This is a genomic window from Massilia alkalitolerans DSM 17462 (genome assembly GCF_000427785.1).
GTDB classification, from domain to species: domain Bacteria; phylum Pseudomonadota; class Gammaproteobacteria; order Burkholderiales; family Burkholderiaceae_D; genus Telluria; species Telluria alkalitolerans.
In genome coordinates, this window is the sequence record NZ_ATYR01000011.1 from 55,818 (window position 1) to 111,420 (window position 55,603).

The following is a 55,603-nucleotide window of genomic DNA, read 5'->3' on the forward strand; positions in this document are numbered from 1 at the left end:
CAGGTTGCCGATGCCCACCGGACCGCCGGCGAACTTGAACAGCACGGCTTCCAGGAGTTTACGGTCCATGACATCGAAACCGACGGTGTCGACATCGAGCATCTTCAGCGCGCGGTCGGCCATCTCCACGGTGATTTCGCCGGTGCCCTTCACTTCCGCGTAGTCGCGCACGCGGCGCAGCAGGCGGTTGGCGATACGCGGGGTGCCGCGCGCGCGCTTGGCGACCTCGCGCGCACCGGCCTCGTTGATCGGGGCCTCGAGCAGCGCGGCGCTGCGGGCGACGATCTTGGTGAGTTCGTCGACGTTGTAGAACTCGAGGCGCGCGACGATGCCGAAGCGGTCGCGCAGCGGGTTGGTCAGCATGCCGGCGCGGGTGGTGGCGCCGACCAGCGTGAAGGGCTGCAGGTCGAGCTTCACGGAACGCGCGGCCGGGCCCTCGCCGATCATGATGTCGATCTGGTAGTCCTCGAGCGCCGGGTACAGGATCTCCTCGACCACCGGCGACAGGCGGTGGATCTCGTCGATGAAGAGCACGTCGTTCGGCTCGAGATTGGTGAGCAGCGCGGCCAGGTCGCCCGGACGTTCCAGCACCGGGCCGGAAGTCTGGCGCAGGTTCACGCCCATCTCGCGCGCGATGATGTGCGCCAGCGTGGTTTTACCGAGGCCCGGCGGACCGAACAGCAGCGTGTGGTCGAGCGCTTCGCGGCGCTTGCGCGCGGCGGAAATAAAGATTTCGAGCTGGTCGCGGATCTTGGCCTGGCCGACGTATTCGTCCAGTTGCTTCGGCCGCAAGGCGCGCTCGATTGCCTCCTCGTTGGGCGAGGCCGGCGCCGCGTCGATGACGCGCTGCTCGGTGAAATTGTCGGTCTGGATGCTCATGCTTTAGAAAGTGCTTTGAGTGCAAACTTGATGCCGTCGGAGACGCTGCTACCTGCCGGCATGTTCTTGATCGCCAGGAGCGCTTCCTTGTCAGAATACCCCAAAGCGACCAGCGCATTGAGCACGTCGGCCTGGGCGTCGTCGCGCACTGCGCCGCCGACCACGCCGATGTCGGCGCCGAGTTTACCCTTCAGTTCGAGCAGCAGGCGCTCGGCGGTCTTCTTGCCGATACCCGGGATCTTCACCAGGCGGCCGGCTTCCTGCAAGGTAACGGCTTGCGACAGGTCGGCCACCGACATGCCCGACAGGATCGCCAGGGCCATGCGCGCGCCGATGCCGGTAATCTTGATCAGCTGGCGGAACAAGGCCCGCTCGGAAGCGCTGCCGAAGCCGAACAGCAGGTGCGCGTCCTCGCGCACGACCAGGTGGGTGAACAGCACCACCTTCTCGCCGGTATGCGGCAGGTTGTAGAAGGTGCTCATCGGCACGTCGACTTCATAGCCGACGCCGTTGCAGTCCACCAGCACGTGCGGAGGCGCTTTTTCGAGCAGGATTCCGGAGAGACGACCGATCATGTTGTTGTCCTATTGTTCTTAGACGAGGCGGCTGCGTTTCATGCGCAGCGTGCTGGTCGTGGGCGCCAGCGCCCCGACCAGCGACAGCGTGTCCATGCTGTGGGCGTGGCAGATCGCCACGCCGAGCGCGTCAGCAGCGTCGGTGCCCGGCAGGCCGGGAAGCTTCAAGAGGCGCGACACCATGTCCTGCACCTGGGCCTTGGCGGCCTTTCCGGTGCCGACCACGGCCTGCTTGACCTGCACCGCCGTGTATTCGGCCACGTCGAGGTCGGCGCCGACCAGGGCCGTGATGGCCGCGCCGCGCGCCTGGCCCAGCAGCAGCGTGGACTGCGGGTTGACGTTCACAAAGACTTTTTCGATGGCCGCGCAGGTGGGTCCGTAGGCCGAGACGATTTCGCCCACGCCGTTCAGTATCACCTTGAGGCGCGGCGGCAATGCGCCCTCGGTACCGGTCTTGATCGTGCCGGACGCGATGTAGCGCAGCTTGGTGCCGTGTTTTTCGATGACGCCGAAGCCCGTCGTACGCAGGCCCGGGTCGATGCCGAGAATAATCATTGTGGAATGATATACGGCTGCGGGGTGTTCGTGGGAAAAAATACTGTGCAAAAACACAGTGACGTTGCCTTTGTGATGGTGGCAAACGTTAGTGGTCGGTTAGGGAAATTGGGTTCCGGCCTTCGCCGGAAGTGATGGGCGCCAGTGGCGCCCATTACGGTCTTTGAGCTAAAGGTAAACTCAAACAACGTCGTCCCGGCGAAGGCCGGGACCTAATTTTACGTAGATCAGTGGCGGAAGTGACGGGTCCCCGTGTACAGCATCACCACACCACGCTCATCCGCCGCATCGATCACTTCCTGGTCACGCATCGAGCCGCCCGGGTGAATGACGCAGGTCGCGCCCGCATCCACCACCACGTCCAGGCCGTCGCGGAACGGGAAGAAGGCATCCGAGGCCACTGCCGAACCGCTCAGGGACAGGCCGGCGTTCTGCGCCTTGATCGAAGCGATGCGCGCCGAGTCGATGCGGCTCATCTGGCCGGCGCCGACGCCCAGGGTCATGCCGTTGGCGCAGAACACGATGGCGTTCGACTTGACGAACTTGGCCACGCGCCAGGCGAACATCAGGTCCTGCAGCTGCTGCTGGGTCGGCTGCTTCTTGCTGACCACGCGCAGCTCACCCAGGCCGACGTTCTTCGCGTCCGGCGCCTGCACCAGCACGCCACCGCCGACGCGCTTCAGGTCATAGGCGTTCTGGCCTTCGCCCAGCGGGATTTCCAGCAGGCGCACGTTCTGCTTGGCCGCCATGATCTGGCGCGCCTCGGCGGTGAAGGATGGTGCGATCAGCACTTCCACGAACAGTTTCGAAAGCGCTTCCGCGGCACGGCCGTCGACCTCGACGTTGAAGGCGATGATGCCGCCGAAGGCCGAGGTCGGGTCGGTCTGCAGCGCGCGGGTGTAGGCATCCAGCGCATCGACGCCGATCGCCACGCCGCAGGGGTTGGCGTGCTTGACGATCACGCAGCCGGCCGGCTGGCCCAGGCCGCCGAGCGTCTTGACGCATTCCCATGCCGCATCGGCGTCGGCAATGTTGTTGTACGAGAGTTCCTTGCCCTGCAGCTGGCGGTAGTTGGCCAGCGCGCCCGGCGTTGCGACCAGGTCGCGGTAGAAGGCGGCGCCCTGGTGCGGGTTCTCGCCGTAGCGCATGTCCTGGACCTTCTCGAAGCTCATGTTCAGGGTCTGCGGGTAGCTCGAGCGGGTCGCGTGCGCGCGGTCTTCGCCCAGGCTGGTCAGGTAGTTGGTGATCGCGCCGTCGTACTGGGCGGTGTGGGCGAACACTTTTTTCGCCAGGCGGAACTTGGTCTCGTAGCTGACCGGGCCTGCTTCAGTACCGGTGCCTTTCATTTCCGCCAGCACCAAGCCATAGTCGGCCGGGTCGACGATCACGACCACGTCGCGGTGGTTCTTGGCGGCCGAGCGCAGCATGGTCGGGCCGCCGATGTCGATGTTCTCGATCGCGTCTTCCAGCGAGCACTCCTGCTTGGCGACGGTCTGCTGGAACGGGTACAGGTTAACCACGACCATGTCGATCTGCGGGATGCCGTGCTCATCGAGCTTGGCGACGTGCTCCGGCAGGTCGCGGCGCGCCAGGATGCCGCCGTGCACCTTCGGGTGCAGGGTCTTGACCCGGCCGTCGAGCATTTCCGGGAAACCGGTGTAATCGGCGACTTCAGTAACTTGCACGCCATTTTCCTGCAGCAACTTAGCGGTGCCGCCAGTGGACAGGATGTTGACGCCGAGGGCAGCCAGGGCCTTCGCGAAGTCGAGGACGCCGGTTTTGTCGGAAACGGAAATCAGTGCTTGTTTGATCATGGTGAGGCCTGTGGTTGAGAATTCTGACGCCCGGGCGCACGGACGGTGTACCGGCCGCGCCCAGACGCACGGCCACGCCATGCAAAGAGCTTTAGAGGAGCCCGTGCTCCTGGAGTTTCTTGCGCAAAGTATTCCGGTTGATGCCCAGCATCTGCGCCGCGTGCGACTGGTTGCCGTCGGCGCGGGTCATGACCACTTCGAGGACCGGCTTCTCGACCGTCAGGACCATCATGTCGTAGATGTTCGTCGGCTTCTGCTCGCCGAGATCGTTGAAATAGTCCTCGAGGCTTTTCTGGACGACTTCCTGGATACTTTCTTTGCTCATGTTCTCTGCTGCTTCATCCTGGTTAATGATTGCTCGCCGCGTTTTTGGCGCAGCGTGTCCCCGTTTTATTCTGATTCTTATATGTGTATTACTGCTACTTATGCTGCCAACGCCACATCGGCCGGATGAGCGGGTCGGTATTGTAACCGCTCGCCATGCCCGAGCTGCGATTTGAAAAACGCGTCGACCGCCGCCAGCTGCTCGGCGGTCGATTCCAGCAGGTTCATGCGCTGACGGAATTCTTCCCCGCCCGGCAAGTCCTGCACATACCACCCGATGTGTTTACGGGCGGTGCGCACGCCGACATACTCGCCATAAAAGGCATAGTGCGCCGGCAGGTGTTCATTCATCAGGCCACGCACTTCCTCGACCAGCGGCGCTGGCAAATGTTCGCCGGTGCGCAGGTAGTGGTCGATCTCGCGGCAGATCCAGGGCCGGCCCTGGGCGGCGCGGCCGATCATCACCGCGTCGGCGCCGGTGTAGTCGAGCACGTACTTCGCCTTTTCCGGCGTGGTGATGTCGCCGTTGGCGACCACCGGGATGCCCACCGCCGCCTTGACGGCGCGAATGGTGTCGTATTCGGCGTCGCCCTTGTAGCCGTCGGCGCGGGTGCGGCCGTGCAGGGTCAGCATCGCGATGCCGGCCTGTTCGGCCATGCGGGCGATGGTCAGGGCATTCTTGTTCTGGCGGTCCCAGCCGGTGCGGAATTTCAGGGTGACGGGAACGTCGACCGCCTCCACCACGGCGTGCAGGATGCGCTCGACCAGGTCTTCGTGCTGCAGCAGGGCCGACCCGCACCAGCTGTTGCACACCTTCTTGACCGGGCAGCCCATGTTGATGTCGATGATCTGGGCGCCACGCTCGACGTTGAACCTGGCGCAGTCGGCCAGGTCCTTCGGATCGGCGCCGGCGATCTGCACCGCCTTCGGCTCCATCTCCCCGGCATGGTCGGTGCGGCGCGCGGTTTTTTCGCTGGCCCACAGGCGCGGGTTCGAGGCCGCCATCTCGGACACCGCGTAACCGGCGCCCAGCTGCTTGCACAGCTGGCGGAACGGGCGGTCCGTCACCCCGGCCATGGGGGCGACGAAAACATTGTTACGCAGGATGTAAGGACCGATTTGCACAGCGGAAAAGTCTGGAAAGTTTCTGGGGGAACCTAGTATTTTACCTCATTCGCTGCTCAAAATAGCGGCAGAATTTTTGGCGATTGTTGCGTGTGTGATATTGGCAGGGGCGAAGAGTGGGGTTAGGCGATCAGCCCAGGTCGTCCAATACCGCAGGCTGCAAGTGAGAAACCTCGCCCCAGCTCACCAGCCGCAACACCCCCTCCTCCACCACAAACCAGTTCACGCTCGCATTGAGCACCTTGAAATCCCGCGGCGTCTCCAGCGACAAGCCGAGCGCCGCCCGGTAGGCACACTCCAGCACTCCGCCATGCGCCACCAGCGCGATGATCTTGCCCGGATGCGCCGCCGCATGCCGGGCGATCGCCGCGGTGGTCCGCTCGTAGAACTCGCGGAAACTCTCACCCCGGTTGCTTCCCGGTGGCAGCACGCCATCCACGTCGCGCGCCTGCCAGGCCGCGAACTCGAGCGGAAAACGCGCCGCGATCTCGCTGTACAGCAAGCCTTCGAATCCGCCATAGCAGCGCTCGCGCAGCGCCGGGTCGATGCCCACCCCCATCCCGCGCACGCGGGCAAGGGCCTCGGCGGTCTGGCGCGCACGCTGCAGGTCGCTGGAGACGATGTGGTCGATCGGCTCGGCCGCGAGCGCGGCGCCCAGCAGGGCAGCCTGACGCTCGCCCTCGGCATTGAGGGCGATGTCGAGGTGGCCCTGGAGGCGCTTCTCGGCATTCCAGGCGGTTTCGCCATGGCGGATCAGGAGGATGGTCGTTGCTGTGTTCTTATTCGAAAGCATGAGGTTCGTTTGCCCCGAACCTCGGGGGCTCAGGTCGGAAGTAAGGCTGTTATGTCGGGATTCAGCGAATACACGCCGAAGGTGCGCGCCTCGTCCAGGATATGCCCGCGGATGGCCAGGCGCAGTTCGGCGCCGCTGAAGCGGCCGACCAGCGGCAGGCGCGGGATGTCGAGGGCATACAGTGTAAACACATAAGTATGCACGCGCTCGTCATTCCAGGGCGGGCACGGGCCATCATAACCGTAATACTCGCCCGCCATGGTCGGGTCGTTCGCAAACCAGCCGGTGTAGTCGTTGATGCCCTGGCGTAGCTGGTGCTCGGTGCCGTTCTTGATCGTGAAGGGCAGCAGCGGGCCCGGCTTGCCGTGCGGCGTCACCATGTCGGAGAACATGCCTTCGGCCAGTGATTTCAGGCAGACCGGAATATCCACCAGCGACCAGTGGAAGAAGTCCACCCGCGGCAGCGAGGCGGGCACGGTCTTGCCTTCCTGGTTGACGTCGTCGCCGACGGAGGGCACGTCGGGGTCGTGGCAGATCAGCACCAGGGACTTGGTGCCGGCAGGCACGTCGTCCCAGGCGAGATGCGGGCTGCGGTTGTCGGACAGCCTGACGTGGCTGTCCGGATCGGCCACCGCAAAAGCGCATTGCGGCGGGATCGGCCCGCCCTCGGTGAATGAATCGCTCCAGATTCGCATATGCCCTCCCAGCCCTCTCCCTATTGACCCTCGTTGACGGCAGGGGTTTCAGCGCTGGGCACCACCTATCGCGACAGGATCAACCTGCAGCCAGAAAGTGACGGGACCATCGTTGATGAGTGAAACTTTCATGTCCGCGCCGAATCTGCCGGTCTCGACGATGCCATGGCGTTCGCGGGCCTGGCGCACGACATGATCGAACAGGCGCCGCCCGTCCTCCGGCGCGGCCGCCGGCGAGAACGAGGGACGCGTGCCCGACCTGGTATCCGCGGCCAGGGTGAACTGCGGCACCAGCAGCAGGCCGCCGCCCGTGTCGGTGATGCTGCGGTTCATCTTGCCGGCCTCGTCTGAAAACACGCGGTAAGTGAGGAGCTTGGCCAGCAGGGCTTCGGCTTCGCGCTCGGTGTCGCCCTTTTCGGCGCACACCAGCACCATCAGGCCGGACCCAATCGCGCCGACGGTGTCGCCGTCGACGCGCACGCTGGCTTCGCTGACGCGCTGCAGAAGACCAATCATGCCAGCGTCACGCGCGCGAATTTGCGCTTGCCCACCTGCATCACGAAAGTGCCGGCTTCGACCTGCAAGCCCTTGTCGCTGACCACGGTGCCGTCGATGCGCACGCCGCCCTGGTCGACCATGCGCATGGCTTCCGAGGTCGAGGCGCACAGGCCGGCCGCTTTCAGCAACTGGGCCACGCCCAGCGGCGCGCCGGACAAGGCGACTTCCGGCACATCGTCCGGAATGCCGCCCTTCGAGCGGTTGACGAAGTCGGCCAGTGCATCGTCGGCGGCCTGCGCCGAGTGGAAGCGTGCAACGATTTCCTTGCCGAGCGCCACTTTCGCATCGCGCGGGTTGGCGCCACCAAGCACTTCGGCCTTGATGTTCTGGATCTCGGCGATCGAGCGGAAGGACAGCAGGTTGTAGTACTTCCACATCATGTCGTCCGAAATGCTCATCAGCTTGCCGAACATGGTGTTCGGGGCTTCGGTGATGCCGATGTAGTTGTTCTTGGACTTGGACATCTTCTCGACGCCGTCCAGGCCTTCGAGCAGGGGCATGGTCAGGATGCACTGCTGTTCCTGTCCATAATCTTTCTGTAACTCACGGCCAACCAGGAGGTTGAACTTCTGGTCGGTGCCCCCAAGTTCGAGGTCCGCGTGCAAAGCGACCGAATCATAGCCCTGCATCAAAGGGTAGAGGAACTCATGCACCGCGATCGGGGTCCCACTCTTGTAGCGCTTGGTGAAATCGTCGCGCTCCATCATGCGGGCCACGGTATAGCGCGAGGCGAGCTGGATCATGCCGCGCGCCCCCAGCGGATCGCACCATTCGGAGTTGTAGCGGATTTCCGTGCGCGCGGCATCCAGCACCAGGGAAGCCTGGCGGAAATAAGTCATGGCGTTTTCCTCGACCTGCTCACGGGTCAGCGGCGGACGCGTGGCATTGCGGCCCGACGGGTCGCCGATCATCGAGGTGAAATCGCCGATCAGGAAGATTACCTGGTGGCCCAGGTCTTGCAGCTGGCGCATCTTGTTCAGCACCACGGTATGGCCAAGGTGCAGGTCGGGCGCGGTCGGGTCCAGGCCCAGCTTGATGCGCAGCGGCTTGCCCGACTGTTCGGAACGCGCCAGTTTCTGGGCGAATTCGCTTTCGATCAGCAGTTCATCGACACCGCGCTTGGCAATGGCCAGCGCCTCGAGCACCTTGTCCGTCAACGGCAGGGGGGCGGAAGAATTTACCGGAGCGCCGCTACCGGACGAGACATTCGAATTCATATGCGTGTGGGATTTTCGTGTAGGAAATTTGCTAAGACGGTTGTAGGACCACTTCTTTTGGTATAATTCACGATCGTTTTTCAGTTTCCTGTAGAAAACTTTGCAGATCGATAAGAAACTGGATCCCTAGAAGTTCAGCCGCAAATTTTAACTGATTGCATGAACCCTATACATAAAATCACTGGCAAGAGCCTGCTCCAGCTGCTACCGCGAACGCGCAAGACGCGCATCGTGAGCGCCGGCGCCGCACTCCTGAGCGTGTTTGCGTTCGGTGCAGTGGCAGTGGCCCCGATCGCTCCCGACGCGGCAGACATGCCGGTCACCTCGATCGAACAGAACCTGGAACTGCCGAACCTGGCAGACCAGATCGCCGCCCTCCAGCAGAACGAGCAGCAATTCATCCACGAGGAACGCATCCGTCCGGGCGACTCGATCGGCTCCCTCTTCACCCGCCTTGGTGTCAACGACGCCGACGCCCAGAAATTCCTCCGCACCGACAAGACCGCCCGCCGCCTGCTGTCGCTCAAGACCGGCAAGCGCGTCCAGGCCGAAACCGATGAACATGGCCTGCTGCTGTCGATGCGCGCCACGATCACCGACGGCAAGGCTGGCGATGCCCGCCAGATCACGGTCGAGCGCAAGGGCGAGAAATTCGTCGCCATGGAAGCCCCGGCCAAGCTGGAGCGCCGCGTCGAGATGCGTTCGCGTGAAATCACCACCTCGCTGTATTCGGCGACCGACTCCAACGTGGACGGCGGCAGCATGCCGGACTCGGTGGTCGGCCAGATGATCGAGATGTTCTCGACCAACATCGACTTCCGCTCCGACCTCAAGCGCGGCGACCGTTTCAGCGTCGTCTACGAAACCTTCTGGCTCGACGGCGAACTGGTGAAGACCGGCCGCATCCTGGCAGGCGAATTCGTCAACCGCGGCGTCGCCTACCAGTCGGTCTGGTACGAAGACCCGGTCACCAAGCAGGGCGGCTACTACAGCCTGGACGGCAAGTCGCTCAAGAAAGCCTTCCTGAAGTCCCCGCTGCAGTTCTCGCGTATCTCCTCGGGCTTCTCGATGCGCGTGCATCCGATCTCGGGCAAGTGGAAGGCGCACAAGGGCGTCGATTATGCCGCCTCGACGGGCACGCCGATCCGCGCGGTCGCCGACGGCGTCATCGATTTCGCCGGCAACAGCGGCGGCTACGGCAACCAGGTCGTCCTGAAGCACTGGTCGAAATACAGCACCGCCTATGCCCACATGAGCCGCATCGCTCCGGGCGTGCGTAAGGGCGCCAAGGTCAGCCAGGGCCAGGTGATCGGCTATGTCGGCTCGACCGGCTGGTCGACCGGCCCGCACCTGCACTACGAGTTCCGCGTGGCAGGCCAGGCCCAGAATCCGGAGAAGTTCAAGTCGCTGGCCCAGCAGCCGCTGACCCAGGCCGAGCTGGCCCGCTTCCGCATGGCCGCCGCCGAGATGAACCACCGCTTCTCGCTGCTCGCACCGAGCGGCAACGCGATGGCCGCGCGCTAAGCCATCCCGCTCCTCCCGACGCCCCGCCGCATCGAGCATGCCGCGGGGCGTTTTCTTTTCCTGCTTCGCTATGCACCCATCATGAATTCCACTAAATAGCATTTATTTTGCCATCCGAGAGCAGTTTTATTGCCATCTCTTTAGCTCTCAATGCTAGAGTGAAAAGAGATCAACAATAAAGGAGGCAATCATGCTCAAGTTTCTCGCATTTGTTCTGCTAGTCCTGGTAGGGGCACCATCGGGTGCCCAGCAGGCTTTTCCCTTCCTTAACAAGCCGGGCAGTTTCGCAGTCGGTTTCCGCGTGGTCGAGCAGGTGGACCCGAGCCGCAGCTATCCCGCGAATGCGCCGGAAGGGGCACGCAAGCCGCGCCCGATCCAGACCGCCATCTGGTATCCCGCGGTCAAAGGCGGGAAGCCGATGCGCTACGACGACTACCTCCAGCTGCTGGGCTGGGACGACGATTTCGCCCGCTCCCCTGCGGAACGGGACAAGGTGCTGGCGAAGTGGCTGGAGTTCGTTAGCGAAGGCAAACGTGACAAGCAGCTCGCTGCGGAGCGCAAGGATGTGCGCTGGGCGGTGCGCGATGCGAAGGCGCTGCCGGGCAAGTATCCGGTGGTGATTTATTCGCCGAGCATCAGCAGCAATGTGTTCGAGAATGCCGAGATGATGGAATTCCTGGCCAGCCATGGCTATCTCGTGATCGCCAGCCCGGCTCTGGGTGTCGACGAGCGCTGGCAGAAGGACGACCTGGCGCACGCCGAAGCGCAGGCGGCCGACATCCGCTTCCTGGTGAATTACGCGCAATCGCTGCCGCAGGCCGACGCCAGCCGCCTGGCCGTGGCCGGCTTTTCCTGGGGCGGCATGGCCAATGTGCTGGCCGCGGCCCAGGACGAGCGCATCAAGGCCCTGGTTTGCCTGGACGGCACGGTGCGCTACCGCCACGCGATGCTGGAGAAAGTGCCTTACCTGAAGCCGGAACAGCTGCGCACTCCCCTGCTCTATCTGGCGCAGCGGCCGCCGCCCTTCGAGCGCGGGCTGAAGTTCAAGCCGGACCACTCGGGCAGCATCCTGCAGAAAATGACGGGCGCCGACGTCTACCTGCTGACGATGTACGCGATGGAGCATGTGTATTTCGGCACCAGTTACCTGCGCCTCGATCCGCTCGACTTCGGCGACTACACCCGCGACGAAATCGCCCAGTCCTATGCCCTGAGCGCGCGCTATGTCCTCAATTTCCTGAACGGCGCCCTGAAGGGTGACCGGAACGGCTTCGCCTACCTGATGAAGAAGCCCGAACAGCTCGGCATGCCGCGCCACAGCGTCGACAGCCAGTTTTTCGCGGCGCGTCCGTGATCGCAAGTTGATATAGACAGGAGACCCGATGAAACCCGTTCTCGCCACCGCCGCGCTGTGTCTGACCCTGTTCGCAGGCGCGCCACAGCCTGCCCATGCGGAAAACCCGGCGGAAAGCCGGCAGAAGATCGACGCCGTGATCAAGGCCTTCGCCAAGGCCCTCGTCGACAAGGACAAGGAGGGCTTCATGCGCCTGTTCCTGCGCGAAGACATCACCTGGGTCGGCGTCTACACCGACGGCAGCCTGGCGCGCTACCGCGCCAGCCTGAAGGATCCGAAGGAGGCCTCGCCCAAGACAGAAAGCAGCACGCCACGCAAGTTCATCGAAAAAATCGTCCGCGCGCCGGAAGCGCGCACCGAAACCTTCGAGAACGTGCGCATCGATACCGACGGCGAGATGGCGCAAGTGCTGTTCGACTACAGCTTCATGGTCGGCAACTATCGCAACAACTGGGGCAAGGAAAGCTGGCAGATGGTCCGCACCGAGAACGGGTGGAAAATTGCCGGAGTGATCTGGTCGGCGGAAGAGAATCCTGAGCCTCCGCCGAAGAAGTAAGCCTCACCCGCTGCTCCATCAATCCTTGCGCCGGGCAGCGCATCGATAGCGCTGCCCGCCCCTCAAGCAGCTGCCAGGCCCAGGCGCAGCGAGGGTTCGGTGCCGCGCTGGCCAGGAGACGCCGGGCGCGCATGACGGGAAACAGCGTCCACCTTGAAGGTATTGACCAGTTCGGCAAGCGAACTGGCCTGGTCCTGCATCGATGCCGCTGCGGCGGCCGCTTCTTCGACCAGGGCGGCATTCTGCTGCGTCACATCATCCATCTGCGTGATCGCGGCATTGACCTGCTCGATACCGAGCGCCTGCTCGGCGCTGGCCGAGGTGATTTCAGCCATGACGTCGGTGACACGCATGATGCCCTGGACGATCTCCTGCATGGTGGCGCCGGCCTGGTCGACCAGGCGCCCGCCGGCATCCACTTTACCCACCGAATCCGCGATCAGGCTACGGATTTCCTTGGCCGCCCCTGCCGAACGTTGCGCAAGATTGCGCACCTCCGATGCAACGACGGCAAAGCCCCTGCCCTGTTCCCCGGCACGCGCGGCCTCGACCGCGGCATTCAGTGCCAGGATATTGGTCTGGAACGCAATCCCGTCGATCACCGCGATGATGTCGCCAATTTTCTTCGACGAAGCGTTGATCGATTCCATGGTCGTCACCACTTCCGATACCACCTTGCCGCCACGAACCGCGATCTCGGAGGCTGCCTGCGCCAGGGTATTCGCCTGGCGGGCGTTGTCGGCATTCTGGCGAACCGAACTGGTCAGCTCCTCCATCGACGATGCCGTCTCTTCCAGCGAGCTGGCCTGCTGCTCGGTACGGGACGAGAGGTCGAGGTTGCCGGAAGCGATCTGCTGCGAAGCGCTGACGATGGTCTCGGTGCCGGCGCGCACTTCGTTCACGGTCGTCAGCAGGCTGTCGTTCATGCGCTTGAGTGCGGAAAGCAGATGACCGACCTCATCGCGGCTCGAAACCTGGATGTCGGCGGTCAGGTCCCTGGAAGCGACCTGCTCGGCAAGCGCGACAGCGTGGGCCAGGGGCCGGGTAATGCTACGGGTCAGGAACAGTGCGAACAGCCCGCCGCAGACCAGTGCGGCGACGCCGGTACCGATCAGCAGCTTTTGTGCGCTTGCCTGTAGTGCGTCGATGCGCGCGTTGGCATCACGGAACAATTGTTCCTGGTGAACCACCACCTCTTCCACAGTATGCACATACTGCTTCATTTCAGGTGTTACCTTGTCACTCACGAAAGCCCTGAGTGCCGCATCAGCTGCGCCAAGCTCCGCTTTACGGCGGAAGGCCTCGTCGCGGATGGCGGAATACTGCTTGCGCTGATCGGCCACGGCCTTGAGCAAGGCTTTGCCGCGCTCGCTTAGCACCAGCGCCTCCAGTTCTTTCTGGACCTTGCTCACGTTCGCACTGACGGCTTTCATTTCCTGCTCATAGAAAGCGTCGTCAGCCGGATCGCTGCTTTTCAGCTTTGCCATGGTACGCACACTATTGGTTGCAATGCCCTGCAGCCACTGGTCTGCAAGGGCGACTTTCGTCGTGGTGGCCGTCATGACCTCCTTGGCATCGGCAATACGGCCGAGCTGCCATAAGGCGGTCGCCAGCATGAGGGCGGCGAGGAGAAGGATGGCGGCGAAAGCGACGCCGAGCCGGGTACCGATTTTTAAGTTATTAAATTTCATGTCGATCTGGCAAAAACGGAGCGGGGGGTGGTTCTGGATGCGTCGGCCGAATGTCAAGCTTTCGCTTCCAGCTCTAGAGAATTTACTCTAATCAACAAGTTTTGCCGTAAGTACATAAACAAAATATCGAAAAGGTGGACGTTTAGATAAGAAAAAGACGTTAATAAACAACGATTTAATAACTGTTCATTATCTAAGTAGACGAACTAATAAGCCGTTTGCGCTTCCGACAAGCGGCTCCAGCGTTTAGTATGCTGGCGGCGCACCAGCTGGAGCAGCGCCCAGCAAACCGCTGTCCGGTTGCCCTACAAGGAGAATGCACATGAGCGAGACCTCGTCCCTGGCCATCGGCCTGATGTCCGGCACCAGCCTCGACGGCGTGGACGGCGTGCTGGCCGACTTCGCCGGCGGCGGCATCCGCAGCCTCGCGGCGGCCTTCACGCCCTTCCCCGCCGCACTGCGTAGCGAACTGATGGCCCTGCAGGCCGCCAGCGAGAACGAACTCGAGCGCGAAGCGCTGGCCGCCAATGCCCTGGCCCTGTGCTACGCCGACTGCGTGCGCCAGCTGCTGCCCCAGGCAGGCGGGCCGGTCGCGGCCGTGGCCGTGCATGGCCAGACCATCCGCCACCGACCGGAACTCGGTTTTACGCGCCAGACCAACAACCCCGCCCTGTTGGCCGAACTGACCGGGATCGACGTGATCGCCGACTTCCGCACCCGCGACATCGCGGCCGGCGGTCAGGGCGCGCCGCTGGTGCCGGCCTTCCACGAGGCCGCCTTCGGGGAGCCGGGAACGGCCCGGGTGGTCGTCAACATCGGCGGGATCGGCAACATCAGCATGCTGCACGGCGACGGCCGCGTCACCGGTTTCGATACCGGTCCGGGCAATGTCTTGATGGACCTGTGGATCGGCCGCCACCTCGGCAAGGCCTACGACGAGGACGGCGCCTGGGCCGCCGGCGGCAGCGTGCAGCAGCCGCTGCTGGATGCGCTGCTGGACGAGCCCTTCTTCCGCCAGCCGGCCCCCAAGAGCACCGGCCGCGACCTGTTCCATGACAGCTGGCTCAATGCCAAGCTCAAGGGCTTCGAGGCACTTGCCCCGCAGGACGTGATGGCCACGCTCACCCGCCTGACGGCGGTAACGATCGCCGACGCCATCCGCAGCGAGCACGCGGCTGTGGATGCGGTATACGTGTGCGGCGGCGGCGCCTACAACGCCACCCTGCTGCGCGAGATCGGCGCGGCGCTGGGCGGCGCGGCCGTGGAATCGACGGCCGCGCTCGGCATCGCGCCGAACCGGGTCGAGGCACTGGCCTTCGCCTGGCTGGGCTGGCGTTTCCTGCAGCGCGAGCCGGGCAATTTGCCGGCTGTTACCGGGGCCCGCGGCCCGCGCATTCTCGGCGCGCTGTATCCGGCGTAAACGACAAAAGCTGGCACAAGCCAGCTTCTGAAAAGGAACGGCCCGGATGAACCGGGCCGTCGACTGCCCGGATCACCGGGCTGCCTGGGGGAAGATCAGGCCGAGAACGAGGAGCCGCAGCCGCAGGTCGAGGTGGCGTTCGGGTTCTTGATCACGAACTGGGCGCCTTCGAGGTCGTCCTTGTAGTCGATCTCGGCGCCGACCAGGTACTGGTAGCTCATCGAGTCGATCAGCAGCTGGACACCGTTTTTTTCCATCGTGGTGTCGTCTTCGTTGACGATTTCGTCAAAGGTGAAGCCATACTGGAAGCCGGAGCAACCGCCGCCCTGCACGAACACGCGCAGCTTGAGGTCGGGATTGCCCTCTTCCTCGATCAGCTGAGCAACTTTCTCTGCGGCGCTGTCGGTGAAGTTGATCGGAACGGGGATCGTGTCGTGCTCTTGCACTTCGGCGACTGCGGTCATGAAACACTCCTGGTGAATATACGAATTGCGCCCATTATAGACCGTTGCCGCAACTGATGCTGGTGGCAGGCCGACTATCCGGCCGTCAGGGAAGGCTCGGCGTCGGTAAACTGAAACACTGGTTCGCCTGCGGGTTCGTGGGTCAGTTTCCCGGTCACGAGGGCGCCGCCGTGCATTTCGAGCAAACGGTAATGTACATCACCATGTATGCGGCCTTTCGGCTGTAATTCAAGGAGTTCTGACGAATATACCGATCCGGCGATGTAGCCGTTGACCACCAGGCTGGCGCAGCGCACCTCGCCCTCGATCCGGGCATGCTCGGAGACGATCAGCATGCTGTCGGCGCCTTCCGCCGCGACCACGTTGCCATGCACTTCGCCGTCGATACGCAGCCCCCCGGTGAAGCACAGGTCGCCCTCGATCCGGGCCGAGATGCCGACCAGGCTGTCAATCTCGCTCTTTACTTGTCGACCAAACATGTTCCACCCCTTCCAGTAGGACGCCGGCGGCGATTCGCCGCGCTGAAATCAACCTGTGCATCGGTCAATTTACCGTTCTCAACAAGAGTGGCCTTGATCTAGATCGCTTGGGGCGGCGTGTTGCCGTTTTGTAAGAAAAAAGGGAGACGCCGCGCGGGAAAATTCCGCGCGGCAGGGAGAAAAGATTAGGGCAGCAGCGCGATTTGCTTGAGGCCGGTCGCCTCATCCAGGCCGAACATCAGGTTCATGCACTGCACGGCCTGGCCCGAGGCGCCCTTGACCAGGTTGTCCTGCACCACCAGGATGACGACGGTGTTGCCGCCTTCCGGACGGTGCAGCGCCAGGCGCAGCATGTTCGAGCCGCGGGTCGAGCGGGTTTCCGGGTGCGAGCCGAAGGGCATCACGTCCACGAAGGTGCTGTCCTTGTAGGTGTCCTCGAACAGGGCCTGCAGGCTTGCATCGTCGATGTCCTTGGTCAGGCGCGCGTACAGGGTCGCGTGCATGCCGCGGATCATCGGCACCAGGTGCGGGGTGAAGATCAGGCCGACCTTCTGGTCGGTGTAGCGAGCCAGCTGGGCCGAGGTTTCCGGGGTGTGGCGGTGGCCGTGCACGCCGTAGGCCTTGAAGTTGTCGCTCGCTTCCGAGAACAGCGTGCCGATCTCGGCCTTGCGGCCGGCGCCCGAGACGCCCGACTTGCAGTCGGCGATCAGGCTGCCCGCGTCGACCAGGCCGGCCTTGAGCAGCGGGACGAAGCCGAGCTGCATGGTGGTCGGGTAGCAGCCCGGGTTGGCGATCAGGCGTGCGCCGCGGATGTCATCGCGGTTCAGTTCCGGCAGGCCGTACACGGCTTCCTCGATCAGTTCCGGCGCGGTGTGCGGAATCTTGTACCACTTTTCGAACGTGGCCTGATCCTTCAGGCGGAAGTCGGCCGCCAGGTCGATCACCTTGACGCCGGCCGCCAGCAGCGCCGGGGCCTGGGCCATGGCGACGCCGTGCGGGGTGGCGAAGAACACCACGTCGCACCCGGTCAGGTCGGCCTTGTCCGGGCTCGAGAAGGCCAGGTCGACGACGCCGCGCAGCGAGGGGAACATGTCGGCCACCGGCAGGCCGTCTTCCTTGCGCGAGGTGATCGCGGTCAGCTGCACGTCGGGGTGCACGGCCAAGAGCCGCAGCAATTCCACGCCCGTGTATCCGGTTCCGCCAACGATGCCAACTTTGATCATGTTCTGTTCCTTCGTAATGTAAAAATGGATTGGCAGGACGAGGCTGCACGGGTGTGCAATTTTAACAGCCATGAAAAATGCGTGCGCCGCTCAGCGCCAGCTGCTGACTGCTGATGCAAAGGAAATTTGCATCCATTGCTCATTATGCAAATAGTATTTGCCTGCACCGACTCGCCGCCCCTGAACTGATGACGACCCGGAAGTATTGCAGGATACGCGAAAGATTCCTTACGGCAATAAAAAGCCTGCGCTAGGCTGTGGCTCTCGTTTTCCTCCCACTCTCGTCAAAGGCCAGTCCATGTCAATTAACCAACTCGTGTATCTCAGCCAGTCGGCGCGCAAAGTCTCCGCCGAAGAACTGCGCGCCATCCAGGCGACCGCCCAGGCGAATAACCAGCACATCGACGTCACGGGCAGCCTGTTCTACAACGGCGGCTGGTTCCTGCAAGTGCTGGAAGGACCGGCGCCGACGCTCGCCGCGCTCTACGCCAAGATCGAGCGGGACCCGCGCCACAAGCATTCGCGCGTGCTCTACAACGAAGCTGCAAAGTTCCGCACCTTCCCGCGCTGGACCATGAACATGATCAACCTCGAAGACCGGCTGGCTGACAAGTACGACGAGCTGGTCGAGGTCATCGATGCAGCCCGAGGTGACCGCAAAATCGGCGCGGCTTCGCCGGCTGCGACCTTGCTGAAGATCTTCAGGGCCTGACACCGGAAGTCTTGCCGAGCCGTCATTCCACCGAGCTGGGCGTGATCGATTTCGTGACCTTGCCCTGCTCGTCCAGCATCTGGATCTCCGCCTTGCCGTCCGCCGACACCAGCAGCATCATGCGGGTCCGGCCTTTCGCGTCTTTCAGCTGCAGGGTCGAGCCCTTGTCGCCGGTATTGCCGAGCCAGATGCGGTTCTGGTTCAGGCGCCCTTCCTCGGCCAGCTTGTTCCAATAGGCCTGCCGCTGCGCTTCCGGCAGCTTGCGGACATCCGCGTTGAAGCGCTTGACGTCGTCCATCGACGTGACCGTATAAGCCGGCACGTCGTTGATCTTGATTGCGGTCATCTGGTGCTCGGCGCTGTCGTTGTTCATGAGCTGCAAGGCCTGGTCCTGGCGGAAGCGGTCGAAAGTCAGCGACAGGCCGGACGAAATCCTGCCGTCGGCGCGCATGCTGCCCTTCTGGATCAGGCCACCGTTCTCCGTGCCTTCCTCGTTGATGAACAGCATGCCGGCGACGTCGCTCCGGTTCGGACGGGGGCCCTCTTTCCCTTGCTGGAAGTCGCCCGGGAACTGCGCCTTGTTCGAGATGATCAGGCGCTTGGTACCGTCCGGCTCGACAATGTTGATGCGGCCGACGGTGATCTCGTCGAAGCTGGCGCGGCGGGCCGGGTCGCTGGCGCCGCTCAGGGTCATGACGGCGGCGAGAAGCGCGGCCATGGTGGTGGCGCCGGCGAAGAAGGTTCGGATCTGCGACATGGGGTCTCCTGTTGTTGTTATTGATTTTTCATGCGGCGCAGGCGCCATTCGATGAACAGGCCGACGAAGCCGCACAGCACCACGATCGCGCCCAGGTATTGCAGGATGCGGTTGCCTGGCGCCTCGATATGCCTGGTATCGACCAGCTCGAAGCGGCGGCGGCCGTTTTCCACCGGCTCGACATACACCGTGCCGCGGCTGTCCGGCCACTCCACCGTCACCGGCCGGTCGCGTGTCGCCACGAATTCCGCCGACCGCTTCCCCATCTCTTCGATCGTGATGAGCTTGGCAAGCAGTTGCTGCGCCAGGACTTCGCGCCAGGAGCTGAACACGTTCTCCGCTTCGCCGGGAAGGATCACGCCGGGCGAGCTGTACTTGTAGAGCTTGTTCGAAAAGAAGATGCCGTCGTTCGCGGCCAACATCATGGCAAAGCCGAGGATCCAGGCTGCGGCCGAGCCGAACAGCCAGCGCCTCGTATGATTGCCCCGTGCCCTCACCTCGCCGGCGGTGAACTGGCTGACGGCGGGAATATGGCCCAGGGTCGTCGCCAGCGCTTCCTTGTCGACCTCTTGCAGGAAGCTCGCTGCATCCATGTCGAGCGCCGAGACGATGGTGGTGAACATCTCGGCCGAAGGCACCGACTTGTCGTTTTCCAGCTTGGACAGGTAGGACTGCTCGATTCCTGCAATCTGTGCGAACTGGGGTTGGGTCAGGCCCTTGTCGGTCCTGATCTGCTTGAGTCTCTCGCCAAAAGTCATGTGAACCTTTCCTGAACGTCAATGGAATAGGTGTATTCTTTGCTATTCATGCATGACTTGGAAGATGAATATCGGCGAATATTGGTGAATAGGGCAGGAATATGAGATTTCCCTATGCGCGGCGCATGGATAGGGTCGATACGGCTGGAACAAGGACAAAACGGATGAATCCCGAACTGAAGCACACCCGCAATGAAGCCAGGTTCTCATGGCACCCAAGGAAGTCCAGCTCGACAGCCGAACTGGTCGCACGCGTCCTCCATGTCCTCATCGGCCTTGCCCTGCTCTGCGCTTCCATCTGGGCCGCCACCTACATCGAAAGCCCGTACCAGGTGATCTACATCGTCGCGATGCTGCTGAGCCTGCTCATGATCGGAAGCGGCCTGTACGCAAGAAGGGAAACGGTGTTCAAGGCTTTCCTGGGATATTGGAGCTGAGGCGCAAGCCCAAAAACAAAAAGCCGCCCACCTTGCGGAGGACGGCTTTCGCAGCAGCGCCCGGAGGCGCTGCCAGCAAGCAGGGAAACGAATTAACGCTTCGAGAACTGCTTTGCGCGGCGTGCTTTACGCAGGCCGACTTTCTTACGCTCGACTTCACGGGCGTCACGGGTGACGAAACCGGCACGTGCCAGGTCGCCCTTGAGGCCTGCGTCGTAGTCGATCAGCGCGCGGGTGATGCCGTGACGGACGGCGCCAGCCTGGCCCGATTCGCCACCGCCGTGCACGTTGACCTTGATGTCGAAACGCTCGACGTTGCCGGTCAGTTCCAGCGGCTGGCGAATGACCATCAGGCCGGTTTCGCGCGAGAAGTATTCGTTCGCAGGCTTGCCGTTCACGACGATCAGGCCGGTGCCGGCTTTGATGAACACGCGAGCGACTGCACTCTTGCGACGGCCGGTGCCGTAGTTGTAGTTACCGATCATGTCAGTTCCTTAGAGGGTCAGTGCTTGTGGTTGCTGTGCTGCGTGCGGGTGCGAACCTTCCGCGTACACTTTCAGCTTCTTGATCATTGCATAGCCCAGCGGGCCCTTCGGCAGCATGCCTTTGACAGCCTTTTCCAGGGCGCGGCCCGGGAAGCGCTGTTGCATCTTCAGGAAGTTGGTTTCGTAGATACCGCCCGGGTAGCCCGAGTGACGGTAGTAGGTCTTGTTGGTGGCCTTGGTGCCGGTCACGCGCAGCTTGCCTGCATTGACGACGATGATGTAGTCGCCGGTATCGACGTGCGGAGTGAATTCCGGCTTGTGTTTGCCGCGCAGTCGGAGTGCCACTTCGCTGGCAACACGTCCGAGGACCAAGTCCGTCGCGTCAATCACCAACCAGTCGCGCTGGACTTCATGGCCCTTAGCGGAAAAAGTTTTCATGATGACTTCCTAAATAGGTTAATGCTCACTGTGGTGGTTCCGCCCTTGTTGCAGCGGACTCTGCCTTATTATCTTCCCCGAGCAAAGGGAAAGCCCACGATGATAGCCGAACAGCGGCCAGCCCGTCAATGTGGGCAGCACCTCCTGTCGCATTTTCCACCCGCTTGTCGGATCTATTTCTTTCTTTCAGAGCAAAGCGCTCCCTCGTCGCATAAATTCATGCGATGGTGCAACAATACGTTGACCGTTAAAACGATGCCAATCTACTATGCAGGCGTCCTTTGAGGAGATTGTGTGAAGACAAGATCGTTACTCCCCGCCCTGCTGCCTGTCGCCGCCCTCTGGCTGGCGGCAAGCTCCGTGGCCAGCGCATCAACGCCACCCGCCAAGGCTGCGCCTGCCGCCGCCGCCCGCAACTGCCACCTGCCCGGCGTGACCGACATCCTGCAATGCGTCACGCTCGACGTTCCGCTGGACCACGCCAACCCGGCCGGCAATAAGCTCAAGCTGCATGTCACGGTCGCACCCGCGCACCGCAAGGGCGTGCGCAACGATCCCCTGTTCGTGCTGGCCGGCGGCCCCGGCCAGGCCGGCAGCGACGTCGTGCAAATCCTGAAGACCGCGCTCAGCCGTGTGCAGGCGACCCGCGACATCGTGTTCATCGACCAGCGCGGCACCGGGCTGTCGGGCAAGCTCGATTGCAAGAGCAAGCCGGAACACGAGCGCATGACCGAAGACCAGCTGGAAGCGGAAGTGCGCGCCTGCATCGCTGCCACCCGCGCCCCCTTCAAGGCCTACACCACCGAGGCCGCCGCCCGCGACACCGAACTGGTGCGCCGCGCGCTCGGCTACGGCGCCGTCAACGTGTTCGGCGGTTCCTACGGCACCCGCCTCGGCCAGGCCTATGCGCGCCTGTACCCGTCCAGCGTACGCAGCCTGGTGCTCGACGGCGTGGCCGCGCCCGACCAGGTGATCCCGGCCGGCGCCCGCGACGGCCAGGCCGCGCTCGACAAGGTGTTCGAACACTGTGCCAGGGACGCCGGCTGCAACAAGGCCTTCCCGAACCTGCGCGCCCAGTTCGACGGGCTGCTCGCCAGGCTCGAAGCCGCGCCGATCAAGCTGTCCCTGCCCGACCCGCGCACCGCCAAGCCGATCGAGATGAGCATGACCGCCACGCGTTTCCTCGGCACCGTGCACAACATCCTGTATTCGCCGGCCGACGCGCGCCGCCTGCCCTTCCTGATCCAGAGCGCGGCGCAGGGGCGCTGGCAGCCTTTCGTGGCGCGCCAGAACCTGGCCAGCGATTTCGGCGGCGACAGCCAGATGGCGATGCTGCTGCACCTGGCAGTGGTGTGCGCCGAAGACGTGCCGCGCATGACGCCCGAGTTGCTGGCGTCGGATGCGGGCAAGCTGACCAAGATGCTGGCCGACATGATGCCGGCCCTGTGCAAGTCGATCGATGTCCCGGCCGTGCCCTACAAGGAACCGACCCGCATCGACGCCCCGGCGCTGCTGCTGTCCGGCGCGCTCGACCCGGTCACGCCGCCGCACCGCGCGGTCACCGCCGCCAAGTACATGAGCCGCGCCCAGCACGTGGTGGTCGACAGCCTCGGCCACGGCGTCTCGCAGCTCGGCTGCGCGCCGCGCCTGCTGCGCACTTTCCTCGACAAGCCGCAGGACAAGCTGGATGCCAGCTGCCTGAAACAGATCCCGCTGCCGACTTTCCAGCTCGGCAGCGCCGGCCCGCAACCCTGAAGGCGCCAGAACATGATTGAAGTCCACGATGTACGCAAGAGCTTTGGCGCCGTGAAGGCGCTGGGCGGCGTCAGTTTCACCGCGAACGACGGCCAGATCACCGCGCTGCTCGGCCCCAACGGCGCCGGCAAGACCACCCTGCTGCGCACCCTGGTCGGGCTGCTCAAGCGCGACCACGGCAGCATCGCGATCGACGGCGTCGATCCGGAAAAGGACCCGATGGCGGTACGCCGCAGCATCGGCTTCCTGACCGACCAGTTCGGCCTGTACGAGCGCCTCAGCACGCGCGAATACCTCACCTACTTCGGTGAGCTCAACGGCATGAGCCGTCCCGCCATCGCCAAACGCATCGAGGAAGTGTCCGCGCTGCTTGGCATGGACGACATCCTGACCCGCCGCAACAAGGGCTTCTCGCAGGGCCAGCGCATCAAGGTGGCGCTGGCGCGCACGCTGCTGCACCGGCCGCGCCACCTGCTGCTCGACGAGCCGAGCCGCGGCCTGGACGTCATGAGCACGCGCGCCCTGCGCACCGCGCTGGGGGCGCTGCGCGCCGAAGGCTGCTGCGTGATCATGGCCACCCACGTGATGCAGGAAGTGACAGCCCTGTGCGAAGACGTGATCGTCATCGCCGGCGGCCACACCGTGGCCCAGGGCTCACCCGATGAACTGTGCCGGCGTACCGGCATCGCCAACCTGGAAGACGCGTTCGTGCACCTGGTCGGCACTGAGGAAGGAATCGCATGAAATCCAGGCTGTTGGTCGTCTACCTGAAAGAACTGCTCGAGACCCTGCGCGACAAGCGCACGCTCGGCATGCTCGCCATGTTCACCCTGCTCTACCCGATCCTGTTCGGCTTCATGCTGAACCAGGCGATCGAGAAAAGCACCAAGTCCGAGCGCGAAGGCATCGAGCTGGCGGTCATCGGCGGGGCCAAGGCGCCGACCCTGATGTCCCAGCTGGGCCAGAAGAACATCACCGTCAAGGACACGCCGGCGATGGACGAGGAAGCCATCGCTGAGCTGCTGCGCAGCAAGAAGGTAGCTGCGGTGCTGCGCCTGCCGGACGACTTCGTCGAGCAGTACTACGCGATGCGCCCGGCCCGGCTCGAGATCTGGTACGACTCCGCGACCGAAAGCGGTGGCCAGCGCCGCGACGTCGAGGACGTGCTGGAAGCCTATGGTTCCAACGTGGCCGGCGCGCGCCTGCTGGCGCACGGCGTGTCGCCGGCGGCGGTGACCCCGATCATGGTCCAGCGCTACGACACCGGCACCAATGCCTCGCGTTCGGCGATGGTGGTGGGCAGCATCATGGGCTTCCTGTTCTTCCCGGCCTTCATGCTGTGCCTGTCGGCCAGCGTCGACAGCACCGCGGGCGAACGCGAACGCCGCTCGCTCGAAGTGCTGATGGCGCAGCCGGCCAAGACCTGGGAGCTCATCGGCGGCAAGTGGCTGGCCGCCAGCACCCTGAGCATCGTCGGCGTGACCCTCGAGCTGCTCCTGGCGCACGCGGTCTTCAAGTGGCTGCCGCTGGAGGAGATCGGCATGTCCTGGAGCCTGGGCTGGGGCCAGATGCTGATGATCTGCCTGGTCACGGTGTCGCTGTCGCTGCTGGCCGGCGCCTTGTTCATCGCCCTGGCGATGAACTCCAAGACCTTCAAGGAAGCGCAGACCATCCTCAGCATCGTCGCCGTCCTGCCGCTGGTCCCGACCATGGTCATCTCCTTCCTGGAACTGAAGACCGCGGACTGGATGTACCTGGTGCCGATGCTGTCCAACCAGACCCTGATCAAGGAAGCTTCCAAGGCGGGCGACCTCGGCGCCATGCCCTACCTGCTGACCTTCCTGTGCTCGGCGATTCCCGCCCTGCTGATCGTGGCCTTCGCCAGCTGGCGCATGAAGAGCGAGCGCTACGTGCTGGCCGTCTGAGGTTGCCTTGATGTCAGCATAAGGAGGGGCGCCTGCGATGGCGCCATTACATGGCGTCCCCTCCTGCTTTACAATGCAGCGGCAACAGACCTCAGCGGAGAAAAATACATGGAAGTGAAAGTCAGCTGGAACGGCCCGTCGGGCATGAGTTTTCGCGCCGAGACCGGCAGCGGCCACATGGTGGCGATGGATGGCGCGCCGGAAGGCGGCGGCCACAACCTGGCGCCGCGCCCGATGGAGATGGTGCTGGTCGGCACCGGCGGCTGCACCGCCTATGACGTGGTGCTGATCCTCAAGCGCGGCCGCGAAGACGTGCGCGGCTGCGACGTGACGCTGCAGGCCGAGCGCGCGGAGACCGAGCCGAAGGTCTTCACCAAGATCAACTTCCACTTCACGGTCACCGGGCGCAACCTGAAGCCGGCGGCGGTCGAGCGCGCGGTCAGCCTGTCGCACGACAAGTACTGCTCAGCGTCGATCATGCTGGCCAAGACGGCCGAGATCACGCACACGGTGGAGATCGTCGAGGTCTGAGCGGCCGGCGCCCGGCCGCGGCGCCTCTCGTCAAATACGATATGCGGTGGTCGTCATCACCTTCGACATCGCCGTCATCAGCATCCGCACCGGCAGCGGCGTCTCGGCCGCGCCCAGCGCCTGCGCCGAGGCGCCGTGGGCGATCTCGTCGACCCGCATCTGTTCCACGATCGCACGCGATTTCGCATCCTGCGGCGGCAGGTCCTCGAGGTGGCGGTTCAGGTGCGCCTCGACCTGGCGCTCGGTCTCGACCACGAAGCCCAGGCTGTGCGGATCGCCCAGCTTGGCCGCGATGCTGCCCAGCACGTAGGAACCCGCATACCACAGCGGATTGAGCAGGCTCGGCTGCGAACCCAGCTCGGACAGGCGCTCGGCGGTCCAGGCCAGGTGGTCTTCTTCCTCGCGCGCCGACTTTTCGAACTGCTTGCGGATCGCCGGGCTCTTACCGAAGCGCGCCTGCGAGTCGTACAGCGCCTGCGCGCACACTTCCCCGACATGGTTCACGCGCATCAGGCCCGCGCTGTGGCGCCGCTCGTCGTCGCTCAGTTCGCAGTCGGTGGCATGCGCGCCCGGGTTCGGGCGCGAGGACGCGGCGACGCCGCCGACCACGCGCAGGGCCTTGTCGAAGCCGGCGATCAGGTCGTCGAGGGAGGAGTTGGAACGGTATGCGCTCATGATGTTGTCAAATGCGATATTCGAAAACACCATTATAGGCCCAGCCGCGGGGCTCAGGCGCCCGGCGCCCCCGCCTCGGCTTTCCTGCAGGCGATCCAGTCGGCCAGCGGACCCGCCGCCTCCAGCCCGGAGATGTTCTTCGCCACGCCCAGGTTCAGCTCGAGCAGGAAGGGAATCGACGCGATCGGGATTTCCGGGCAGTGGCGCCGGAACGCATCCATGAAACGTTCGGATTCGACGGTCGGCATCACCTTCGCGCCGCTCATGTACTGCAGCACGCTGGTGATGGTATGGCCCTTGCCGAGGGTGTGATAGATGAAACGGTTGAACTCGCGGTCGACCTTCTTGAAGTCGATCGCCTCCTCGGTCATCAGCGCCGCCAGGTAGAACAGGCCCAGCGACACCCGGAACCAGTCGGTCGACTCGGTCCGGTCGCGTCCTTCGCGCATCAGCGCCAGCAGCTTGTCCTGGATGGCCTTGTTCATCCTGCCATTATCCATGTTTCCCGGCTTTACGCGAGCAATGTTTATTCAAGGAAAGTATTGCTGCGCTTTGTCATACGTTCTGTCATCGGATTATGCAGTCTGGGCCATCAAAGCGCCCGTGCGTCGCGAAGTCGCCACAAACCCCAGGACAATTTAATACAATGCAAGTGTTGAAAAAGGTTTATATGCACGCTTGAGGATATGGCATGGAATTGAAAATCCGCAATTTGTCGAAGACGTACGCCAATGGCGTGGTCGCGCTCGACCGTGTCACCCTCAACATCCCGGCCGGGATGTTCGGGCTGCTCGGTCCGAACGGCGCCGGCAAATCGACGCTGATGCGGATCCTCGCCACCCTGCAGGAATGCGATTCCGGCTCGGTCTTCCTGGACGACATCGACGTCCTCGACGAAAAGGACGAGGTACGCCGCATGCTCGGCTACCTGCCGCAGGATTTCGGCGTCTACCCGAAAGTGACCGCTTACGAGCTGCTCGACCATTTCGCCCAGCTCAAGGGCCTGTCGCACAAGCACCGCCGGCGCGAGGTGGTCGACGGCCTGCTCCAGCAGACCAACCTCTGGGAAGTGCGAAACCAGCGCCTCGGCAGCTTCTCAGGCGGCATGCGCCAGCGCTTCGGCATCGCCCAGGCCCTGCTGGGCGACCCGCGCCTGATCATCGTCGACGAGCCCACCGCCGGCCTGGACCCGCAGGAGCGCGTGCGCTTCCACAACCTGCTGTCCGAGATCGGCGAGGACAAGACCGTCATCCTGTCGACCCACATCGTGTCCGACGTGGCCGACCTGTGCGCCAACATGGCGATCATCCACAAGGGCCACGTGCTGCTGTGCGGCGACCCGCAGGACCTGACCTACGAAATCGAAGACTACATCTGGGCGCGCTTCGTCACCAAGCAGGAACTGCCGGTGTTCCAGAAGCGCCACCAGGTCATCTCGACCCGCCTGCTCACCGGCCGGACCCTGATCCACGTGTATGCCGAGACCGACCCGGGCGACGGCTTCGAGCCGGCCCGCGCCAGCCTGGAAGACGTCTACTTCGCCACCATCGCGGGTAAATTCAACGCCGCGGCGGGGAACTGCTGAGCGATGGCCCCGCTGTTCGCCATCGCCGGTTTCGAGGCGCGGCAGCGGCTGCGGCTGCTGTCGACCTGGATCTACTTCGGCATCTTCCTGGCGCTGGCGATGCTGTGGATGGCGGCGGCGGGCGGCGCCTTCCGCGACGCCATCGTCACCTTCGGCGGCCGGGTCCTGATCAATGCGCCGCGCCAGATCGCGCTGACCGCATCCTTCCTCGGCTGCTTCGGCGTGATCGTGGTGGCGGCCGTGATGGGCCGCTCGGTGCAGCAGGACTTCGAATACGAGATGCAGCACTTCTTCTTCAGCGCGCCGATCCGCAAGGCGGACTACGTGCTGGGACGCTTCCTCGGGGCCTTCGCCACGCTCGCGGTGATCCTGTCGAGCATCGTGCTGGGCGCCTGGCTCGGGACCTCCATCCCCGGCATCCAGCCCGACCGCCTGGGACCCGGCGGACTGGCGAACTACCTGCTGCCCTACCTGCTCACGCTGCTGCCCAACACCTTCATCTTCGGCGCCCTGTTCTTCGTGCTGGCCGCGCTATCGCGCCGCATGCTGCCGGTCTACGTGGCCGCCATCGTCATGATGATCGGCTACATCGTCGCCCCCTCGCTGGCGCGCGACCTCGACTACAAGACCCTGGCCGCGCTGATGGATCCCTTCGGCACCACCGCCCTGATCCGCCTCACCGAGTACTGGCCGATCGCCGAGCGCAACACGCGCCCCGTCACGCTCGAAGGCGTGTACCTGGTGAACCGCCTGATCTGGGTCGGCTTCGGGCTGGCGGTCCTGCTGTTCGGCTACTGGCGCTTCCACACCACCGGCAACGTCGACGCGCGCCACAAGAAGGTCCAGGGCCAGGGGCTGGCCGACACGCTGCCCGACCTCGCCCCGCAGCAGCTGTCGCATACAGCCGTCGACACCCGCGAGCCGCCCGACTTCGAGCGCCGCAGCCTGGCCGTCCTGCTGGGGAAGTCGGTGCTGTACAACCTGCGCGAGTCGAGCAGGAACATCTATTTCCTGGCGCTGAGCGTTGCCGGCGCCCTGATCCTGGTCGCCAGCGCGCTCGACCTCGGCTCGATCTACGGCACCAATACCTATCCGGTCACCTACATGGTGCTGGACCTGATCCGCGACGTGTTTGCGCTGTACATGCTGGTAGTGACCACCCTGTTCGCCGGCGAGATGGTGTGGCGCGAGCGCGAGGCGCGCATGGCGCAGATGCTCGATGCCATGCCGGCGCCGACCTGGCTGCCGTTGGTGGGCAAGACCCTGGCCCTGGTCGGCCTGCAGGCCCTGCTCCTGGTGATGGCGATGCTGGTCGGGATGCTGATCCAGCTGTTCAAGGGTTATTTCGGCCTCGAGCCGGGCCTCTACCTGCGCTTCCTGTTCACGGTGTTGCTGCCGCAGTACGCGCTGCTGGCGGTGGCGGCGATCGCGATGCAGGTGATCGTCAACAACCGCTACCTGGCCTACTTCATCCTGATCGCCCTGTACCTGGTGCTCGGGACCGCGCAGGGCTTCGGCTTCGACCACCCGATGCTGGTGTACGGCAGCACGCCGTCCTTCACCTATTCGGCCATGAACGGCTTCGGCCATTACCTGCTGCGCGAGCACCTGTTCCAGCTCTACTGGGGCGGCATGGCGCTGATGCTGATGGTGGCGGCGCGCGTGCTGTGGGCGCGCGGCGTCGACAGCGGCTGGCGCGAGCGCCTGCGCCTGGCGCGCCGCAACCTGTCCAGGCCGGTGCTGGCCGGCTTTGGCGCGGGCCTGCTGGTCTTTGCGGGCACGGGTGCGCTGCTGGCCTACGAGCTGCACGCCGGCGGCTACCTGACCAGCGCGCAGCAGGAAAGCCTGCGCGCCGAATACGAGCTGCGCTACCGCCGCTTTGCCAGGCTGCCGCAGCCGCGCATCACCAATGTCGACCTGCAGGTCGACGTCCGCCCCGAGGCGCGCAGCCTGGCCGTGAAGGGTTTCTACCAGCTGGAGAACCGCACCGGTGCGCCGCTGCGCGACGTCGTCCTGTACCAGCAGCGCGGCGCCGGACTGGCCGCCCGTTTCTCGCAGGCCGCGCGGCTGGTAGCGGCCGATCCGGAGCACGGCTTCTACCTGTACCGCCTGGCCGAGCCCTTGGCGCCCGGCGCGCGCATGGCGCTCGAGTTCAGCGTGCGCTACCAGCCGGGCGGCCTGCTCGGCATCGGCCGCGACACCCCGGTCGTCCAGAACGGGACCTTCTTCACCAACGAGGTCATGCCGCGCATCGGCTACCAGCCGTCGGTGGAGCTGGTCGACGACCGCGACCGCAAGCGCCGCGGCCTGCCGCCGAAGGACCCGCTGCCCGCGCGCGAGGACCCGGCGGCACGCGCCAACAACGTCCTCGGCATGGACGCCGACTGGATCGGCTTCAGTGCCGTCGTCGCCACCTCCCCCGACCAGATCGCGATCGCCCCGGGCACGCTGGAGAAGGAATGGATCGACAAGGGGCGGCGCTACTTCCACTACCGGATGGACAAGCCGATCCTCAATTTCTACGCCATCCAGTCGGCGCGCTACGAAGTGCGGCACGACCGCTGGCAGGACGTGACCATCGACGTGTTCTACCATCCGGGCCACGACGCCAATGTCGAACGCATGATCCGCGGCGCCCAGGCCAGCCTGGAATACGCGTCGCGCCGCTTCGGCCCCTACCAGTTCAGCGAGCTGCGCATCGTCGAGTTCCCGCGCTATGCGTCCTACGCGCAAGCCTTCCCGGGCACCATCCCGTTCTCGGAAAGCGTCGGCTTCATCGCCCGCATCGACGACGATTCGCCCAAGGACATCGACTATCCCTTCTACGTCAGCGCCCACGAGACCGCCCACCAGTGGTGGGGGCACCAGCTGGCCGGCGCCCACGCGCGCGGTTCCAGCGTGCTGTCGGAGAGCCTGTCCGAGTACACCGCGCTGATGGTCATGAAGCGCGCGGTCGGCGGCCAGAAGATGCGTCGCTTCCTGCGCTACAACCTGGATGGCTACCTGATGGGCCGCGCCACCGAGCGCCGCAAGGAACTGCCGCTGGCGCAGAACGAGAACCAGGACTACGTCCACTACCGCAAGGGCAGCCTGGCGCTCTACCTGCTTGCCGACCTGCTGGGCGAGGACGTCGTCAACCACGTCCTGAACAGCCTGCTGCAGGAACACGGCTTCAAGGGCGCGCCCTACCCGACCGTGCTGGCGCTGGTCGACCGGCTGCGCGCGGTGACGCCGCCCGACAAGGCGTATTTGATCGACGACCTGTTCGAGCACATCGTGCTGTACGAGAACCGCGCCGACAGCGCCAGCGCGCGCCAGCGTCCGGACGGCAAGTTCGAGGTGACGATCCGGGCGCACGCGGGCAAGGTGCGCGCCGGGGAACTGGGCGACGAGATGCCGGCGCCGCTCAAGGACTACATCGAATTCGGCGTCGACGACCGCAACGGCAACCCGCTGGCGCGCGAACGGCGCCTGGTCGACAGTGCCAGCCAGACCGTGACGCTGGTGGTCGGCGGACGTCCGGCGAGGGCCGGCATCGACCCGGACAATAAATTAATTGACAGAAAACCAACGGACAATATGGTTCCGGTCGACAACCTATAAAACCCAAGTTATTATTTCAAAAATATTACCCGAAGGAGCATCATGTCGAACCTGGTTGCCGAGATCGCGGAAAAGATCCAGATGCTGAGTGCTGAGGAAAAGCACGCGCTGGTGCGCCTGCTCCTCCAGGATATCGATGGTCCTGACGAGGATGCCGACGAAGCCTGGCACAATGAAGTCGTACGCCGCGTCAAGGCGATCCGCAACGGCGAGACGGCCATTCGCGCGCTGCAGGAATGGCAGGAGTAAATCCGGGGCCTGACGATGCGACACGAGAAACCGCGGCCTGGCCGCGGTTTTGCATTTCAGCCCGCGCCCCTGTACGTACAAGCCCGATGAAGCAGCTGCTCGCGCCCTTCCTGCTGGCCCTGCTGGCCGCCGCCCCGGTGGCGCAGGCAGCCGAAGAGCGGCCCGCCCTCACCCACAAGCTCGCCAAGCTCCAGCAGGCCTCGAGCCTGCCGGGCTTCGCGGTGGCGGTGGTATCGAGCAATGCCGTGCTGTACCAGCGCGGCTTCGGCCATGCGGACCTGCAGGCCAGGCGCCCTTACACCGAGGAGACGCTGCAGAACGTCGGCTCGGTCAGCAAGACCGTGATCGGCGTGGCGATCGTGAAGGCGATCGAACTCGGCTACTTCGGACTGGACACCGAGATCAACGGCATCCTGCCCTTCCAGGTGCAGCATCCGCATGGCGGCGGACCGATCACGGTGCGCCACCTGGTCACCCACACCTCGAGCATCGTCGATGATGACGAGATCTACGGGCACTCCTACTACGTATTGCCCGATGCCGATACCGGCGGCCCGCTCTACCAGCAATTCAGGCGCGACTTCACCCAGCCGGGGCGCCAGGACCTGAGCCTGGGCGGCTTCTTGAAGAACTACCTGGCGGTGGGCGGGCGCAGCTACCGGAAAACCAACTTCGCCAAGCCAGCGCCGGGCGCCGCCTACCATTACTCGAACATCGGCGCGGCGCTGGCGGCCTACCTGATCGAGGTGAAAAGCGGCCAGAGCTTCGAGGCCTTCACCCGCAAGCATATCTTCGAGCCGCTGCAGATGCGCAGCACCACCTGGCGCGCCGACCCGGCCCAGGCGAAGCGCCAGGCGCTGGCCTACAACCGCCGCCACCAGGCCTATCCGCGCTACGCCCTGGTCACCTACCCGGACGGCGGCCTGACCACCTCCGCGGCCGACCTGGCGCGCTTCCTGATGGCCATGGTGAAGGGCTACAAGGGCGGCGAAGGCGTGCTGACCAAGGCCGGCTTCACCCTGCTGTTCGACCCGGAGTTCGCGCCCGACGCCTTGCCGGCCGCCAGCCCGGCGGCGGAACCGAACAGCGGCGTGTTCTGGCGCATCCGCAGGAACGGGCTGGTGGGGCATTCGGGCAGCGACCCGGGCGTCACGGCCTTCATGTTCATCGACCCGGCCAGCGGCACCGGCCGCATCCTGATGACGAACATCGAAGCTGGCGGCAAGGGCGAACAGGACGATCCGAAGATCGTCGGGCAGTTCAGGGAAGTGTGGAAGACCCTGGGCGAGGTGCGCCAGCCCTGACGGTCGTGGCGGCGGCCTCCGCAAACGCGGCGCCGATCGTCGCCACCGCATCAGGCGGCAGGGTGCTGCTACGCCGCTTCATCAGCATGTCACGCCTGTCGCTGCCGACGCAGGCCAGGGCCGGTCCCTGCGCCAGGTAGCGACAGCTGAACCTCGCCTGTTCCGTCCCCGGCCCTGTGCCCTTCCAGAACGGATGCAGGGTCAGCACCTCTGCCTCCGCCACCGCGCGCAGCGGCAGGCCCAGGACGACGCGCATGTTTGGCGCTGCCGTGCCCCGCTCCGGCCCGTCCACGCGCACCGGCGGTGGCGCCGAACCGATGATCATGCCGCTGCCGTCCGCCTGCAGGTACAACTCGCTCTGGGCGGTGGTGCCGGCATACAGCGAATCTGCCGTTGCCCAGACGCCCGCCAGGTGTGGCGGGATCGGGTCCGCCCCAAGTGCCGGCATCTGCCATGCGATGGCCAGCCCCAGCAGGAGCCTGCGTTTCAAGGCTGCGTCCAGTAATCGACTACCAGAGAACGTTCCAGGCAGCTGCCCAGGGTACCCACGAAGCGCTGGTGCGCCGGGTGCACCAGGTAGGCGTCGCGGTCGGCGTCGCTCGCGAAGGTCAAGGTGAAGCAGTGGGTGAAGCCCTGGTTCAGGCCTTCGGGGCTCACATTCGTGCCCCACTCGTAGGCGGCAATGACCGGGATCTCGGCGGGCAGCCGGCCGAAATCGGCGACGACGGCATCGACCGTTTCCTGGCTGGCATCGCCCTTGAACGCGAACAGCACGACGTGACGCAGGGATGGTGTGGCTGGCATAAGACTCCTTTTCGTTGTCTGGGTTACTCCGCCCACTGGAGCGAAGGGATGTAGTCGGGACTCTCCGAAATCGAATTGTGCTGCGTTCCTTCGATCACGCGCAGCCGTGCCACCCCGGCTGGAAAACGCGCCAGCAGCCGTTCGGCGCTGTCTGCCGGAATGATTTCGTCATGCTGGGCAGCGATCAACAGCGTCGGCGCCTGCACGCGCGGCGCGTACTCCGACGAGGCATAGCGGTCGCGCAGCAGCCAGCGTACCGGAAAATACGGAAACTGTCGGGCAGCCAGTCCCGCCAGGCTGTCATAGGGCGTGACCAGCACCAGTTTAGCGACTGGCCGCTGGCTGGCCACCTGCACCGCCACGCCGGTGCCGAGGCTGCGCCCGATCAGCACCACGTCCCGGTGCTCGCGCGCCACCCGGTCGAACAGGGCCAGCGCATCGCCGACCAGGGCCTGTTCGGACGGACTGCCAGTGCTGCCGGTGTAGCCGCGGTAATGCAGGAGGTAGAGCGCGCGCCCGGGAAAGGCGCGGTCGAGGATGGGCAGGCTGGCGGTGACGTCCTCGGCATTTCCGCCGAGGTAGATCAGGGCCCGTTCGCCCGCCAGCGGCCGTTCGGACACCAGGACCCTGGCCCCGTCCAGCGCGAGGATCGAGGTCTTCGGCGCCGCGTAGGCGGCCACCGGCGGCGGATAATAGATCAGCGAGCGCTGCAGGAAGAACAGCGCCAGGCAGGCCGCGACATAGGCGCCCATGGCCAGCAGCAGGAGGACGACGAGGGCCTGCTTCATGCAGCCGCGTGCCCTTGGGTGGCTAGTTCAGTTTGGTGAGCCGGAGCGTGAATTCCTGCGCCTTGCCGTCCGCCGTCCAGTGCTGGCGGGCTTCCAGGGTCGCGTCGTCGACCCGGCGCCAGATGAACTGGCTCGGCGCATTCACGGGCTCGAAGGCGGCCGAGTCGGCGCCGATGCTCGACGCCTTCCAGGTGTACTCCCCCCACTGCGAGATCACCTCGCCGTCCTCGAGGCTGATGTTGGCGCCATCCGTGTGGCCGGTGAAGGCGCTGTCCGGGAAGCGGTGCGACTGGAACACCGTGGGTTCCGTCCGGGTATATTCTTCGAAGAATTCCTTGCCGTCCGGCGCGACGCCCTTCCAGCGGCCTTCCAGGAACTGCAGCTGCGCGAAATCGTCGAGGCTGAACATGGCGGTCTCCTTGTCGGGTGAAGGCCATCGATCTTACACCTCGACGCCGCAGCATCCGCGTCCGCTACGAGACAAGTCCGGGACGCTTATTCCACCTCGGCGGCGTCAAGCGCCGGTGCCGGCGCAGGCCGCTTGCCGGCGCGCGCCGCCTGGCGGCTACGCGGCAGTGCCGCACGGGCGGGCGGACGTGGCAGTGCTTGCACGGGAGCGTGTGCATGGGCCTGCGTAGTAGCCGAGGCTGCGAGCTGGAAGGTATCCACCAGCTGCGCCAGTCCGGCGGCCTGCTCGCGCATCGCGGCGGCGGCAGCGGCGGCCTGCTCGACCAGCGCCGCGTTCTGCTGGGTCACCTGGTCCATCTGCACGATCGAGCCGTTCACCTGCTCGATCCCCTCGCGCTGCTCGTCGCTAGCCGCCGCGATCTCGCCGATGATGTCGGACACGCGCTTCACGCTCGCCACCACTTCGTCCATCGTGCGGCCGGCCTGGTCCACCAGGCGCGAACCGGCTTCCACGCGCGACACCGAGTCGCCGATCAGGCCCTTGATCTCCTTGGCGGCCGCGGCCGAACGCTGCGCCAGGTTGCGCACCTCGCCCGCCACCACCGCGAAGCCGCGGCCCTGCTCGCCGGCGCGCGCCGCCTCCACGGCCGCATTCAGCGCCAGGATGTTGGTCTGGAAGGCGATGCCGTCGATGACGGTGATGATGTCGGCAATCTTGCGCGAGGCTTCGTTGATCGAGCCCATCGTGGTCACCACCTCCGCCACCACTTCGCCGCCGCGCGCGGCGGTGTCGGCGGCGCTCGCGGCCAGCTGGTTGGCCTGGCGCGCATTGTCGGCGTTCTGCTTGACGGTCGAGGTCAGCTCTTCCATCGACGACGCGGTTTCCTCGAGCGACGCAGCCTGCTGTTCGGTACGGCTGGAGAGGTCGTGGTTGCCGGCCGAAATCTCACTGGCCGCGGTCGCGATGGTCGCAGTCCCGGCGCGCACCTTCGAGACGATCGCCACCAGGGAGGCGTTCATGTCCTTCAGCGCGGCCATCAGTTCGCCGGCTTCGTCCCGGGTGCGGACCTTGACCTCGGTGGTCAGGTCGCCCTGCGCCACCTTGCGCGCCAGGCCGACCGCGCGGCCCAGCGGGATGCTGATGTTCCGGCCCAGCTGGTAGGCCATGAAGACCGCCAGCACCGCGGCGATCAGGCCGCCGCCGATCAGGGTGCGGCGCATGGCAGAACGGGCTTCGCCGATCTGCGCCGCGCGCTCCACCAGCAGCGTGTCTTCGGCAGCCCTGATCTGCGCCACCGTCGCGCGCATGGCATCCATGCCCGCCCTGCCCTTGCCCTCCCTGACGGTCGCGACAACCTGCGACAGGTCGTCGCCGACGGCGGCGCGGCGCTGGGCGATCACCGGCTCGATGGCCAGCGCCATCCAGTCGCGCTGGTGCTGCGCAAGCTGCTTGAGGCGCCCCTGCTGCGCCTCGTTGTCGGCGGTGAGCGCCAGCGCCCGCTCGAGGTGCTGCTGGAATTCCTGCTGGCCGGCCGTGTAAGGCTGCAGCGAGGCATCCTGGCCGGTCAGGGCATAGCCCCGCTCGCCCGTTTCGATGTTCACCAGCGCTTCCATGGCGCCGTCGACTTCGAACAGCACCTTGTAGGTGTGCACGTTGGCATCGTTGGCGGAATCGAGCGCGGTGACGTTGCCGTAAGCGATGGCGACGACGATGGAGGTGATGCCGATCAGGATGCCGTAGCCGAGGTACAGGCGGGTCGCGATTTTCAGGTCGGAGAGCTTCATGGGGTCAGACGGGTCTTTTCGTTGTAAGAGTTATGCCGTGGGGCGGGACCGAATGATGAAACTGGAGGGGTAAACCCTGATCGATTATTACCGGAACATGGCATTAATGAAAAGCAAATTTTTGTGCTTTGGGGAAGGCTTACAACAGCGTATGCAGGAGGAATGAACTGCTGCCTCATTGTTGTGTCCGGTTTCCTGCGCGGTTACATTCGTTGTTCCCGAGCCAACGAAAGAAACCGCATGAAATTGCTCCCTGCCGGCCTGCTGGCCGCCTTCCTCATGAGTGCCGGTCCTGTGCAGGCCGAAGATGCTGCCGGCCACTGGAAAGGCCGCATTGCGAACTCCCTGAGCGTTTTCCTGCAGTTCGACAAGGCAGCGGAAGGACGCTGGGAAGGCACATTGCGTGTTCCACAGCAGCGCCTGGTCACGAAGGTGGACCAGCTCGTCGTCAGCGAGGACCAGATCAGCTTCAGGTTACTCGCGCTCAACGCCGGCTACACGGCGCGCTGGAACGAAGAGGCCAGGGCCTGGGTCGGCACCTGGAGCCAGGGAGGCCAGAGCACTCCCCTGAGCCTCGCGCGCACCGACGCCGACGCCCAGAAACCGAAGCGCCCGCAAGAAGAGGCAATTGCGGCGCGCCAGCCGGCCTATACGAGCAGCGAAGTCAGTTTCGACAATGCCCCGGCCCAGGCCAGGCTGGCCGGCACGTTCAGCGTCCCGCAGGGCAAGGGTCCGTTCCCTGCAGTCGTGCTGGTACACGGCTCCGGTCCGCTTGACCGCGCTGCAAACGTGGCCGAGCACAAGCTGTTCGTGGTCCTGGCCGACCACCTGAACCGCCAGGGGATCGCCGTACTGCGCTACGACAAGCGCGGCGTCGGCAAGTCGACCGGCGTGTACAAAGATGCAAGCACCTTCGATTTCGCCGCCGATGCCGAGGCTGCCGTACGCTTCCTGCGCAGCCGCGCCGACGTCGACACCAGGCGCATCGGCATCGTCGGCCATTCGGAGGGCGGGTTGATCGCACCGCTGGTGGCCGCGCGCGATCCCGACCTGGCCTTCGTCGTGATGCTGGCGGCGCCGGGCGTGCGGGGCGAACTGCTCATGGTCGAACAGCTGGCCCTGGGCGCCAGGGCGCAGGGCATGCCGGACGAGATGCTTGCCAGGGAACGCACACTGAACCGCGCGCTGCTCGCGGCCCTGGCCTCGGAACCGCGGCTGGAAGCAGCCACCGACAAGGCGCGCCAGGCGATGGAAGAAGCCGAGCGCAATGGCACGCTTCCGGCAGGGACGGGCATGCGGCGCGTCCAGACGTTTTCCACGCCCTGGTTCCATCCCTTCCTGAGGCATGAACCCGGTCCCGTGCTGCAGACCGTCCGCCAGCCGGTCCTGGCCCTGAACGGCGAACGCGATTTCCAGGTGCCCGCCGCCATGAACCTCGGCGCGATCCGCACGGCGCTCAAGGACAACCCGCGCGCCACCGTGAAGGAGCTGCCGGGACTGAACCACCTGTTCCAGACCGCACCGACCGGCACCAGCTCGGAGTATTTCGACATCGAAGAGAGCTTCGCGCCGGCCGCGCTCGCGCTGGTCAGCGACTGGATCCTCGAGACGGTCAAGTAAAACCGCTGGCGTAAATAAAAAACGCGAACCCGAGGGTTCGCGTTTTCCGCTTTCCGAAGCGCAGCGCTTACTTCTTCGCCGCCGACGCAACCTTCTTCGCCGCCGGCTTGCGCACCGCCGTCTTGGCCGCAGCTTTCGCCGCGGTCTTCGCCGGCGCCTTCTTGGCGGCCGGCTTCACGGCCGCTGCTGCCGCGCCATCGGCGCCATCCGCGGCGCCGTCGGCTGCGGCGGCTTTGCCTTTTGCCGCCGGCTTGGCCTTGCGCTCTTCGAACTCGAAGCTGATCTTGCCGTCCTTGCCGCGCACCAGGAAGGCCTTGAAGGCGCGGCGCGTGCGCTGCGAAACAAAGCCCGGCAGCAGGTCGGTCTTGCCGTCGTTGAGCAGCTTGGCCATCTGTTCCGGCAGGATCTCCTGCTGCAGGATGATGCGGCCGCTGCGGAAGTCGCAAGCCTTGGGCCTGGCGACCGTCTTCTCGCACACATAGGCCAGGCCCATCTCGTACACGCCGCTTGCGCACTTCGGGCAGGGGCCGAGCGCGGTCTGGCCGGTGAAGTCGACGCCCTCGCCTTCCTCGCCATCGTCCTGGTCCTGGCCGAAGTCGAATTCGAGCTTGAAGTTCTGGATGTCTTCGTCGCGCACGATGCGCAGGATTGCCGCGAACGGACGGCCCATCTTCGAGCGGAATCCCTGCAGCGGGCCGATGGTGCGCTTCTCCAGCAGCTCCTCGACTTCCGCGATCTCGAACTGGCGGCTGCCCGGCGTCTTCGACATCGAGAAGTCGCACTTGGTGCAGGCGAAGCGGCGGTAGTTTTCCTTGACCACGCCGGCGCAGTTCGGGCACGGGGTCTTCAGGGTCGCGTAGTCGCCCGGGATGGTCTCGTTGTCGTATTCCTTGGCGCGCTTGACGATAATCTGCGTCATCTGCGCGATCTCGCGCATGAACTCGTCGCGCGAGATCTTGCCCTTCTCCATCTGCGAGAGCTTGAACTCCCACTCGCCGGTCAGCTCGGGCGCGGTCAGTTCGTTCACGCCCAGGCCGCGCAGCAGCGTCATCAGCTGCGACGCCTTGGCGGTCGGGATCAGTTCACGTCCTTCGCGGATCAGGTATTTCTCGGTCAGCAGGCCTTCGATGATGGCCGCACGGGTCGCCGGCGTGCCCAGGCCCTTGCCGGCCATGGCATCGCGCAGCTCGTCGGAGTCGACCAGCTTGCCCGCGCCTTCCATCGCCGACAGCAGCGTCGCTTCGCTGTAGCGCGCAGGCGGCTTGGTCACCAGGCCATTGGCCGTGATCTTCTCGGTCAGGACCTTCTCGCCCTTCTGCACCGGCACCAGGTTGGCGCCGTCCTTGTCGTCGGTCTGCGACTCCTTGCCGTAGATCGCCAGCCAGCCCGGGTTGGTCATCACCTTGCCTTCGGTCTTGAACTGGTGGCCCGAGACTTCGGTGAAGCGGGTCGTCACCAGGAACTCGGCCGGCGGGAAGAACACCGCCAGGAAGCGGCGCGTAACCAGGTCGTACAGCTTTTGTTCCGGCTCGGTCAGGTTCTTGGGGATGACGCCGGTCGGGATGATCGCGAAGTGGTCCGAGATCTTGGTGTTGTCGAAGATGCGCTTGTTCGGCTTGACCCAGCCGTTCTTCAGCACCTGCTTCGAGAACTGCTGGTAGTTGTTGGTCTCGTTCAGCGACTCCAGCGTGTTCTTGACGGTCGCGATGTAGTCTTCCGGCAGGTGGCGCGAATCGGTACGCGGATAGGTCAGCACCTTGTGCTTCTCGTACAGCGCCTGCGCCAGGCCGAGCGTGTTCTTGGCCGAGAAGCCGAAGCGGCCGTTGGCCTCGCGCTGCAGGCTGGTCAGGTCGAACAGGGCCGGCGCCATCGAGGTGGTCGGCTTCGATTCCTCGGTCACCACGCCCTGCTTGCCGCGGCATGCGGCGGCGATCGAATCGGCGGCAGCCTTGCTCCACAGGCGCTCGGCGCGCTTCTCCGGATCGTTCTCGTCCTTCTTGAAATTCTGGTCGAGCCAGCGACCTTCGTAGATGCCGGCCGCACACACGAACTCGGCCCGCACTTCCCAGTAGTCGCGCGGGACGAACTTCTTGATCTTCTCTTCGCGCTCGACCACGATCGACAGGGTCGGGGTCTGCACCCGGCCCACGGTGGTCAGGTAGAACCCGCCCTCTTTTGAATTGAAGGCGGTCATGGCGCGGGTGCCGTTGATGCCGATCAGCCAGTCGGCCTCGGAGCGGCAGCGCGCGGCGTCGGCCAGCGGCAGCATCTCTTCGTCGCTGCGCAGGTGGGCGAAGCCTTCGCGGATCGCATTGGCCGTCATCGACTGCAGCCACAGGCGCTTCACCGGCTGCTTGGCCTTCGCATTCTGGGCGATCAGGCGGAAGATGAGTTCTCCTTCGCGTCCTGCGTCACATGCGTTGATCAGGGTGGTGACGTCCTTGCGCTTGATCAGCTTGTTCAGCACCTTGAGGCGCGACTCGGTCTTGGCGATCGGGTTCAGCGCGAAGTATGGCGGGATCACCGGCAGGTGCGTGAAGCTCCATTTGCCGCGCTTGACGTCGTACTCCTCGGGCACCGCGATCTCGAGCAGGTGGCCGACGGCGGACGACAGGATGTATTGGTCGGATTCGAAGTACTCATCGTGCTTGGTGAAGCCGCCCAGCGTCTTCGCGATGTCGTTCGCGACCGACGGCTTCTCTGCGATGATGAGGGATTTGGTCATAGTGTTTCTCGGGTGCTCTATATATAAGTGGCTTTTGCCCGCGCATCATACATGCTCCCGGGCTGGACGGTTGTGAAAGCCGTAGTGTCTGTATGGTAACAATCTGGATTGAGCGGCCAATGATAAGCGCGATGCCGCGCCGACCGCAAGTGCACGTTCGGCTGGCGAAGCGCACCCTGGCGGCGCGGAGATGCCCAGAAATGGTGACGCAGAAATGAAAAACGGGGCATGAGCCCCGTTGATGAAACCTGTTGGATCGCTTAGTGCAGCAGGCGCGGTTCCTGGTCGTCGTCGTCGCCGAACAGGTCGTCGAACATGAGCGCATCGGGTTCCTTGCCCTGGCTCCACAGGACCATCAGCACGATGATCTTGAGCTTGCCGAGCGCCACCGGCGACTCGTCGCAGGCCAGCGCGCGCTCGATGACGATCTCGCGCTGCACCGGGCTGAGCACCTTGGCGCTCTCGAGGAACTGGATGAAGCCGATCGCGGCGCTACCCAGTTCGATGTATTCCTCGTCCACGTAGTAGCGGATGCCGGTGCAGGCATCGATGGCGTCGGAAACTGCCGCTTCGGTCAGCCCGGAGAGCCAGTCCAGCGCCTCGGAAATCTCGATGTCATCGAAACCGACGGCGGACAGCTTGCGTGCCAGGGCCGCCGGCTCGGGGCAGGCGTCAGGACGATAGTACGTCTCGTAGAGGTAGACCAGGATGTCGAACATAGTGACGCTACTGTAGCAGCTAAGCTCGCCGAGGCACAAGCCTGGCACGCCACGTGGCGCCCTCTACGTAAAAAACGTTGTTTCGTGGCCTTATCCGTTCATTCAGTTTTGTCGATTTTTAACAAAATTCAGGCCAAGCATTTCACAAAAATATCGCAAGAAGAATACTCTTTTTCGCACCGCCTCATGCATCGCGCATAAGAGAGAACAGCCATACTTTCCATGATTCATGCGGCATGCACGACGCGCTGCACACGGCCATCGGGCAAGCGTTCGAGCAGCCCGGCCAGTTCGAGCGCCAGCAGTTCGCCGGCCAGCGCGCCGGCGTCAAGGCCGAGGCGCGCCAGCAGCGCATCGGACTCCACCGGATCGTGGCCCAGCGCGGCCAGCAGCGCATCGTCGCCGGCAGCGGCAGGTAGCGGTGCAGCTTGCCGCACGAGCGGCGAGACCCGCAGCGCGGCCAGCACCTCGTCCACGGTCTCGACCAGCTGCGCGCCTTCGCGGATCAGTTGGTGGCAACCCTTGGCCAGCGCCGAGTGGATCGACCCGGGCAGCGCGAATACTTCGCGCCCCTGCTCTGCCGCCATCTGCGCAGTGATCAGCGAACCCGACTGCGCCGCCGCCTCGACCACGAGCACGCCGGCCGCCATGCCGCTGATGATGCGATTGCGGCGCGGAAAGTTGCCGGCGACTGGCGGGGTGCCGAGTGTATATTCGCTGAGGATGCAGCCTTCGTCCGCAATCCGGTGCGCGAGGGGGCGGTTGCGCGCCGGGTAGACACGATCGGCGCCGGTGCCGATGACGGCGATGGTGGAACCCGGACCGCGCAGGGCGCCTTCGTGTGCGGCCGTATCGATGCCGAGCGCCATGCCCGACACCACGCACAGGCCCGCATGCGACAGGCTTTCCGCGAAGCCTGCCGCATTGGCCCTGCCCTGCGTGCTGGCATTGCGGCTGCCGACCACGGCGATCATGGGCGAAGACAACAATGCTCGCTGTCCATGCAGATAAAGGAGAAGCGGCGGATCGGGGATGTGACGCAGGCTTTGCGGATAATCGGTGTCGTGCAGCGTGAGGAGGTGGCGGTTCGCTCCCGACAGCCAGGCCAGCGTGAGCTCGATCTGCCGTGCGAGTTCGGACGAGACCGGCGCACACAGCGCGGCGGCCTGGGCGGCCGGCACATGGGCGGCCAGGGCCGCATGGCCGGCGCGGAAGATGGCCGCGGGCGAGCCGAAGACATCCAGCAGCAACCGGCCGGTGCGGCATCCCACGCCCGCCGTTCCTTCCAGCCGGATCCAGTCGGCGATGGCGCGGAAATCCGGTGGGCTGGTGACGATGTGGGGGGCCGTGTCCTGCACGGTAAGGTTTACTCCGGTGAGCGCGCCACGTCGCCGACTTCCACCGGCGCCTTCACTTGCATGATCAGTCCGTACGAGACATTGCTGAACACGCGGAAAATGAACAGGCTGCCATATTGCTCGTCGGGCAGCTTGATCGTTCGTTTGCCGAAGCCGAGCACGCCTTTGCTGGCCGGGTCCGGCACCGTCTTCCCGAGATGATAGAGCTGCAGCACGGAACCGACATCGAGTCCGTCAACTGAGCCGCGATTGACAGTCACCACCTGGCTCTGGCCGGCGTAGCTGACGCCCGCATAGATCGACATCACGCGCGCATCGACCGGCTGCGCCGGCGCATGCGGCATGTAGTTGCGCACCGGTGTCGGCGGCATCGGGATCAGGAGGTCGCCCACGCCCATTTCCTGGCGCGTCTCGGCAACGCGGAAGGTATGCGCATCCACGCCCGGCGCGGCTTCGCGGTCGAGCGTGACGGTGCCCAGGTAGGCGGCCTCGTGCGCCAGCACCTTGCGGGTCTGCGGATCGCGCAGCGGGCCGCTCGGACGGAACACCTGGAAGGTCTTGCCGCCCTGCAGCTCGCCCTTGACATAGACGCGGTCGCCCGTGCCGAGGTAGACGCGGCCTTCCTGCGACGCGACGATGCGCGGGGCGCCAGCCAGCGCGTTGGCTTCGACCACCAGCGGCTGGGTCAGGTAAGGCTCGATCATGCCGGCCGGTATCGACTGCACGGCGTCACGCTCGAGCGATTCGCTGCGCAGCTGCGGCGACAGTCTGGTGAGCGGTGGCTCCCCCCGGCCGTCGGCGCTGCCGGGACGGGTCAGGGACAGGCGGCCGCGCGTGCGGTCGAAATAGATGACCTGGCCGGGATAGATCCAGTGCGGGTTGCGGATCTCGTCGCGGTTCATGCCCCACACCTGTGGCCAGCACCAGGGATTCTGCAAGAAAGTGCCGGAAATATCCCAAAGGGTATCGCCCTTGACCACGACGTGCTGGTCAGGAGCGTTCGGGCGGAAAGCGCAAGCGGCGGACGATGCTGGGGCGGCCTGGACCGGGCCGGCCACGGCACACGCGACGAGGGCCGCGGCAGCAGCGCGGGTCACGACTGTGCTAAAATTTTTCATTGCTTGTTTCCGTCATTGTGTCCGTCGTTGCGTCCGCTTAGCGCACATGGATTGCGGCTTTGACACCGAAGGGCTGGCAGCGCGCATCGTCTGCTGGATAGAGACAGCACGATGACCCGCTCTGATCGACAAAAGGTTGCCGTACTGAATCAAATTCTGCACATAAATCCCTGAACTAGCAAGACAAACCGCGTCTTGCAGGATCGGGGATGTGTTGCATTTCTGTACGCGCGCAACAATCTTATTGAACACCTATCTCCTCTTACTTTTTCGACCATGGCCTTACTGAAGATCCTCCGCTATCCTGATCCACGCCTGCACAAGGTTGCCAAGCCGGTCACCGAATTCGGTACCGAGCGCCTGCGCCAGCTGGTCAGCGACATGGCCGACACCATGTACGACGCACCGGGCGTCGGCCTGGCCGCCACCCAGGTGGACGTGCACGAGCGCGTGGTCGTCATCGACGTCAGCGAGACGACCGACCAGCTGATGGTCTTCGTCAATCCGGAAATCACCTGGGCCAGCGAAGAGAAGCAGGTCTACGACGAGGGCTGCCTGTCGGTGCCCGGCATCTATGACGGCGTCGAGCGCCCGGCGCGCATCAAGTGCAAGGCCTATGACGTCGAAGGCAAGGAATTCGAGCTCGAAGCCGACGGCCTGCTGGCCGTGTGCATCCAGCACGAGATGGACCACCTGATGGGCAAGGTCTTCGTCGAATACCTGTCGCCGCTCAAGCGCAACCGCATCAAGGCCAAGCTGCAGAAGGAAGAGCGCGGCATGGAGCGCGACGCCGCCTTGCGCAGCGCCCGCCGCTGACAGGGCCGCCGATGAAGGTCGTTTTTGCCGGCACGCCCGAGTTCGCCGCTGTCGCCCTGCGTGCCCTGCACGAGGCCGGCTTCGAGATTCCCCTGGTCCTGACCCAGCCCGACCGCCCGGCCGGGCGCGGCATGCAGCTGCAGGCGTCAAGCGTGAAACAGTATGCGCTGGCGCACGGCATGCCCGTTGCGCAGCCGCTGTCGCTGCGCATGGACGCCAAGGATCCGCAGCGCGCCGAGGAAGCGCGCGACGCCCACGAGCGCCTGCTGGCGCTCGATTACGACGTGATGGTGGTGGCGGCCTATGGCCTGATCCTGCCGCGCAGCACGCTTGATATCAAGCCCTGCATCAATATCCATGGTTCCCTGCTGCCGCGCTGGCGCGGCGCGGCGCCGATCCACCGCGCGATCGAAGCCGGCGACATCGACACCGGCGTGACCATCATGGGCATGGAAGAAGGCCTCGACACCGGGCCGATGATGCTGATCGAACGCGTCGCCATTGAAGACACGGACACCACCGGCAGCCTGCACGACAAGCTGGCCATGCTTGGCGGACGCATGATCGTCGAGGCGCTGCGCAAGATGCAAATCGGCCAGCTCGAGGCGGTGCCGCAGCCGGAAGCCGGCGTGACTTACGCCGCCAAGATCAGCAAGGAAGAAGCGAAGCTGGATTTCGCCCTGGACGCCGCCGTGCTGTGGCGCCGGGTGCGCGCCTTCAATCCCTTCCCGGGTGCGCATGGGCTGGTCGACGGCGTGACCGTCAAGGTGTGGAATGCGGAACTGGCGCCTGGCGCCGGCACGCCGGGCCAGGTGCTGGCGGCGGATGCGGGGGGCATCGTGGTCGCATGCGGCAGCGGTGCATTGCGCATGACCGAACTTCAAAAGCCTGGCGGCAAACGCCTGGCTGCGGCGGAATTCCTCAAGAGTTTCCCGCTGGGCGGAAAAATCTTCTCCTAAAATGAAAATCGGGGCATTCGCCCCGAACCATCACTTCTCTTGCGACCCAGCCGTGCGCTGTGCGTCCATATACTCGCGCAGTACCTGGTTGATACGGGTCTGGTAACCCGGACCCGCCGATTTGAACCATTCGAGCATGTCCACGTCCAAACGGATCGTCACGATCTGTTTCACGCCGTTGATCGTTTGGGGCTTCACGGCGACAGCCGGTTCTTCGATGCGGTTCACCGGCTGGTCCCAATCCGGCTCATATTCTTTGTTCATGCAATCATCCCGTTAAAAGCTTCGCCAACCTGTGACGACGCGTTAATTGTCGTCCGTGTATGTAACGTAAAGATTGCGGATGTATTAGGTTTTGTAACGTCATGTAACAGCCGGCGAAATCAATACATAAAGATACATACACGGATCGGCATTTTCGCCCTCCGCAGAGCAAGCCGGCGTCCTGACGTATAATCGTAGACCGCCCAACAGTAAACGGCCTGTAAAGCCGTAGAAAGACGACACCATGAACGCCCCACTTCGCTCCATTTCCCCGATCGATTCCCAGCTGCGCGACATCCTGAAGCGCCGCATCATGATCCTGGATGGCGCGATGGGCACCATCATCCAGCAGTACAAGCTCGATGAAGCCGCCTACCGCGGCGAGCGTTTCAAGGACTTCAGCGCGCCGGAAGGCGCCGGCCAGCGCGAGCTCTTCGTCAAGGGTAACAACGAGCTGCTCACGCTCACCCAGCCCCACATCATCCAGGAGATCCACGAGCGCTACCTCGCCGCCGGTGCCGACCTGATCGAAACGAATACCTTCGGCGCCACCGGCGTGGCGCAGGACGACTACCACATGGCGCATCTCGCCTACGAGATGAACGTGCAAGCAGCGAAGCTCGCGCGCGCCGCCTGCGACAAATACAGTACCCCGGACAAGCCGCGCTTCGTGGCCGGCGCCCTCGGCCCGACCCCGAAGACCGCTTCGATCTCGCCCAGCGTGACCGACCCGGCCTTCCGCAACATCACCTTCGACCAGCTGGTCGCCTCCTACCACGAACAGGTGCGCGGCCTGGTCGACGGCGGTTCCGACGTGCTGCTGGTCGAGACCATCTTCGACACCCTGAACTGCAAGGCCGCGCTGTTCGCGATCGACCTGTACTTCGAAGAGCATCCGGAAACCCCGCGCCTGCCGCTCATGATCTCGGGCACCGTTACCGACGCCTCGGGCCGCATCCTGTCGGGCCAGACCGTGGCCGCCTTCTGGAACTCGGTACGCCATGCCAAGCCGCTGACCGTCGGCCTCAACTGCGCGCTGGGCGCCGCGCTGATGCGCCCCTATGCCGAAGAGCTGTCGACGATCGCCGATACCTTCGTGTGCATCTACCCGAACGCGGGCCTGCCCAACCCGATGAGCGACACCGGCTTCGACGAGCTCCCCAGCGACACTTCGGCCCTGCTGCGCGAATTCGCCGACGCCGGCTTCATCAACATCGCCGGCGGCTGCTGCGGCACCACGCCGGACCACATCGCCGCCATTTCGAAGATTCTCGAAGCGTCCCCGCCGCGCCAGGTCCCGGACGTGCCGGTCGCGATGCGCCTGTCGGGCCTCGAGCCCTTCACCATCGACGACCGTTCGCTGTTCGTCAACGTCGGCGAGCGCACCAACGTCACCGGCTCCAAGGCTTTTGCCCGCATGATCCTGAACGAGCAGTTCGACGATGCGCTGTCGGTGGCGCGCCAGCAGGTCGAGAACGGCGCCCAGGTCATCGACATCAACATGGACGAGGCAATGCTCGACTCCGTGGCCGCGATGACGCGCTTCCTGAACCTGATCGCGTCCGAACCGGACATCTCGCGCGTGCCGATCATGATCGACTCCTCCAAATGGAGCGTTATCGAGGCAGGCCTGAAGTGCGTGCAGGGCAAGGCCATCGTCAACTCGATCTCGCTGAAAGAGGGCGAAGAAGAATTCATCCGCCAGGCGACCCTGTGCCGCCGCTACGGCGCTGCCGTCATCGTGATGGCCTTCGACGAACAGGGCCAGGCCGACACCTTCGCGCGCAAGACCGAGATCTGCGCGCGCGCCTACCAGGTGCTGGTCGAAAAAGTCGGCTTCCCGCCGGAAGACATCATCTTCGACCCGAATATCTTCGCGATCGCCACCGGCATCGAAGAGCACAACAACTACGCCGTGGACTTCATCGAAGCCACGGCCTGGATCCGCAAGAACCTGCCGCACGCGAAGGTGTCGGGCGGCGTCTCGAACGTCTCGTTCAGCTTCCGCGGCAACGACCCGGCGCGCGAAGCGATCCACACCGTCTTCCTGTACCACGCGATCAAGGCCGGCATGACCATGGGGATCGTCAACGCCGGCATGGTCGGCGTCTACGACGACCTGCCCGCCGAGCTGCGCGAGCGCGTCGAGGACGTGGTGCTGAACCGCCGCGAGGACGCCACCGAGCGCATGATCGAATTCGCCGGCACCCTGAAGGCCGGCGCCGGCAAGCAGGAACAGAACCTGGAGTGGCGCGAGGCGAAGGTCGAGAAGCGCCTGGCGCACGCGCTGGTGCACGGCATCACGCAGTGGATCGTCGAGGATACCGAAGAGATGCGCCAGCAGGTCCTGGTGTCCGGCGGCCGCCCGATCCACGTGATCGAAGGCCCGCTGATGGACGGCATGAACATCGTCGGCGACCTGTTCGGACAGGGCAAGATGTTCCTGCCGCAGGTGGTCAAGTCGGCACGCGTGATGAAGCAGGCCGTGGCCCACCTGGTGCCCTTCATCGAAGAAGAGAAGGCGGAAGAAGAACGCCGCACCGGCATCGTCGCCAAGCCGAAGGGCAAGATGGTCATCGCGACCGTCAAGGGCGACGTGCACGACATCGGCAAGAACATCGTCTCGGTGGTCCTGCAGTGCAATAACTTCGAAATCGTGAACATGGGCGTGATGGTCCCGGCCGCGGACATCCTGGCCAAGGCCAAGGAAGAGAACGCCGACATGGTTGGCCTGTCGGGCCTGATCACGCCTTCGCTCGAAGAGATGGCCCACGTGGCGCGCGAGATGCAGCGCGATCCCTACTTCCGCGAGAAGAAGATCCCGCTCCTGATCGGCGGCGCCACCACCAGCCGCGCCCACACCGCCGTCAAGATCGCGCCGCACTACGAAGGCCCGGTGGTCTACGTGCCGGACGCCTCGCGTTCGGTGTCGGTGGGCCAGTCGCTGCTGACCGACGACACGCGCGACACCTACATCATCGAGCTCGCCCAGGATTACGAACGCATCCGCGTGCAGCACGCCAACAAGAAGGCGCTGCCGATGCTCACCCTCGAGCAGGCGCGCGGCAACAAGGCCAGGCTCGCCTACGCACCGGTGAAGCCGAAATTCATCGGCCGCCGCGTGTTCAAGAACGTCGAGCTGGGCGAACTGGCGCGCTACATCGACTGGGGTCCCTTCTTCCAGACCTGGGACCTGGCCGGCCCCTACCCCGCCATCCTCACCGACGAGGTGGTGGGCGAAGCCGCCACCAAGGTGTTCGAGGAAGCCCAGGCGATGCTCAAGAAGATCATCGAAGGCCGCTGGCTGACCGCCAACGGCGCCATCGCGCTGCTGCCGGCCAACGCCGTCAATGACGACGACATCGAAATCTACACGGACGAATCGCGCAAGGAAGTCGCGTTCACCTGGTACGGCCTGCGCCAGCAGGGCGTCAAGCCGGTGGTCGATGGCGAGCAGCGCCCGAACCAGTGCCTGTCCGATTTCGTGGCGCCGAAGGATTCCGGCATTGCCGACTACATCGGCATGTTCGCGGTCACCGCCGGCCTGGGCATCGAAAAGCACGAGCAGCGCTTCGAAGCGGCCCTCGACGACTATTCCTCGATCATGCTCAAGGCCTTGGCCGACCGCCTGGCCGAAGCCTTCGCCGAGTACCTGCACGAGCGCGTGCGCACCGATTTGTGGGGTTACGCGGCGGGCGAGGACCTGTCGAACGAAGCGCTGATCAAGGAAGAATACCAGGGCATTCGTCCGGCGCCGGGCTACCCGGCCTGCCCGGAGCACACCGTCAAGGCCGAGCTGTTCCGTACCCTGCAGGCGGAAGAGATCGGCATGGAGCTGACCGAGTCCTTCGCCATGTACCCGGGCGCCGCGGTGTCGGGCTTCTATTTTGCCCACCCGGACTCGAAGTACTTCGTGGTCGGCAAGATCGGCGAAGACCAGCTCGAGGACATGGCGCGCCGCCGCGGCATGGACAAGAGCGAACTCGAGCGTTACCTGGCGCCGAACCTGTCCTGATCCTCCCCTGCGCCGCCGGTCGATGCCGGCGGCGTTTCCCGCTTCCCTCGCAAACTTCCACGCTGCAGCATTGTCCAAGCAATGCGACGTCCACGCATGGAGGATCACATCATGGCAATGCATCCGTCGTCCCGGCACTGGCAGGACCAGCTCATGGTCGTGATCGGCGTCTGGCTGTTCATGTCGCCCTGGGCGCTCGGCTATCCTTCCTATTCGCCCCCGGCGATCAACGCTTACATCGCGGGCGCGATCATCGCGCTGCTGGCCGCATTCGACCTGGTCAGGACCTATGTCTGGGCCGTGCTGCTGAATATCGTCGTCGGAGTGTGGGTGGCGGTCTCGCCCTGGCTGGTCGGCGTCGTGCGCGACCCGGCCATGACCTGGAGCCTGGGTCTCGCGGGCATCGCGACGGTCGTGCTGGGGGTGTGGGAGCTGCGCACGGATCCCGAGCTGCACAGCCAGTGGACGCGTTCCGGCGTCACCTAAGCTAGGCGTTAGATCGCGTAGCGAACGACCGTGTCGCTCCACTCGAAGGCCGAGATCTCGAGCTCGGCCAGGTCGTCGCCATCCATCGACAATTCGTGCAGCGCCGGCGCCACCTCGTCCTGCGCATCGTCCATGCGCTCGATCGACTCGGCCAGGCGCAGCAGCTCGCCGAAGAAGCCGCGGCGCACCAGCAGCGCATGGCGCACTTCGTCGATCACCGGGATCTGTTCCACGATGTCCTGCATCGGGATGCAGAACAGGGTGTCCATCAGCGACATCATGCCCACCGTGAAGGCGATCTCCGCCACGTTGCGCTGGCCGGGACGCAGGCGCTGCGCCAGCAGTTCCATCAGGCGCGCGCGGGTGGTGGCCAGCATCAGGAGCGGGCTGAGGTTGTGGCCGCGCACGCCCGGCTCGGCGTACAGCAGGATCTGCAGCCAGCGCTGCAGCTGGCGGCGCCCCAGCAGCATCAGGGCCTGGCTGACCGACTCGATCTTGCGCCCTGCCCCGGCCGCCGGCGTATTCACCAGGCGCAGCAGGTTCAGGCCGAGCGTGACGTCCTTCTTCACGGCGCGCTCGATCTCGGCATTGTCGGCGTCCGAGGTCACCAGGTTCAACAGGTCCAGCACCGCCGCCTGCGAGGGCGACAGCTTGCGGCCGGCGATCACGGTCGGCTTGGCAAAATAATAGCCCTGGAAGTAGTCGAAGCCGATGTCCAGGCAGGTGCGGTATTCGTTATGGGTCTCGACCTTCTCGGCCACCAGGCGCTTGCCGGTGCCGCGCAGGCGCGGCGCCAGCGATAGCAGGGTCACCACCGGCAGTTCGCGCAGGTCCATCTTGACGTAGTCGATCACCGGCAGCAGGCGCGCCAGGCTGGCGCCATGGGCCGAGGCTTCCGCCGCGAAGCGAAAGCCGTGCTGCGACAGTTCGGTCATGCGCCCGATGACGGCGTCGTTCGGTTCCACCGAGCGTACGATCTCGAGCACGGTGCGTTCGCGCGGCAGGAAAGCGAACATGTCGCTGTGAAGCACGTCGGTGTCGACGTTCAGGAAGGCGGTGGCGTCGCCGATCGCGCGCGGCAAGCCCAGTTGCGAAGCATGGTGGATCACGCCGGCGCTGGCAGACAGGCCGGAATCGATCTCTGCCTTCCCCTGGGCGCTGCCGCGGAACAGCAATTCGTAGCCGAACAGCGCCTGGTTACGGTCGAGCACCGGCTGGCGCCCGAGGTAGAAATTGCGCAGTTTCAGCGGCTGGTCATGGCTGGCGGTATCGGTCATGTCGTCTGGATGGGCTCGCGAACATGGCTACTTTACCGTATCCGCCCCTGTTAGTGGATTATTGGCATTAATTTATCAACGGAATGATAGCTTTTTGCCACTATTGTGGCAGCCCATCCACGAACAGCTTCAGTTCGCCAGGAGCGAAGGGGGTCCAGGTCTCGTTGTTGGTCAAGGGTTCGGTCACGATGATGGCGACCCGGTCGTTCGGCGTGGTCACCTGCGAGAAGTCGACCGAGAGGTCTTCGTCTGCCAGGTGCGCCGCGGCGAACGGATACTGGCGCACGATGTAGCACAGCTTGGTCGAGCAGTGGGTGAACAGCGCGGTGCCGTCCGAGAGCATCATGTTGAAGGTACCATGGGCGGCGATTTGCGGCACCAGTTTTTCGAGGGCGGCACGCAGTTCGGCGAGCGAGGGCGCGCTGCGCGAGGAGCCGTCGCCGAACTCGTCGCGCAGGCTCTGCATCAGCCAGCAGAAGGCCAGCTCGCTGTCGGTCGTGCCGACCGGGCGGAACGGTCCGTTCAGTACAGGCGCGAAGTCCTTCAGGTCGCCATTGTGGGCGAACACCCAGTAGCGCCCCCACATCTCGCGCACGAAAGGATGGCAGTTCTCGAGCGCGACCTGGCCCTGGGTGGCCTTGCGGATATGGGCGATGACGTTGGTGGACTTGATCGGGTAGCGCTTGATCAGTTCGGCGATCGGCGAAGCGACTGCGGCCTGATGGTCGACAAAATGGCGTACGCCCTTGCCTTCGAAGAAAGCGATGCCCCAGCCGTCGTGGTGGGTATCGGTGCGTCCGCCGCGATGGGCGAAGCCGGTGAAGGAGAAAACGATGTCCGTGGGGACGTTGCAGTTCATTCCGAGGAGTTGGCACATGGCGCGCAGCTTAACACGCCCAGAGGTGCCGGTGGAGCTACTACGTCCCGGAACCGTAGTAGCCCTTCCTGATGAATTAGTGCAGCACGACCGGCTGGCTCATCAGGGTGTCATAGGAACCCAGGAAGTCGTCGATTTCTTCCATGGTCGGCTCGCTGGCGATGAGATTGTTCACATCGCGGCGGAAAGATTGAGCCAGTTTGCCGCCGATGAACGCTTCGCGCCGGCCGGCTTTGTCGACGATCTCGTATCCGCCGAAGCGCAGGGCTTCGAGGTCGCGATCCACGCCAAATTCGACGACGCTGTACTGTTCGCTGTTATAGATCATGTTCATGATGACTCCTTCTCTCGATCAGAGTGAGGGGTGTCCCGGTTTTCCGAGCCACCCGATAGTGAACCAACCGCTTGGCGGCAGGCAGTTGGCTGATCACTTCGGTTAAGAGGTGGGGCTTGCTGAACCGATTTCAAGGACACGCTGTGTAAGCAAAGATGTCAAGCTCAGGTCTTACGCGTACAGGGTCGGGTTCAGTGCCAACAGCTGATCGTATGGCGCTGCTTGCAGCCACGATCGCAACTGATCAAGATGCTCGCTGCTCGCCACACCGATGAACAGGCGTTCCGGGCCTTGGCGCAACAGTCGATTTAATGTTACACGCAAAACCAGGTTGCCGGTACAGCACACGCACCCGGGTGCGAGTCGGACAAGTCTGACAGAGGACAAGTCGGGGATGGGTGTGCTGCCTGAAGCAAGCCCTTCGAGGATGACGGCGCTGAAACCGCCAGGCGGGCTCGTGGATGCCGCGGCGTCGAGCAGCGAGGCGATGGCCGCCTCGCGTGCGCCGGCACTGGGACCGGTGACCAGGGTGACCGGAACGGCTCCGGCCAATCAGACGCCCTTCTTGGCGAGCTTGCCCGGCTCGACGCCGAGCTGCTTGAGCTTGCGGTACAGGTGGGTGCGTTCCAGGCCGGTCTTCTCGGCCACGCGCGTCATGCTGCCGCCTTCGCGGCCCAGGTGGTGTTCGAAGTACATGCGCTCGAAGGCGTCGCGGGCTTCGCGCAGCGGCAGGTCAAAGGACAGCGTGTAACCGGTGCCCTCGCCTTGCGAAATCGCATGGACCAGGCGCGAGCCGTTGGCCATCTGCGGCGGCGCCTGCGCGAACATCGGGGCTGCTGCCACATTGGCTGCGCCGGCGCCGTTGTCCGTCACGGGAAGGGCGGCGGCAGCAACCGGGCGCGGCGGCGCCATGGGCGCACGCGCCACTTCCTGCGCGCGGGTCAGACCCTGCTGCACGGCCTTGAGCAGCTTCTGCAGGGCGATCGGCTTCTCGAGGAAATTCAGGGCGCCGATGCGGGTCGCTTCGACGGCGGTGTCGATGGTGGCATGGCCGGACATCATGATGACCGGCATGGTGAGCAGGCCGTCGCGCTGCCATTCCTTGAGCAGGGTGACGCCGTCGGTATCCGGCATCCAGATGTCGAGCAGGACCAGGTCGGGAGCGCCGGCGGCGCGCGCCTCGCGGGCCTGCTGCGCATTCTCCGCCAGCGTGATGGCGTGGCCTTCATCGCCAAGGATTTCCGAGAGTAATTCCCGGATGCCCATTTCATCATCAACTACGAGTATGTTCGCCATCGTTCTATCTTCCTGATCTCTTACCCGTCATACCGCATTTTATGCCGTCTTTTATATTTCGGACAAGTTCGCCTCGGGAGCTAACTTTAACAGCAAAATGAATACCGACGCGCCACATCCGTCCGGACGGTTCCCGATATCGATCCTGCCACCGTGTTCGTCGATGATCTTCTTGACCATCGGCAGGCCCAGACCGGTGCCGCGCGCCTTCGAGGTGACGTAGGGCTCGAAGGCGCGCGCCAGGATGCGCGGCGAGAAGCCGGGGCCGTTGTCGGTGATCGCCAGGCGCACCGCGGTGCCGGCGGCGCCGTCCGCGCCTTCGTAGTGGATGGCCTCGGTGGTGACGTCCACGCGCGCGGCCGGGGCATCGGGGCCGCGGTCGACCAGCGCGTCCTGGGCGTTCTGCACCAGGTTGTGGATCACCTGGCGCAGCTGGGTGGCGTCGCCCATCACCTTGGGCAGGCCAGGTGCCAGTGCGGCGTGGATGATGTCCGACCCGTCCTCGGACAGGTAGAGCTGCAGGATCTCGTCGATCAGGCCGTTCAGGTCGAGCGGCTCCAGCACCGCCGGCGGCGTGCGCGCATAGTCGCGGAAGTCGTCGACCATGCGCTTCATGGCGTCGACCTGGTTGACGATGGTGGTGGTGCTCTTCTTCAGCAGTTCGGCTTCCTGCGGCGGCAGGCTCGATTCCAGCTTCATCTGCAGGCGCTCGGCCGACAGCTGGATCGGGGTGAGCGGGTTCTTGATCTCGTGCGCCAGGCGGCGCGCCACCTCGCCCCAGGCCACCGAGCGCTGGCCCGCGATCACGTCCGAGATATCGTCGAACACCACGATGAAGCCGCTGCCGGTGCCCACCGGCAGGCGCGAGCCGCGCGCCAGCAGCGTGATGTCGTGCTCCTGCTCGTCGCTGCTGCCGCGGCGCGGGATCTCGATCTGCTGCTGCCAGTGGGCGCGCCGGCGCCGGTCGGTGCTGGCCGCGCTCTGCGCGCTCTGCGCCGAGATCGCGCGCGTGATGCAGTTGTAGAAGGTGTCCAGGCCGGGGATGCTGGCCAGCGGGCCGGCCAGCGCGCCCGGCTCGACCTGCAGGATGCGGTAGGCGGCGTCGTTCGAGTTCACCACCCGCCCTTCGGCATCGAGCACGATCACGCCCGCCGACATGTTGGCCAGCACCGACTCCAGGTGGGCCTTGGCGTTCTGCAGCGCCATGCGGTTGCGCTCGACCGCGCTGCGCGCCTCGAACAGCTGGCCGGTCATGGCATTGAAGGAGCGCGTCAGGGTGCCCAGTTCGTCGTTGGTCTCGACGGTCGGGCGCGGCGACAGGTCGCCCTCGGCCACCGCCTGCGTGCCCTCGGCCAGCACCAGCAGTGGCTGCGCCAGGTTGCCGGCGATGAGGAAGGCGCTGCCGATCGCGCCGAAGATCGCCAGCAGCAGGGTCAAGGTCAGGGTCTCGATGTACATTTTGCGCAGGCCGCGCCGGGCCTGGTCGCGCGAGCG

At 64.6% G+C, this 55,603-nt stretch carries 55 protein-coding genes (2 of these 55 only partly in view); 19 read left to right on the plus strand and 36 right to left on the minus strand.

Annotated elements, in window-relative coordinates; translation table 11 throughout:
* The 10 genes from ruvB to tyrS all read right to left on the minus strand — a co-directional run.
* Positions 1–879, minus strand: partial view of a Holliday junction branch migration DNA helicase RuvB gene (gene ruvB / locus YWC_RS0113120; RefSeq protein ID WP_027865793.1) — the 5' portion only. The gene continues 189 nt to the left of window position 1, outside the view; only the first 879 of its 1,068 coding nucleotides appear in the window; the start codon lies at positions 877–879; its stop codon lies off the left edge, out of view.
* Complete coding sequence (gene ruvA / locus YWC_RS0113125) at positions 876–1,454, minus strand: Holliday junction branch migration protein RuvA (protein ID WP_027865794.1); 579 nt, start codon at positions 1,452–1,454, stop codon at positions 876–878. Before ruvA ends, ruvB begins: the two co-directional genes overlap by 4 nt.
* Positions 1,455–1,472: 18 nt before the next feature.
* Positions 1,473–2,009 (minus strand): crossover junction endodeoxyribonuclease RuvC, encoded by a 537-nt coding sequence (gene ruvC / locus YWC_RS0113130; RefSeq protein WP_027865795.1) that lies wholly within the window; start codon positions 2,007–2,009, stop codon positions 1,473–1,475.
* Between the two features lie 227 nt (positions 2,010–2,236).
* A complete protein-coding gene (gene purH, locus YWC_RS0113135; RefSeq protein ID WP_027865796.1) occupies positions 2,237–3,823 on the minus strand; it encodes a bifunctional phosphoribosylaminoimidazolecarboxamide formyltransferase/IMP cyclohydrolase in 1,587 nt (528 codons plus the stop codon).
* Positions 3,824–3,914: 91 nt separating this feature from the next.
* Positions 3,915–4,148: a helix-turn-helix domain-containing protein gene (locus tag YWC_RS0113140; RefSeq protein ID WP_027865797.1), complete on the minus strand. Its 234-nt coding sequence runs from the start codon at positions 4,146–4,148 to the stop codon at positions 3,915–3,917.
* Between the two features lie 98 nt (positions 4,149–4,246).
* Positions 4,247–5,272 (minus strand): tRNA dihydrouridine synthase DusB, encoded by a 1,026-nt coding sequence (dusB, locus tag YWC_RS0113145; protein WP_027865798.1) that lies wholly within the window; start codon positions 5,270–5,272, stop codon positions 4,247–4,249.
* A gap of 130 nt (positions 5,273–5,402) precedes the next feature.
* Positions 5,403–6,065 (minus strand): histidine phosphatase family protein, encoded by a 663-nt coding sequence (locus YWC_RS0113150; protein ID WP_027865799.1) that lies wholly within the window; start codon positions 6,063–6,065, stop codon positions 5,403–5,405.
* A gap of 29 nt (positions 6,066–6,094) precedes the next feature.
* A complete protein-coding gene (locus YWC_RS0113155) occupies positions 6,095–6,760 on the minus strand; it encodes a YbhB/YbcL family Raf kinase inhibitor-like protein (protein ID WP_027865800.1) in 666 nt (221 codons plus the stop codon).
* Positions 6,761–6,808: 48 nt separating this feature from the next.
* Entirely contained in the window at positions 6,809–7,276 is a 468-nt protein-coding gene (gene dtd / locus YWC_RS0113160; protein ID WP_027865801.1) for a D-aminoacyl-tRNA deacylase, read from the minus strand.
* A complete protein-coding gene (tyrS, locus tag YWC_RS0113165; RefSeq protein ID WP_027865802.1) occupies positions 7,273–8,535 on the minus strand; it encodes a tyrosine--tRNA ligase in 1,263 nt (420 codons plus the stop codon). Before tyrS ends, dtd begins: the two co-directional genes overlap by 4 nt.
* Before the next feature lie 159 nt (positions 8,536–8,694).
* Between tyrS and YWC_RS0113170 the strand changes: the two genes are divergently transcribed.
* The 3 genes from YWC_RS0113170 to YWC_RS0113180 all read left to right on the plus strand — a co-directional run bounded on the left by YWC_RS0113170 (position 8,695) and on the right by YWC_RS0113180 (position 11,969).
* Positions 8,695–10,059, plus strand: a complete 1,365-nt coding sequence (locus YWC_RS0113170) for a M23 family metallopeptidase (RefSeq protein WP_027865803.1) — start codon at positions 8,695–8,697, stop codon at positions 10,057–10,059.
* A 190-nt stretch (positions 10,060–10,249) separates the two neighbouring features.
* Positions 10,250–11,413, plus strand: a complete 1,164-nt coding sequence (locus tag YWC_RS29285) for a dienelactone hydrolase family protein (protein ID WP_156923652.1) — start codon at positions 10,250–10,252, stop codon at positions 11,411–11,413.
* 28 nt (positions 11,414–11,441) lie between these two features.
* Positions 11,442–11,969 carry a nuclear transport factor 2 family protein gene (locus tag YWC_RS0113180; RefSeq protein ID WP_027865804.1) on the plus strand — a complete coding sequence of 176 codons (528 nt, stop codon included), beginning with the start codon at positions 11,442–11,444 and terminating at the stop codon, positions 11,967–11,969.
* 62 nt (positions 11,970–12,031) lie between these two features.
* On the opposite strand, the gene YWC_RS34100 is transcribed toward YWC_RS0113180, so the two are convergent.
* Positions 12,032–13,660 carry a methyl-accepting chemotaxis protein gene (locus YWC_RS34100; RefSeq protein ID WP_027865805.1) on the minus strand — a complete coding sequence of 543 codons (1,629 nt, stop codon included), beginning with the start codon at positions 13,658–13,660 and terminating at the stop codon, positions 12,032–12,034.
* 322 nt (positions 13,661–13,982) lie between these two features.
* Here YWC_RS34100 and YWC_RS0113190 point away from each other — a divergent pair, with 322 nt between their 5' ends.
* Complete coding sequence (locus YWC_RS0113190) at positions 13,983–15,080, plus strand: anhydro-N-acetylmuramic acid kinase (protein WP_027865806.1); 1,098 nt, start codon at positions 13,983–13,985, stop codon at positions 15,078–15,080.
* 95 nt (positions 15,081–15,175) lie between these two features.
* Here the strand turns inward: YWC_RS0113190 and erpA are convergent, their stop codons facing one another.
* The 3 genes from erpA to argC form a co-directional block, all read right to left on the minus strand.
* A complete protein-coding gene (gene erpA, locus YWC_RS0113195; protein WP_027865807.1) occupies positions 15,176–15,544 on the minus strand; it encodes an iron-sulfur cluster insertion protein ErpA in 369 nt (122 codons plus the stop codon).
* Positions 15,545–15,618: 74 nt separating this feature from the next.
* Positions 15,619–16,023, minus strand: a complete 405-nt coding sequence (locus YWC_RS0113200) for a bactofilin family protein (protein ID WP_027865808.1) — start codon at positions 16,021–16,023, stop codon at positions 15,619–15,621.
* 185 nt (positions 16,024–16,208) lie between these two features.
* Positions 16,209–17,246, minus strand: coding sequence for an N-acetyl-gamma-glutamyl-phosphate reductase (gene argC / locus YWC_RS0113205; RefSeq protein WP_027865809.1), 1,038 nt, complete (start codon positions 17,244–17,246; stop codon positions 16,209–16,211).
* Positions 17,247–17,544: 298 nt separating this feature from the next.
* On the opposite strand from argC, the gene YWC_RS0113210 reads away from it, so the two are divergent.
* On the plus strand, positions 17,545–17,958 hold the full coding sequence (locus YWC_RS0113210) for a BLUF domain-containing protein (RefSeq protein WP_027865810.1): 414 nt from the start codon (positions 17,545–17,547) through the stop codon (positions 17,956–17,958).
* Positions 17,959–17,980: 22 nt separating this feature from the next.
* On the opposite strand, the gene YWC_RS0113215 is transcribed toward YWC_RS0113210, so the two are convergent.
* Both YWC_RS0113215 and YWC_RS0113220 read right to left on the minus strand, forming a co-directional pair.
* The gene (locus YWC_RS0113215) at positions 17,981–18,715 is read right to left on the minus strand and encodes a hypothetical protein (protein ID WP_027865811.1); all 735 of its coding nucleotides are present in this window, start codon (positions 18,713–18,715) and stop codon (positions 17,981–17,983) included.
* A 17-nt stretch (positions 18,716–18,732) separates the two neighbouring features.
* Entirely contained in the window at positions 18,733–19,473 is a 741-nt protein-coding gene (locus tag YWC_RS0113220) for a helix-turn-helix domain-containing protein (protein WP_027865812.1), read from the minus strand.
* Positions 19,474–19,637: 164 nt separating this feature from the next.
* Here YWC_RS0113220 and YWC_RS0113225 point away from each other — a divergent pair, with 164 nt between their 5' ends.
* Entirely contained in the window at positions 19,638–19,910 is a 273-nt protein-coding gene (locus YWC_RS0113225; RefSeq protein ID WP_027865813.1) for a hypothetical protein, read from the plus strand.
* Positions 19,911–20,002: 92 nt separating this feature from the next.
* Here the strand turns inward: YWC_RS0113225 and rpsI are convergent, their stop codons facing one another.
* Both rpsI and rplM read right to left on the minus strand, forming a co-directional pair.
* Positions 20,003–20,395, minus strand: a complete 393-nt coding sequence (gene rpsI / locus YWC_RS0113230) for a 30S ribosomal protein S9 (protein WP_027865814.1) — start codon at positions 20,393–20,395, stop codon at positions 20,003–20,005.
* Between the two features lie 9 nt (positions 20,396–20,404).
* Positions 20,405–20,833 carry a 50S ribosomal protein L13 gene (gene rplM, locus YWC_RS0113235; protein WP_027865815.1) on the minus strand — a complete coding sequence of 143 codons (429 nt, stop codon included), beginning with the start codon at positions 20,831–20,833 and terminating at the stop codon, positions 20,405–20,407.
* 294 nt (positions 20,834–21,127) lie between these two features.
* Between rplM and YWC_RS0113240 the strand changes: the two genes are divergently transcribed.
* The 4 genes from YWC_RS0113240 to YWC_RS0113255 all read left to right on the plus strand — a co-directional run bounded on the left by YWC_RS0113240 (position 21,128) and on the right by YWC_RS0113255 (position 25,044).
* The gene (locus YWC_RS0113240) at positions 21,128–22,588 is read left to right on the plus strand and encodes an alpha/beta fold hydrolase (protein WP_027865816.1); all 1,461 of its coding nucleotides are present in this window, start codon (positions 21,128–21,130) and stop codon (positions 22,586–22,588) included.
* Between the two features lie 12 nt (positions 22,589–22,600).
* Positions 22,601–23,332: an ABC transporter ATP-binding protein gene (locus tag YWC_RS0113245; RefSeq protein ID WP_027865817.1), complete on the plus strand. Its 732-nt coding sequence runs from the start codon at positions 22,601–22,603 to the stop codon at positions 23,330–23,332.
* Positions 23,329–24,513: an ABC transporter permease gene (locus YWC_RS0113250; protein WP_027865818.1), complete on the plus strand. Its 1,185-nt coding sequence runs from the start codon at positions 23,329–23,331 to the stop codon at positions 24,511–24,513. Before YWC_RS0113245 ends, YWC_RS0113250 begins: the two co-directional genes overlap by 4 nt.
* 108 nt (positions 24,514–24,621) lie before the next feature.
* The gene (locus YWC_RS0113255) at positions 24,622–25,044 is read left to right on the plus strand and encodes an OsmC family protein (protein ID WP_027865819.1); all 423 of its coding nucleotides are present in this window, start codon (positions 24,622–24,624) and stop codon (positions 25,042–25,044) included.
* A 30-nt stretch (positions 25,045–25,074) separates the two neighbouring features.
* On the opposite strand, the gene coq7 is transcribed toward YWC_RS0113255, so the two are convergent.
* The gene (coq7, locus tag YWC_RS0113260; protein WP_027865820.1) at positions 25,075–25,719 is read right to left on the minus strand and encodes a 2-polyprenyl-3-methyl-6-methoxy-1,4-benzoquinone monooxygenase; all 645 of its coding nucleotides are present in this window, start codon (positions 25,717–25,719) and stop codon (positions 25,075–25,077) included.
* Positions 25,720–25,772: 53 nt separating this feature from the next.
* Positions 25,773–26,204, minus strand: coding sequence for a hypothetical protein (locus tag YWC_RS0113265; protein WP_036214304.1), 432 nt, complete (start codon positions 26,202–26,204; stop codon positions 25,773–25,775).
* Between the two features lie 206 nt (positions 26,205–26,410).
* On the opposite strand from YWC_RS0113265, the gene YWC_RS0113270 reads away from it, so the two are divergent.
* From YWC_RS0113270 to YWC_RS0113285, 4 genes are all read left to right on the plus strand, one after another.
* Positions 26,411–27,304: an ABC transporter ATP-binding protein gene (locus YWC_RS0113270; RefSeq protein WP_027865822.1), complete on the plus strand. Its 894-nt coding sequence runs from the start codon at positions 26,411–26,413 to the stop codon at positions 27,302–27,304.
* A 3-nt stretch (positions 27,305–27,307) separates the two neighbouring features.
* Positions 27,308–30,907 carry an ABC transporter permease/M1 family aminopeptidase gene (locus YWC_RS0113275; protein WP_027865823.1) on the plus strand — a complete coding sequence of 1,200 codons (3,600 nt, stop codon included), beginning with the start codon at positions 27,308–27,310 and terminating at the stop codon, positions 30,905–30,907.
* 42 nt (positions 30,908–30,949) lie between these two features.
* The gene (locus YWC_RS0113280) at positions 30,950–31,156 is read left to right on the plus strand and encodes an addiction module protein (RefSeq protein ID WP_027865824.1); all 207 of its coding nucleotides are present in this window, start codon (positions 30,950–30,952) and stop codon (positions 31,154–31,156) included.
* A gap of 86 nt (positions 31,157–31,242) precedes the next feature.
* On the plus strand, positions 31,243–32,460 hold the full coding sequence (locus YWC_RS0113285) for a serine hydrolase domain-containing protein (protein WP_027865825.1): 1,218 nt from the start codon (positions 31,243–31,245) through the stop codon (positions 32,458–32,460).
* On the opposite strand, the gene YWC_RS0113290 is transcribed toward YWC_RS0113285, so the two are convergent.
* The 5 genes from YWC_RS0113290 to YWC_RS29295 form a co-directional block, all read right to left on the minus strand.
* Positions 32,417–32,950: a hypothetical protein gene (locus YWC_RS0113290; protein ID WP_027865826.1), complete on the minus strand. Its 534-nt coding sequence runs from the start codon at positions 32,948–32,950 to the stop codon at positions 32,417–32,419. The genes YWC_RS0113285 and YWC_RS0113290 overlap by 44 nt on opposite strands.
* Positions 32,947–33,264 (minus strand): Dabb family protein, encoded by a 318-nt coding sequence (locus YWC_RS29290; protein WP_084416421.1) that lies wholly within the window; start codon positions 33,262–33,264, stop codon positions 32,947–32,949. The genes YWC_RS0113290 and YWC_RS29290 overlap by 4 nt, the downstream gene beginning before the upstream one ends.
* 23 nt (positions 33,265–33,287) lie before the next feature.
* Positions 33,288–34,052 (minus strand): alpha/beta hydrolase, encoded by a 765-nt coding sequence (locus tag YWC_RS0113300; protein ID WP_027865827.1) that lies wholly within the window; start codon positions 34,050–34,052, stop codon positions 33,288–33,290.
* 22 nt (positions 34,053–34,074) lie between these two features.
* On the minus strand, positions 34,075–34,461 hold the full coding sequence (locus YWC_RS0113305) for a hypothetical protein (RefSeq protein ID WP_027865828.1): 387 nt from the start codon (positions 34,459–34,461) through the stop codon (positions 34,075–34,077).
* An 86-nt stretch (positions 34,462–34,547) separates the two neighbouring features.
* Complete coding sequence (locus YWC_RS29295; RefSeq protein ID WP_051306437.1) at positions 34,548–36,245, minus strand: methyl-accepting chemotaxis protein; 1,698 nt, start codon at positions 36,243–36,245, stop codon at positions 34,548–34,550.
* 240 nt (positions 36,246–36,485) lie between these two features.
* Between YWC_RS29295 and YWC_RS0113315 the strand changes: the two genes are divergently transcribed.
* Positions 36,486–37,865, plus strand: coding sequence for an alpha/beta hydrolase family protein (locus tag YWC_RS0113315; protein WP_027865829.1), 1,380 nt, complete (start codon positions 36,486–36,488; stop codon positions 37,863–37,865).
* Between the two features lie 67 nt (positions 37,866–37,932).
* On the opposite strand, the gene YWC_RS0113320 is transcribed toward YWC_RS0113315, so the two are convergent.
* The 4 genes from YWC_RS0113320 to YWC_RS0113335 all read right to left on the minus strand — a co-directional run bounded on the left by YWC_RS0113320 (position 37,933) and on the right by YWC_RS0113335 (position 43,785).
* A complete protein-coding gene (locus tag YWC_RS0113320) occupies positions 37,933–40,590 on the minus strand; it encodes a DNA topoisomerase III (protein WP_027865830.1) in 2,658 nt (885 codons plus the stop codon).
* A gap of 260 nt (positions 40,591–40,850) precedes the next feature.
* Entirely contained in the window at positions 40,851–41,309 is a 459-nt protein-coding gene (locus YWC_RS0113325) for a Smg family protein (protein WP_027865831.1), read from the minus strand.
* 227 nt (positions 41,310–41,536) lie between these two features.
* Complete coding sequence (dprA, locus tag YWC_RS0113330) at positions 41,537–42,667, minus strand: DNA-processing protein DprA (protein WP_027865832.1); 1,131 nt, start codon at positions 42,665–42,667, stop codon at positions 41,537–41,539.
* 8 nt (positions 42,668–42,675) lie between these two features.
* The gene (locus tag YWC_RS0113335) at positions 42,676–43,785 is read right to left on the minus strand and encodes a LysM peptidoglycan-binding domain-containing protein (protein WP_027865833.1); all 1,110 of its coding nucleotides are present in this window, start codon (positions 43,783–43,785) and stop codon (positions 42,676–42,678) included.
* Between the two features lie 276 nt (positions 43,786–44,061).
* Here YWC_RS0113335 and def point away from each other — a divergent pair, with 276 nt between their 5' ends.
* Positions 44,062–44,601: a peptide deformylase gene (gene def / locus YWC_RS0113340; RefSeq protein WP_027865834.1), complete on the plus strand. Its 540-nt coding sequence runs from the start codon at positions 44,062–44,064 to the stop codon at positions 44,599–44,601.
* An 11-nt stretch (positions 44,602–44,612) separates the two neighbouring features.
* Complete coding sequence (gene fmt / locus YWC_RS0113345; RefSeq protein ID WP_027865835.1) at positions 44,613–45,560, plus strand: methionyl-tRNA formyltransferase; 948 nt, start codon at positions 44,613–44,615, stop codon at positions 45,558–45,560.
* Positions 45,561–45,590: 30 nt separating this feature from the next.
* On the opposite strand, the gene YWC_RS0113350 is transcribed toward fmt, so the two are convergent.
* A complete protein-coding gene (locus YWC_RS0113350) occupies positions 45,591–45,824 on the minus strand; it encodes a BrnA antitoxin family protein (protein ID WP_027865836.1) in 234 nt (77 codons plus the stop codon).
* A 244-nt stretch (positions 45,825–46,068) separates the two neighbouring features.
* On the opposite strand from YWC_RS0113350, the gene metH reads away from it, so the two are divergent.
* Together metH and YWC_RS0113360 are read left to right on the plus strand one after the other, a co-directional pair.
* Positions 46,069–49,839 (plus strand): methionine synthase, encoded by a 3,771-nt coding sequence (metH, locus tag YWC_RS0113355; RefSeq protein WP_211238968.1) that lies wholly within the window; start codon positions 46,069–46,071, stop codon positions 49,837–49,839.
* A gap of 111 nt (positions 49,840–49,950) precedes the next feature.
* Entirely contained in the window at positions 49,951–50,325 is a 375-nt protein-coding gene (locus YWC_RS0113360; protein ID WP_036214339.1) for an SPW repeat protein, read from the plus strand.
* 8 nt (positions 50,326–50,333) lie between these two features.
* Here YWC_RS0113360 and YWC_RS0113365 read toward each other — a convergent pair whose 3' ends face one another.
* From YWC_RS0113365 to YWC_RS0113385, 6 genes are all read right to left on the minus strand, one after another.
* The gene (locus YWC_RS0113365; RefSeq protein WP_027865839.1) at positions 50,334–51,602 is read right to left on the minus strand and encodes an EAL and HDOD domain-containing protein; all 1,269 of its coding nucleotides are present in this window, start codon (positions 51,600–51,602) and stop codon (positions 50,334–50,336) included.
* Positions 51,603–51,702: 100 nt separating this feature from the next.
* On the minus strand, positions 51,703–52,479 hold the full coding sequence (locus YWC_RS0113370) for a class II glutamine amidotransferase (protein ID WP_027865840.1): 777 nt from the start codon (positions 52,477–52,479) through the stop codon (positions 51,703–51,705).
* Between the two features lie 76 nt (positions 52,480–52,555).
* Positions 52,556–52,813, minus strand: coding sequence for a BTH_I0359 family protein (locus YWC_RS0113375; protein WP_027865841.1), 258 nt, complete (start codon positions 52,811–52,813; stop codon positions 52,556–52,558).
* A 171-nt stretch (positions 52,814–52,984) separates the two neighbouring features.
* Positions 52,985–53,365, minus strand: a complete 381-nt coding sequence (locus tag YWC_RS32080; protein WP_084416423.1) for a P-loop NTPase family protein — start codon at positions 53,363–53,365, stop codon at positions 52,985–52,987.
* Positions 53,366–54,109 carry a response regulator gene (locus YWC_RS0113380; RefSeq protein ID WP_027865842.1) on the minus strand — a complete coding sequence of 248 codons (744 nt, stop codon included), beginning with the start codon at positions 54,107–54,109 and terminating at the stop codon, positions 53,366–53,368.
* A 51-nt stretch (positions 54,110–54,160) separates the two neighbouring features.
* A protein-coding gene (locus YWC_RS0113385) for a sensor histidine kinase (RefSeq protein ID WP_036214307.1) crosses the window boundary here: on the minus strand, positions 54,161–55,603 show its 3' portion. It continues 876 nt past the right edge of the window; the window shows 1,443 of its 2,319 coding nt (coding positions 877–2,319); its start codon lies beyond the right edge, outside the window; the stop codon is at positions 54,161–54,163.

What these genes read in the sequence shown, in the direction of transcription:
- ruvA (WP_027865794.1), bottom strand. Translation starts at nt 1,454, where the DNA reads ATGATCGGTCGTCTCTCCGGAATCCTGCTCGAAAAAGCGCCTCCGCAC.
- ruvC (WP_027865795.1), bottom strand. Translation starts at nt 2,009, where the DNA reads ATGATTATTCTCGGCATCGACCCGGGCCTGCGTACGACGGGCTTCGGC.
- purH (WP_027865796.1), bottom strand. Translation starts at nt 3,823, where the DNA reads ATGATCAAACAAGCACTGATTTCCGTTTCCGACAAAACCGGCGTCCTC.
- YWC_RS0113140 (WP_027865797.1), bottom strand. Translation starts at nt 4,148, where the DNA reads ATGAGCAAAGAAAGTATCCAGGAAGTCGTCCAGAAAAGCCTCGAGGAC.
- YWC_RS0113150 (WP_027865799.1), bottom strand. Translation starts at nt 6,065, where the DNA reads ATGCTTTCGAATAAGAACACAGCAACGACCATCCTCCTGATCCGCCAT.
- YWC_RS0113155 (WP_027865800.1), bottom strand. Translation starts at nt 6,760, where the DNA reads ATGCGAATCTGGAGCGATTCATTCACCGAGGGCGGGCCGATCCCGCCG.
- dtd (WP_027865801.1), bottom strand. Translation starts at nt 7,276, where the DNA reads ATGATTGGTCTTCTGCAGCGCGTCAGCGAAGCCAGCGTGCGCGTCGAC.
- tyrS (WP_027865802.1), bottom strand. Translation starts at nt 8,535, where the DNA reads ATGAATTCGAATGTCTCGTCCGGTAGCGGCGCTCCGGTAAATTCTTCC.
- YWC_RS0113170 (WP_027865803.1), top strand. Translation starts at nt 8,695, where the DNA reads ATGAACCCTATACATAAAATCACTGGCAAGAGCCTGCTCCAGCTGCTA.
- YWC_RS29285 (WP_156923652.1), top strand. Translation starts at nt 10,250, where the DNA reads ATGCTCAAGTTTCTCGCATTTGTTCTGCTAGTCCTGGTAGGGGCACCA.
- YWC_RS0113180 (WP_027865804.1), top strand. Translation starts at nt 11,442, where the DNA reads ATGAAACCCGTTCTCGCCACCGCCGCGCTGTGTCTGACCCTGTTCGCA.
- YWC_RS34100 (WP_027865805.1), bottom strand. Translation starts at nt 13,660, where the DNA reads ATGAAATTTAATAACTTAAAAATCGGTACCCGGCTCGGCGTCGCTTTC.
- YWC_RS0113190 (WP_027865806.1), top strand. Translation starts at nt 13,983, where the DNA reads ATGAGCGAGACCTCGTCCCTGGCCATCGGCCTGATGTCCGGCACCAGC.
- erpA (WP_027865807.1), bottom strand. Translation starts at nt 15,544, where the DNA reads ATGACCGCAGTCGCCGAAGTGCAAGAGCACGACACGATCCCCGTTCCG.
- YWC_RS0113200 (WP_027865808.1), bottom strand. Translation starts at nt 16,023, where the DNA reads ATGTTTGGTCGACAAGTAAAGAGCGAGATTGACAGCCTGGTCGGCATC.
- argC (WP_027865809.1), bottom strand. Translation starts at nt 17,246, where the DNA reads ATGATCAAAGTTGGCATCGTTGGCGGAACCGGATACACGGGCGTGGAA.
- YWC_RS0113210 (WP_027865810.1), top strand. Translation starts at nt 17,545, where the DNA reads ATGTCAATTAACCAACTCGTGTATCTCAGCCAGTCGGCGCGCAAAGTC.
- YWC_RS0113215 (WP_027865811.1), bottom strand. Translation starts at nt 18,715, where the DNA reads ATGTCGCAGATCCGAACCTTCTTCGCCGGCGCCACCACCATGGCCGCG.
- YWC_RS0113220 (WP_027865812.1), bottom strand. Translation starts at nt 19,473, where the DNA reads ATGACTTTTGGCGAGAGACTCAAGCAGATCAGGACCGACAAGGGCCTG.
- YWC_RS0113225 (WP_027865813.1), top strand. Translation starts at nt 19,638, where the DNA reads ATGAATCCCGAACTGAAGCACACCCGCAATGAAGCCAGGTTCTCATGG.
- rpsI (WP_027865814.1), bottom strand. Translation starts at nt 20,395, where the DNA reads ATGATCGGTAACTACAACTACGGCACCGGCCGTCGCAAGAGTGCAGTC.
- rplM (WP_027865815.1), bottom strand. Translation starts at nt 20,833, where the DNA reads ATGAAAACTTTTTCCGCTAAGGGCCATGAAGTCCAGCGCGACTGGTTG.
- YWC_RS0113245 (WP_027865817.1), top strand. Translation starts at nt 22,601, where the DNA reads ATGATTGAAGTCCACGATGTACGCAAGAGCTTTGGCGCCGTGAAGGCG.
- YWC_RS0113250 (WP_027865818.1), top strand. Translation starts at nt 23,329, where the DNA reads ATGAAATCCAGGCTGTTGGTCGTCTACCTGAAAGAACTGCTCGAGACC.
- YWC_RS0113255 (WP_027865819.1), top strand. Translation starts at nt 24,622, where the DNA reads ATGGAAGTGAAAGTCAGCTGGAACGGCCCGTCGGGCATGAGTTTTCGC.
- coq7 (WP_027865820.1), bottom strand. Translation starts at nt 25,719, where the DNA reads ATGAGCGCATACCGTTCCAACTCCTCCCTCGACGACCTGATCGCCGGC.
- YWC_RS0113265 (WP_036214304.1), bottom strand. Translation starts at nt 26,204, where the DNA reads ATGAACAAGGCCATCCAGGACAAGCTGCTGGCGCTGATGCGCGAAGGA.
- YWC_RS0113270 (WP_027865822.1), top strand. Translation starts at nt 26,411, where the DNA reads ATGGAATTGAAAATCCGCAATTTGTCGAAGACGTACGCCAATGGCGTG.
- YWC_RS0113275 (WP_027865823.1), top strand. Translation starts at nt 27,308, where the DNA reads ATGGCCCCGCTGTTCGCCATCGCCGGTTTCGAGGCGCGGCAGCGGCTG.
- YWC_RS0113280 (WP_027865824.1), top strand. Translation starts at nt 30,950, where the DNA reads ATGTCGAACCTGGTTGCCGAGATCGCGGAAAAGATCCAGATGCTGAGT.
- YWC_RS0113285 (WP_027865825.1), top strand. Translation starts at nt 31,243, where the DNA reads ATGAAGCAGCTGCTCGCGCCCTTCCTGCTGGCCCTGCTGGCCGCCGCC.
- YWC_RS29290 (WP_084416421.1), bottom strand. Translation starts at nt 33,264, where the DNA reads ATGCCAGCCACACCATCCCTGCGTCACGTCGTGCTGTTCGCGTTCAAG.
- YWC_RS0113300 (WP_027865827.1), bottom strand. Translation starts at nt 34,052, where the DNA reads ATGAAGCAGGCCCTCGTCGTCCTCCTGCTGCTGGCCATGGGCGCCTAT.
- YWC_RS0113305 (WP_027865828.1), bottom strand. Translation starts at nt 34,461, where the DNA reads ATGTTCAGCCTCGACGATTTCGCGCAGCTGCAGTTCCTGGAAGGCCGC.
- YWC_RS29295 (WP_051306437.1), bottom strand. Translation starts at nt 36,245, where the DNA reads ATGAAGCTCTCCGACCTGAAAATCGCGACCCGCCTGTACCTCGGCTAC.
- YWC_RS0113315 (WP_027865829.1), top strand. Translation starts at nt 36,486, where the DNA reads ATGAAATTGCTCCCTGCCGGCCTGCTGGCCGCCTTCCTCATGAGTGCC.
- YWC_RS0113320 (WP_027865830.1), bottom strand. Translation starts at nt 40,590, where the DNA reads ATGACCAAATCCCTCATCATCGCAGAGAAGCCGTCGGTCGCGAACGAC.
- YWC_RS0113325 (WP_027865831.1), bottom strand. Translation starts at nt 41,309, where the DNA reads ATGTTCGACATCCTGGTCTACCTCTACGAGACGTACTATCGTCCTGAC.
- YWC_RS0113335 (WP_027865833.1), bottom strand. Translation starts at nt 43,785, where the DNA reads ATGAAAAATTTTAGCACAGTCGTGACCCGCGCTGCTGCCGCGGCCCTC.
- def (WP_027865834.1), top strand. Translation starts at nt 44,062, where the DNA reads ATGGCCTTACTGAAGATCCTCCGCTATCCTGATCCACGCCTGCACAAG.
- fmt (WP_027865835.1), top strand. Translation starts at nt 44,613, where the DNA reads ATGAAGGTCGTTTTTGCCGGCACGCCCGAGTTCGCCGCTGTCGCCCTG.
- YWC_RS0113350 (WP_027865836.1), bottom strand. Translation starts at nt 45,824, where the DNA reads ATGAACAAAGAATATGAGCCGGATTGGGACCAGCCGGTGAACCGCATC.
- metH (WP_211238968.1), top strand. Translation starts at nt 46,069, where the DNA reads ATGAACGCCCCACTTCGCTCCATTTCCCCGATCGATTCCCAGCTGCGC.
- YWC_RS0113360 (WP_036214339.1), top strand. Translation starts at nt 49,951, where the DNA reads ATGGCAATGCATCCGTCGTCCCGGCACTGGCAGGACCAGCTCATGGTC.
- YWC_RS0113365 (WP_027865839.1), bottom strand. Translation starts at nt 51,602, where the DNA reads ATGACCGATACCGCCAGCCATGACCAGCCGCTGAAACTGCGCAATTTC.
- YWC_RS0113370 (WP_027865840.1), bottom strand. Translation starts at nt 52,479, where the DNA reads ATGTGCCAACTCCTCGGAATGAACTGCAACGTCCCCACGGACATCGTT.
- YWC_RS0113375 (WP_027865841.1), bottom strand. Translation starts at nt 52,813, where the DNA reads ATGAACATGATCTATAACAGCGAACAGTACAGCGTCGTCGAATTTGGC.
- YWC_RS0113380 (WP_027865842.1), bottom strand. Translation starts at nt 54,109, where the DNA reads ATGGCGAACATACTCGTAGTTGATGATGAAATGGGCATCCGGGAATTA.